We start from the raw sequence: 56555 nt of genomic DNA, 5'->3' as shown, positions 1-56555 counted from the left end.
GTCCATGGAATCAAGTAATTGTTCTTTCATTTCTCGTTGCGTAATCGCCGCTGTTTTTTCTAAAATACGGTCAGCCAATGTGGATTTCCCATGGTCAATATGGGCGATAATGGAGAAATTTCGAATTCTTGATTGCCGTTCTAATCGTTTTTCTTTATCTGTCACAATCTATCACTCCTACTATAAAACGCGGGTTGCGCTAGGTTAGATTATATCAATAGGGCTGTAAAGATTCAATCGAAATCAAGAAAAGCCGCTCATCGGTTAGCGGCTTTTGCGAAAAGGTGTGATATCTTATGAAATAACATCCAACATGATGCTTACAACAGTTTATTTACCATTCACCCAATCATAAAGTGTACGGGCTGCATGCGTCATACCATCTGATAATGCTTTTCCGGCCTTAGAGAAGGCATTAAAGCTCTCCATTTCTTCTAGCTGCTTTTGCTTTTCTGCTAAGTCTTTTTGTGTGACAGCTGTTCCGAGGATAGAAGCTTCTTTTTCTTGATCATCATTCATTTGGACAGTGAAGGCCCCTTTTAATTGCGGATCATGATACCCTTTCATTTGCAGCATGCCATTATTGGCTTGTTGCATTCCTAAAAAGACACCGAATAGCAATACGAGCGATAAAATAATGGTTTTTCCGATAAATGAGCCCATGTCCTCCACCACCTTAAGATCTTTTTTTCTCATCCTTTGCTTTGCCGTCTACCTTTTCTGCGTCCCAGAAAATTTCACTGAACACATCAGCTGCTGCATTGGATGCGTTTTTCAGTTCTTCCATATTATTATCCACACCGCCAAATTCTAATAGGAGGGCTTTGTCAGATAAATCTTGATTATAGATTCCATTATCTCCAATTTCTCCTTTGGCAAACACACCGACACTAAGTCCTCTATATTTTTTCTCCATCAAATGGTGGAACTCTGTCGCCAGCTTTAAGTTTTTCTCATAGCTTTGATTCTTCTTCCCTACAACAAACGCGATTCTCGCATATTTCTTGCCTTTGATTTCTACTGTCGTATCTTTCTTTCTTCTTGAATCCCGGTGAATATCGATTAAGTAATCTAGGTCATCATTTTTAGCGAGAGCTTCTTTTACAACCAATCTGGATTCATTATATGATTGAGGATACTTCAACCCTTTTTTCAGCAGTCTTTTTTCAATTTCTGTTTTATCCACTGTATTGCCGATTCCTTGCTGATCGAGCGCTTTACCAAACATCTCCCCGACAAGGGTGACGTTCACTTTTGAGTGGCGCGCATTGTTTGGGTTTGTTTCTCCTTTTAAAAATGGTAAATATGATTCCGTATTATGTGTGTGATAAATGTACACAGCTTTTCGTTTTCCTGTCGACTGGTCCGGCTCTTTTGCAGGCGTTTTCGGTTCATCTTCATCAAGCTTGTCCAGCTCAGCTAGATTTGCTTCTTTTTCATCTTTGATGACTTCACTTGGAGGCGGCGATTCCATTGGCATATTCGTATAGTCTGTACCTTCACCTGCTAGGATGATTTTTGTATCAAAGTGTTCAAAGCCTGGCAGCTCTCTTCCTAGAAAACTGCGGGGGTCTTCTAAATTGATACTTGTGGCAAGTTTGAGTGACAGCCCGGAGAAATGAAATCCTTTTTGATCTTCAGGGACTGCTGAGGCAAAATATTGATTTTCCATCCCCATTAGAGTTGCAAAGAATGCCCCTGACAGCTCATCTGCCACACCATATAATGACGCTTGAGGCCTAAGCTCAGGTTTTAAAGACGTCAAAGCCCCTGACATGACAAACACAACCACCAGAGAGACAATAAACAAAAAAATACTCTTCACTACTTTTGTTCCATTAATCGCAACGACCAACTGTCGAGGACGGCGAGGTCTTTTTTTCATGATTTACTCCCTCCAGCACGCTTTCTAGTAATTACACTATGAGCGAGCTAGAGAAAGTAGAACTGATTAATGATTATAGGAACCCATGTTGTCTTGAGAGATTTTTTGATGAAGTGCTGTATTTAACCCATTGGCGAGGACGTTCGCCATGTCATCAATGAATGTATCCACTTCCTTCGGTGTGACCATTAGATTTTGTCCAAGCGGTGCAAGCACCTCATGGATCAACTGTCTTTTTTCTTCTTCAGGAAGCGTTCCGACGATTCCTAAAAAGGATTGACGCGTTTCATCATCTGGCAAATCTTCTTCATTCAGCACTTTTTTCTTCCCAAATGTCAGACCTGCTGGTACTAAAGATCGGGAAGGTCTATCATCTTTCAGTTCTCTACCAAAATGCTTTAACACGTAATCAATCGTGTCACTTGCGATCGTCACTGCATCGACCACTGTCGGTACACCAATGGCAATGACTGGAATCCCCAAAGTCTCTTTGCTTAATTCTTTTCGTTTATTTCCGACACCCGATCCTGGATGTATACCTGTATCAGAAATTTGAATTGTCGTATTCACCCGTTCTACTGCACGTGCAGCTAGTGCATCGATGGCGATCACAAAATCTGGTTTAGATCGTTCAATGACACCTTGTATAATGTCACTTGTTTCTATACCAGTCAGTCCCATGACTCCAGGCGATAATGAAGACACTGGGCGATAGCCTTCCTGCACATTCTCAGGCTGTAATTCAAATAAATGGCGTGTCACCAGCAAATTTTCAACTGTGAGCGGCCCTAAAGCATCCGGCGTGACATTCCAGTTTCCGAGTCCTACGACAAGACAGCTCGCATCTGCCTGAATGCCGTGATCTTTTAAAAACTGAGCAAAATGATGGGCAAAAACTTCAACCACTTTTTCTTGCATCTCAGAGTCTTTCTCCCGAATTCCTTGCGCCTCAAGCGTCAAGTATGTCCCTGCCTTTTTTCCAGTCAGCTCTTCTCCTTCTGTCGTAATCTCCACAGTGCGGATGCGGATGCCGTGCTCTTCCTTCTCCTTCTCAACAATTCCTTGAATACCGTCCTTTTTGACCACATTCGGATCGTTCTCTTGTTCTAGTATCTCTTTTGTTTCAACGGCCAAATCGGTCCGGATTTGATAAGCGCTTAAATCGAGTTTCTGTTTCTTCATGAAAAGGCTCCTTCCATCAAGTAATTAACAGTAGTCTTTCCATCTCTTTCAAGAAACATTCGAGCGCTTCATCAATGAAAAATACTTTACATTTATATTGCATTCTAAAGGTGTGTTTGATAGAATACAATTTGTTCTATTGTGAAGATTTAACCTTAAGACAATTGTGTTTAGGTTGTATCTTAGGAGGTGAAACACATGCCAAATATTAAATCAGCGATCAAACGTACAAAAACGAATAACGAACGCCGTGCACACAACGCAACAATCAAGTCTGCGATGCGTACTGCGATTAAACAAGTTGAAGTTTCTGTAGCTAACAACGATGCTGAGCAAGCAAAAGCTGCTCTTTCTTCTGCTGCAAAACGCATTGACAAAGCCGTTAAAACTGGTCTTGTACACAAAAACGCAGCTGCGCGTTACAAATCAAGACTTGCGAAACAAGTAAACGGACTTTCTGCATAATGATTGCAACGCCTCAGTGATGAGGCACCTGTTTAACTGTACGTCCGTCCTGAACGGCCGAGCCTAAGGACAGACTGGCAATTATACATCTAAACAAAAACGACCCTCTTTTGAGAAGGTCGTTTTTTTATGTTCAAGCCCCTAATAACCGAAGCAGGAACAATTCTAATAATAGCTGCTTGTCCTTTTTACCCGTTTTCATTTCATAATCAATCGTGGAGAGCTCTTTGACGATGTACTTTAGCTCTTCTTCTGAAAACAGTCTTGCTTGATCCATCGCGAGTTTGACCCGGAATGGGTGAACTTTCAGGTTTGACGCAATTTGTTTTTGCCCGTATCCCTGTTGAGCAAAGTACTTTGTCTGCAATATCAACCGAAATTGATTTGAAATGAGTGCCAATATTTTAATGGGTTCCTCATTTTGCTTTAGGAGATCATAAAACATTTGCATCGCTTCAGACCGGCGCCTGTTCACGATTTGGTTAATCAGTTCGAAAATATTCTGCTCCAAACTTCGTGCAACGAGCTGATTGACATCCGCCAGCTCAATTTCCTCTCGCTGCCCAATATATGTACTTAGCTTTCGAACCTCTTGAAAAAGTGAGGACAGGCTCCCGCCACATAACATGACAAGCTGTTCTGCCGCTTCAGCCGAGATTGTTTTTCCTTCTGTTTTCACCAGCGTGATGGTGAAATCTGTTGTTTCTTTCGGATTTAACTCTTTCGCCTCAACTACAGCCGCTTTCTTTTTTAACAACTTGGTGATTTTCTTACGTTCGTCCAGTTTTTCATATGGGGCCAATAACACGAGAATCGTGTAGGGTGCTGGCTTTTCTAAATAAGCTTCTAACACAGAAAGCTGATGCTCGATCTTTTCTTTTTTCTTTTCTGCAGTGAGGAAATAAGGGTTCTTGATCACAACGAGACGCCGCTCTCCCATAAACGGAAATGTTTCTGCGTCCGTCACAGCCTGCTCAAGCGGCACCTCTTCCATATCGAAGACAGAGTAATTAAAATCCTTTGTTTCTTCGTCGACGACAGCTTGTCTCAATTTTGCAGCTGTCTCTTGAAGTAAATACGTTTCTTTTCCATATAAGCAATAAACGGGATGGATATCCCCTTTTTTTAAATTGTTCCATACTTCAAAGACCATTCGCTTAAATCCCTCTCTTTCACTTCCTCCTCTATCCTAAAGTGTGTAGAGACATTAGTAAAGAGGAAGCTGAAAGTGCCGCCTCCTCATTTATAGTAAACGTCTCACGTAAGCTCCCGGGTCAGCTTACAGTCAGACGATATTCACAAAATGATCATGAAAATGGAAAACGGTTACTTTACCTTCTAGCAATTCCAAATGAGTTCAAGTATACTAAAAATAGCCAGGAGGGATGAAAATGAATGAATTTGAAAAGAATGTTCAAAGCAAGCGGAATGATGTGACCGACTCAGCTGTTGGTTTTATCGTCACATTCGGATTTTTCGCCTCAATGTTTATTTTGGCAACAGTGATACACCTCGTTGGATCTTAACTACATGAATGCAAGATGACTGCCGTTTTGGCAGTTTTTTTATTGATTTTGTAAGATATCATATGGAGGATGAGCGTAAAATGTTCCATCCTCTTCAAGAAATTCATAGGTCACACTTCCATCAATATCTGTACGATACACCTTTGTTTGATGATCATTTAATTTTTTCAAAACTTCTTGATGAGGATGGTGATATCGATTTCGTTCACCTACTGAAATCAGTGCATATGACGGGTTCAAATGCTGAAGCCATTCTTCACTTGTTGATCCTTTACTCCCGTGATGCCCAACCTTCAAGACATCCGCTCGTAGCTCAGGGTAAGCTTGAATGATGTCTCGTTCCCCTTCTTGTTCAAGATCCCCAGTCAGCATAAAACGCTTTCCGCCAAGCGTAAAGGTGAGGACCAGTGAATCATTATTTTTACTCGTCACCTGGTCACTTGCGGGATGCAGAACGTCAAATTTTTGTCCTCCAATTCTCAGCTGATCCCCTCTTTCTAACTCATCTATAGGAATCCTTTGATCAGCCGCTTCCTTTAAAAGCTGCGCATCCTCTGGATTTCGAGCAAAGCCTTTTGGGATTGCAAGGCGTTTGACTTTATTTCGCTTTATTAACCGCATCGCTTCTCCCATATGATCTTGATCTGCATGGGTAAGGATGAGGACATCAAGTTTTGCTATGCCTTTAGAATGCAGAAATGGAATAAGCGTTTGATCCCCAATTGTAGATACTTTACGTCTTTTTTTCCATGGCTCTTCTTCAAAAGAAAGTCTGCCTCCTGTATCGACTAATATATGCCCGGTTCGATAAGGTAGCTGAATAAACAAACTATCCCCTTGTCCTACATCTAACATCGTGACCTCTCCTTTTTGAAGAAAATTCGGCGTGAAATAGTGTACAGACAGCACACAAACGAGAATCAAAATCGGCACAAGATAAGATTTGATAGAAGTTTTACATTCCATCACAATGAATAGAAAAACAATGGAGGAAACCTCTAGGAGCACATGCCACCATGTCGATTTCATAAAAATGAGAGTAAGACTATCGTAAGCAGCCATGTGTGCAGACAATTGATGACTAAACTGGATCACCCAATCAAGCAGCTGAAACAGTGTTTGTCCAAGCGGAAGATAAATGATAGATAAAAGAAAAAAGAATAAGGACAGAGGCATGACAACCATTGTATAAAAAGGAACAAACATCATATTTAAAGGAACACTCAGCAAGGAAAATTGTTGAAAATAATATAAAAGAACAGGAAGCGAAGCAAGCTGTGCAATCAAGGAAATGAGGAATAACTGCATCACCGAACTTTTTGCTTTTGATAAAATACTAGTGGATAGCAAAATAAATAAGGTCACCACAAATGACAGTTGAAAACCGACATCAAATATATAAAGTGGTTGAATGGCTAATAAAAGCAAGAACGCTGCACTTAACACGACCGCAGAAGGCTGTTTCATTTCTTTTGGCAGACTTGTGATGACTAAATAAATTCCAGCCATGAGACAGGCTCTTAACACAGACGGTGCAGCACCTGTTAAACAAGCATAAACCGGCAAAAAGGATAATAAAAGAATACGCGCTGTCTCTCTTGTCACGCCAGCACGGAGTAGACACCAAAATAGACAAGCGAGCAATGTTTGAACATGAAGTCCTGAAATGGCTAATAAATGAATGATGCCAAGCATTTGATAATCTCTTAATGTATCAGGGTCTATTAAATCACGATCGCCAAAAATAAGTGCCTGCACAATCCCAACAGAATTCTTCGGAACGTGATCTTCTAGAAATTTCAACCCCTTCTGCCTAATAGATGAAAGGTCATGTGAAGGGCTGTCATGTTTCGTGCAGCTTTTCATAGACTGCGTTAAGAAAATAGCATCAATGCCTTTTGTTTTTAGAAATTGATCATATTGAAAGCCATTCGGTATGGTAGCATGTTTAGGTAACCGAACCTCACCTGTCATATGACAGCTCATACCTGGCTCAACATCTTTTAACGCTTCTTTTTCACGCTCCGTTTGAATCGTATAAAATGCCGCTAGTCGACCATTCTCTGATGAAACAGTCGCTGAAAAGCGATTGCCATCTATTTTCGGAATCGTTTCAATCACAACCGAATGAGAAAATACTTTTTCTTGTATGGGATGATCCGTTTCAAAAAACTGATGCACCATAAAAATGAGCATATAGATCGTTCCACACAAACTGACCATTAAAAAGAGCTGGGGTGTTTTTTTCAGCAGACTGAAAAGAAGACATACAAGAAGAAAAAGGAGAAAATACAAATGAAGATGATATGCGGCCAGAGCAATTCCAGCAGCTGCTGAAATCGCCCCGAACGGCAAATACTTAAACATAGGAAGTAAATAATTGATTCGCCTTTTCATGCATTTGACGAATTTCTGTTTCGCTACGTCCTGATTCACTTAGTTTGCCTATTAAATCCGCAACAAAGGCTAATTTTTCTTGGTTTTTTAAGTCAATAATCATCTCATCTAGTTCAACCTGTTCTGTTTGAACTCCGGCTTGTTCGAATAAATCAACAGCATATGGATGATTTTTATAATCCTTCGCATAATACACTGTTCGAATACCTGCTTGAATAATCGCTTTACAGCACTGCAAGCAAGGAAAATGCGTCACATATATTTCAGCATCAGCCGTTGGTGCACCAAATTTGGCACATTGTAAAATAGCGTTCATCTCCGCATGGATTGTACGAACGCAGTGATGATCTATCACATAGCATCCTACATCTGCACAATGCACGTCACCGGCAATGGATCCATTATATCCACCTGCGATGATGCGCTTGTCTCTTACGATCGTTGCCCCAACAGCTAGCCGCTCACAGGTGCTTCGCAAGGCAAGCAAATGGCTTTGAGCCATAAAATATTGATTCCATGAAATTCTCTCCACGAGCTGATCCCTCCAGAATGATGGTTGGTATTAAGTGTACATGCCTTTCTTCTATACCGTCAATTCTACTTAACCGTCAGTTGATTTTTAAGCCGTTCAATGGTCTTCTCTCCAAAACCCGAAATATTCCGTAAATCTTCAATTTGCTGAAATTCTCCATGTTCTTCTCTATACGCAATGATGGCTTCCGCTTTGGCTGGGCCTATTCCGTTAATGGTCTGCAATTCCGCTGCATCAGCTTGATTGACATTCACCCCTTGACTCTGTTCATTTCCCGGCGGCGTATCAGCCGCTGCTGTTTGTCCCTGCTTGTCACCTTCCCCCTTCTTTCGTACATAAATCATCATACTGTCCTCTAATTTTGCTGCTTGATTGATGTCAACTGTATCTGCCTTGTTCGTAAAACCACCTGCTCTTTTAATGGCTTCTTCAACTCTGTCCTCAGCCATCAATGCATAAACGCCCGGCTTCCGTACAGCTCCTTTGACCTCTACTACGATGGATGTTGGCTCTTTTTCTGCACTCTCTTGTTTTTCTTCTAATGTGACCCGCGTTTCATGTTGTTCTTTCAATACACTTGGCTCGGCGCCGCCTTTCTCTTTTCCTACTAAAAAGCAGAAACAGATGATGAGGAGGATGATGATTCCCGCTATCAGATAGAGACTGTATTTTTTCAACGAAATGAGCTGCTTCACTTGTTCACGCTTCTTTCAATCATATTTTCACGCTGCTTCACATACTGTTTAGAAGATAACAGATCCTATGCGTCTAAGGAGGGAGAACGTTTGAATATAGGGTTAATCGGTACAGGAAACATGGGTACCATAGTTACTGAGGCATTTATTGAATCAAAAGCAGTCAATCCCTCATCCATCACCATTACAAATCGGACCATCGAAAAAGCGTTCAATATAAAAAAGAATCACCCAGAGGTCGAAGTGACGAAACAGCTTTCAGGAGCTGTAACAGATAAAGATTTCATCTTTGTTTGTGTCAAACCACTTGATATTTATCCGCTTTTAAAAGAACTGAGCCCACTTTTAAAAGAACAGCAAACCATTGTCATCATTACAAGTCCGGTTCATCCTGAACAGCTTCAAGACATTGTTCCTTGTCAAACAGCCAGACTGATCCCAAGCATCACCAACCGCGCGTTATCAGGCGCCTCTCTTTTAACATTTGGTTCATCATGCAATGTCACGACAAAAGCAGCGCTCAGACAACTCGCTTGCCGCATTTCAACACCAATCGAAATTCATCATTCAATCACACGGGCAGCCTCAGATATTGTCAGCTGCGGTCCTGCCTTTATTAGCTTTCTTGTTCAGAAAATGATTGAAGCCGCTGTTGAAGAAACGGATATTTCAAAAGAAGAAGCCACCACCTTATCAGAAGATATGCTTGTAGGACTTGGCCGTTTGATTGAAAAAAGGGTGTATACCCTGCCTACACTGCAAGAGAAGGTGTGTGTAAAAGGCGGCGTCACCGGCGAGGGTATTAAAGCACTTGAAGCAGGTGTTCAAGATATGTTCCATCAGCTTTTCCAGAACACTCATGACAAGTTCGATGAGGATGTAGAAGCGGTTGCGCATCAATACCCGCCGAGTGTGTTTACTGATGATCTCAGAAATTAAACATGTTCGCAACAAGCGAAAAAAGGGTTTTAAAAAACCATCGTTCCATTAAACGATGGTTTTTGGTTTCTTCGCTGAAATAAAATATCTTTCTGCACATTCTTGAGGTGCTTCATTTGTAAAATCAGCGGTCACTTCAATCTGTTCAAAGCCAGCGGACTCAAGGAACGCTGCATATGTCTCAAAAGGAAATGTACGCTGTTCGTGCGTTTCATCATAACGCTCATACACGTCTCCGTCTTTTACAAAAAAGCTTAAATCATGAATGACCGAATATGGATGATCTCCTTGATCACTCTGCCAAATATAGCTGATCTCTTCATCTTGATCGGCATAAGTAGAGCCAGGAAATACCTCTTCCATTTTATAAGGGGTATGAACATCAAACAATAAAACCCCACCTGCCTCTAAAAGCTGAAACATGTTTTTAAAGGTTTTTTTGACGTCATTTTCGTTTTTTAGATAATTCAAAGAATCACAGCAAATAACCGCTGCTTGAAAAGTTTGTTCAAACCCCTCGAGCTCTCTCATATCTTGATGTAAAAATTGAATAGACTGCTTATGAGCCTGTGCTTTTTGCTGCGCAAATGCCAGCATCTCTTCACTTAGGTCAATTCCTGTGACCATGTGGCCTTTTGCAGCTAACCGAAGAGAGATCTCTCCAGTTCCACAACCTACATCGATAATCGCACTATTTGGCTTGATATACCGCTGTATCCACTGAACCCATTCATCATAAGGGGCATGTGTCATGAGCTCATCATACACACCTGCAAACCCTTGATAAATCATGAGTTAATGCCAAGCGAAAGCGTTTCTCTCGGCGCATCTCCCCAAAGCTTCTCTAAGTTATAGTATCCTCTTTCCTCTTTGTGGAACACATGAGCAATGACATCTCCTAGATCAATCAAGACCCATCTTGCTTCGTCAAAGCCCTCCATCTTTTTAACTTCGATGCCGCCTTCTTCTGCAAGGTGTTTCACTTCTCTTGCAATGGCCTGTACTTGTTTGTCAGAATTCCCGTGACAAATGAGAAAATAATCTGCAACAAGTGAGATCCCTTGCATATTCAGGGCAATAATATCCTCTGCCCGTTTATCATCGCACGCTCCAGCTGCGATGTTTAAAATTGATGATGCATCCATCAAAATTCCTCCTTAGTTGTTCTTTTGCACAAGTGAGTTATAAGTAGCAAGTGTATCTGGGAAAACTGGCTGATTCTTTTTCATTAAAAAGCTGACGGTGTTTTTTAAAGATTGAATCAAGGCAAGATCCAAATCCTGCTCTGCTAACTCTCTTACTTCCTCTACACCAGGAAAATGGCGTCCTGGCTCTATATAGTCGGCGACATAAATAACTTTTTCAAGCAATGTCATGTTCGGTCTGCCGGATGTATGGAATTCAATGGCTGTTAAAATATCTCGGTCGTCAATTCCAACTTCTTTTTTGACCAAATAGGCACCAACTGGGGCATGCCAAAGCTCAGGTGAATATTTAAGCAATAGAGGGTTCATCTGTTCTTGCTGGATGATGCCCTTCATTTCTTCTTTCGGTCTAAATTTGGCATAATCGTGGAAAATAGCCGCAACCTCTGCTTTTTTCACATCTGCACCAAAACGTTCAGCTAATGAAATGGCCGTCTCCATGACCCCAATTGTATGTGTATATCTATGCTCTGTTAACTGCTGTTTGACACAGTTTAACGCTTCTTCACGATTCATATAAATGATGCTCCTTTATATAACACTCAACAGCTTTCGGAATCAAATAATCAACAGGTTTCCCCTGCTTCATTCGCTGCCTAATCAATGTCGATGATACATCAAAAGCCGGAACATCTGCAAACAAAAGAGGATACGCCGTACTTCCTTCATAACCTGGTCTTTTCATCCCAATAAAGGTGATCATCTGAAGCAAATCATCGATTCTGTGCCATTTCGGCAAATACTCGACCATGTCCGCTCCAATCATAAAAAAGAACTCATCTTCAGGATGGCGCTTCTTCAACAGCTCAACCGTATCTACTGTATAAGATGGGCCCTCCCGCTCCATTTCAATAAGCTCAACTCGAAAATGAGGATTTGACTGAATCGCTTTTTCCACCATTTTTATGCGGTGATGACTCTCTGCTCGTTTTCGGCCCGTTTTATGAGGGGGCTTGTGATTTGGGATAAACCAAATTTCATCAAGCCCTACTTGGAAACGCACCTCACTTGCCATCAGCAAATGCCCATTATGCGGGGGATCAAACGTACCGCCGAACAATCCTATTTTTTTCATATCATATCCACCTTTACGGCAGCTTAATTTGTTTATTTTCCTTTGATTCCTTATAAAGGACAATCACATTTCCGATCGTTTGAACGAGTTCAGCTTTTGCACCTTTTACAAGTGCTTTTGCAACCTCTGTTTTGTCCTCGTCGCAGTTTTGCAATACGCTGACTTTCAAAAGTTCTCTTGCTTCAAGCGCCTCGGAAATTTGCTTGACCATATTGTCATTTACCCCGCCTTTTCCAACTTGAAAAATAGGTGATAAATGATGTGCTTGCGCACGTAAAAAACGTTTTTGCTTACCTTTTAACATGGTGTTCCTCCTAATTTCTCTATGACAATTGACTTCATTTTTCGGGCGTCAGGTGTAATGCCCGTCCACAGTTCAAAGGCTCTTACCGCCTGACCAACAAACATGCCGACGCCATCGACCGTTTTCAAACCTAACCCGGCTGCTTCGCTTAGCAGCTTTGTTTCTATTGGATTATACACAATATCACAAACGACCGCTGTTTTTTTTGCGTTCGCTAAAGAAATGGGGGTTTCTTCAACATTCGGATACATACCAATCGAGGTCGTATGGATGATGACATCATATTCCCCAAGCCGCTCTTCTGCTGTATTTAATGCAATGGCACGAGATGTGATTTTCCCACCGGCACTTTCAATTAAAGCCTCAGCTTTTTCAATGGTACGATTCGTAATGTCAAAGCTTTTCGGTGCATACTCAGCAATTGTCATATAAATCGCTCTTGCCGCTCCGCCAGCACCAATCATGAGAAATGACAGCTCTGATAACGGCCGATCCAAGGCTTCAAGCAACGAATGAAGAAAACCCTCTCCATCTGTATTGTACCCAACGAGTTGACCATTTTCGAGGCGAACCGTATTGACGGCACGCAGACGTTCAGCTGTCACATCAATTTTGTCAAGGTACTGCATGATGTCTACCTTGTGCGGAACAGTGACGTTAAAGCCGCTGATTCCTAAGGCTTTCATACCGTTAATGGCATCTTTCAGGTCATCATTTTCTACTTGAAAGCCATGATAATGTCCATCAATTCCAGCATCCTTTAATGCTGCATTATGAATATCCGGAGACATTGAATGGCCAACAGGGTTACCGATTACTCCGTATAAAGGTTTCAAGGTCTCTCCCCCTCTGAACATTTAAATTAACGAACGTCTCATAAACACGTGCACGCCTTTTGGCGCATACACTTTGATTTGTTTTCCAGCATCATTTGCAGTCACCCAGCCTAATCCTGAAAAGACAATGTCCATTTTTGGCTGATCGATGGTGAAAGTGTGCGGAACGAGCGGCGGGAAATCTTCCATTCCCTCTTTTGATGGCGGTGAAAGCAGTTCACCTGCATGCTTTTCATATAAGTCATCTGCATTCTCCATCTTCGTCCTATGAATGTTGAGTTCATTTGGCATATAGCAGACAAAGGATGTTCTGCCGCCTTTTACATAATCAAATCGAGCCAGTCCGCCAAAGTAAAGCGTTTGAGCTTCATTTAACTGGAACGTTCTCGGTTTCAATTCTTTTTTCGGCGTTAAAATCTTTAAGTCATTTTTGCCGACATAGTGCGCCATTTGATGGCGGTTGATGATACCCGGTGTATCGAATAAAGCAGACCCGTCATCAAGCGGGATTTCAATCGCATCAAGTGTTGTCCCTGGGTATTGGGATGTGGTGATCACATTCTCTTCTCCAGACACCTCTTTGATAATTCGATTAATAAATGTTGATTTCCCAACATTTGTACAGCCGACAACATAGACATTTCTGCCCTCACGGTAATGATCAATTGCCTCCATGACCTCAGGCACACCTTGTCCTCTGCTCGCACTGATTAAAAACACATCGATCGGATTGAGCCCATTTTCTTTTGCTTCTCGCTTCATCCATTGAACAAGACGGTCTTTTTTCACGGATTTTGGTAAAATATCTACCTTGTTGCCGACAAGTAAAATGGGATTACCACCAACAATACGGCTCAGTCCATTAATCCAGCTTCCGTTAAAGTCAAAAATATCAACGACCTTGACGATCAGAGAATCAGTCTCGCCAATGCTGTGTAAAATATTTAAAAAGTCGTCTTCTGTTAAAGACACATCCTGAATTTCATTGTAGTTCTTTAACCTAAAACAGCGCTGACAGATCACATCTTCTTTCAATAGAGATGCTGCCGGCGCATATCCTAATTGATCTTTATCTTCCGTCTGAATGGCTACACCGCAGCCAATACAAACAACCTTTTCCATTATTACTCTTCCTCCCACTGAATGTGGCCCTTACGCTTTAAGGCTCCTAAAATTCTGCGTTCAATCTGCCTGTTAAACTTCGTGAAAAATCCGTCCGATGCCGCAACAGGTACAACCAAAATGGTATGGAAGCCATGCCTGTTTCCGCCAAGCACATCTGTCATAAGCTGATCGCCAATGACAACCACATCTTCTTTCTTCAATTGCATATCAGCGACGGCCTTATTAAAGGCTCTTCCCATCGGTTTTCTCGCTTTATAAATAAACGGGATATGAACCGGCTCAGAAAAAAGCTTGACCCTTTTTTCATTATTGTTCGATACAATCGTCACCTGTATCCCGTGATCTTTCATCTCTTGAAACCATTCAATTAAACGTGGGGTCGCACTTGGACGATCCCATTCTACTAGTGTGTTATCTAAATCCGTAATAATTCCTTTTACATTTCGTTCTTTTAGTTTTTGCGGCGAAATGTGGAAAATACTTTTCACAAATTCATCCGGTAAGAAATACTTCTTTAGCACAATTTGCACCCTTTCTTCCATTGGTTTTTCAGCGATTGTGTCGAATCAAATCACAATTTGTCTGTCTATCGAATACAATGAAAAAGTTTTCGACATATGATGAGGACCTTCAACAGGTGTGGATAATTTTACACACATTATCCACCTATATTTCATCACGCTTTCATTCAATTATAAACACTCTACCCACAAGTTATCCACTTAACCATGTGGATAACAGAACGATTGTTCTTGTTTCCCATTCATGGTAGATTAAAGGTACTTCAAAGACATTCGATCAACCTATGATGATATGTCTTTTCCTCAAGTTTTATGCCAACTTTTTCAGGGGAGGTGTTTTTCCCATCATATGGGTTTCTAGTATGAAAAAGCTGTCAGATGATTTACTTATAGAATCGTATTATAAAGCAAATGAAATGAACTTAAATCGCGACTTCATTGAATTAATTGAGACAGAAATGAAAAGACGTTCGCTCGGGCATATGCTCTCTGTTTCCTCTTAATTCCATATATCCAGGAACCATGCCTCCCGAGCACTCTCCTTTTTTAAACTCAGGTGACTGATATTATATCACTTGCGCTATAGGCTTACTACTATTTTCCGTAAAAAACACCCCTTCTGATCAAAGAAGAGGTGTCTTATTTGCAAGGCTGTTCATTCCAAAACCATAACCCTCCACCTACGACCAAAATGACGACAAGGAACACAACAAGAAAAGCGTAACCGATTCCTGCTCCTTGAGCTGGATAAGGCGAACACGCAGGGTAAGGATAAGGACATCCCCACATATCAGTTACCTCCTTCTAGGAAGATATACTGTTAGACTATGCGAGATGGATCGTCTTGTTTAGGCAGATGGCCTGCTTTTAAAAATGTTTAATGACATCACGCTCTTTGATTTCGTTATAAATGATTCTTGCCCCTTTTGGTGTCATATGATTGCCAGAAGGGTCAATGAGTCCAGACTGAATCAAGGCGTTGTCACTATCTTCACCCGCTTCTCGGATGAACGCTTTCCAATTGTCGACAAGCGGCACCTGCTGTTTTTCAGCTACTTGTCTTGTGATGTCATTGTATGAGTTTTGCCAAGCTCTCGCCCCGCCTCTCTCAGCAAAATAAGATGACTTATATCTAGAATAATAATACAAGCCCTTTTTGCCTCCTTCCACCACAGGCACGCACGTCATGAGGATCGGGGTAATTCCCTCTTTCCTACTTTCAGAAATGAAGTAGGATAAGTTTTCTTTAAATCGTTTTTTGGTTACACGGGGATGTTTCCCGTCTAGAATCGCCGCATCATTTGTACCGAACATGATGAGGACGTAAGTTGGTTTTGGTTTTAAAATATCCTGCTCAAAGCGCAGCTTCGCATCTTCTGTTGTCTGCCCGCCAATCCCGGCATTGTGTACCTTGATTTGGCCGCGCTCGACGTTTTTCATGAGATTCACCCATTTTTCAGATGTGGGATAATCTCGAAAATCCCAGTTCGATCCTCTTGTGTTACTGTCACCAAATGCAATCACACTTTCCTGTGCTGGTTTTGAGCACCCAGCCGCAACACATAACAGGATGAAAAGGAAAACAAATTTCTTCACAACATTCACCTCCAAAAGCCCTCTTCATATAGTAAACGACAAGACTTTTGGTTTCAATGAATGACTGTTTCTTATTGTAATTGAACCGGCAGATAATCTCTGTCATGGTGCAGTAGTTCGCTTACTTTCACAAACTCATAGCCCCTTTTCTTTAGTTCAGGTACGACTTGTTTCAGCGCTTCTACTGTCTGCTTACGATTTCCTCCGCCATCATGTAAAAGGATGATATCACCGCCCTGAATATTCTCAATAATACGGCTGGCAATTTTGTGTGCACCTGGCCTTGACCAGTCCTTCGGATCTTGCGTAAAGGACCACATCACGACATCGTATCCTTGCTTAGAAAGAATGCGGAATGACTTCATCGTCAAGCGCCCGCCCGGGGGACGAAATAATAAGGGTCCGCCCGGCTGGAGAGAAGCGATATGAGCCGCTGATTCTTTTAATTCTTGCTTGATTTCTTTCGATGACAAAAGGTCAAAATACGTATGGTTCATCGTGTGATTGCCAAGCTCATTTCCTTCGCTCACAATCCGCTCTGCGAGGAGGGGATATGCATGAATACGGCTTCCGATGACAAAAAAGCTGGCATTCACTTCATGCTCTCTTAGTACATCTAGTATTTGACTTGTGTATACCGGATGAGGCCCATCATCAAAGGTTAACGCAATCTTTTTCCGTTCCTCTCTCATGTCCCAAAAGGCTCGTCCCGTTTTTTCTAGGTCGATTCTTTTTAATGTACGCGCCTCTATGTTATCAGGAACAAAAGCGCATATTACCAATATACATAACAAGATATGCAACCCTTTCATCAGACCGCCTCCACAGAACATCATTACACATTAAATTGCCCGCTTTCTGATGAATTCATTCAAGTTTCGTGATCGTCTACGCTTCTTTTTCACATAAAAAAAGCCGGCCCATCAGGCCCGCTTTTTGTCTCACGTTTGGTTTCTCTCTTCAACTGTCGAACGTTGCTTAGAATTCATACAGACACTCTCCTTCTTGGATTTGATTTTGAGCCCATAGCAATTTTTGATAATACTGGTTGGACTTCTGGTATTGTTGAGAGGTTTCTAAGGCTGTCGCAATTTCTAGTGAGATATCCTCTATATAAGAGTATAGGCTAAGTTTTTCCAAATAATCAATGGTTTTTTGCAGTTGTTCTTCATTGATTTCCTGAACATATAAAGCATCCAGATACTCAAACATATGACAGAACAGCTGGTCTTCATGCTTCTTTGCGGCCAATTTCCCATCCTCTAATATACGCCTTGCTTCAGTCTGCTCATTTTGTCTAAAAAGCAGCTTGGCCAGTGTATAAAGTGTATGAGGCAGCGTGGGAAGCAGCTCTTTTTTGGCGAGGTCAGCCGATTCGGTTAAATATCGTTCTGCTTCTTCTCGATAACCTAACTCCCCGTAACATTTCCCTAAATTATAGAGTGCTGAGCTATAAATGCGCGGGTGATCAATTTCGGATGCGAGTTGTTTCGCCTTTTTCAAGTGAGGCAGTGCTCGATCTTTACGTTTTAAATCTTGATAATTTCCCGAGATGACAAAGAGGCACTGAATAATGCGAATGGAATACGCATCATGCTGATCGTATATTTCAAGCGCTTTTAAAATATGGTGCATGGAGACATGCGTTTGTTTCATTATATAGTAGGCTTCTGCTACTTTAAAATGAAACTCGGCCTGCTCAATATCATCAAATACCATAGACAGCTGTTTTTCTGCCATGCGATAATATTTGACGGCCTCCAAATATTCTTTTTGACTAAACTCATGCATGCCACGAAAAAATGCATGGTAATAATGCAGCATATCAGATAACTCATGATTGGAATTTTCGATTTTATCGACAAGGTTAGATACTGAGAAAGGTTGATATTTTGAAGGGTGTATATAGTCGAGCATAATTTGGTGCCGAAAACACATGAGCTGATAATAAATCAGTAAATGCTGGTCCTCTTCCATACGTTCAATTTCCGCTTCTACTTCTGCTTTCAAGATTTCCGCATCTGGAACACTGAACTGCCGTATCATTCGATACCATTCATTAATTTTCATACCGACATGTGAAGAAAGAACCTTCCCCATGTTCCGAAAAAACCCCTTCCTTTTCGGTCTAATATTACATATTTTAGCACGCTTTTAGACCGCCAAGCACCGCAAAGAAACCGCAAACATATGAGAGGTGCAGCAAAAACATACGCACAGAAGCACGTTTCTTTCAAATAAGATGATTTTTTCATCGTACAGACACAGACAATCCTTCCTTCACATACATTTGAGGATATAGGCAGCGGCCTAAACATGGTGGAGGTGAAAATCGTGGCAGGAGTATTTACAGCGATGGGATTGATGGTCAAAGAATTGGTGTTTTTAGTGTCCTATGTCAAAAACAATGCCTTTCCACAACCCCTTTCGGGAGATGATGAGAAAAAATACTTAGCCCTCATGGCAGAGGGCGATGAACACGCAAGAAACATGCTGATTGAACATAACCTTCGGCTCGTCGCCCATATTGTCAAGAAATTTGAAAATACCGGGGAAGACGCTGAAGACCTCATCTCCATCGGGACGATCGGACTCATTAAAGCCATCGAAAGCTATTCCTCTGGAAAAGGAACAAAGCTGGCAACATATGCTGCGCGGTGTATTGAAAATGAAATTCTCATGCACTTACGCGCGCTCAAAAAAACGAAAAAAGACGTCTCCTTGCATGACCCCATTGGTCAGGATAAAGAAGGCAACGAAATTTCATTAATTGATGTCTTAAAATCTGAAAATGAAGATGTGATTGATACCATTCAGCTCAACATGGAGCTTGAAAAAGTAAAGGAGTATATCGACATTCTCGACGGCCGGGAAAAAGAAGTGATCGTCGGCCGGTTCGGTTTGGACTTAAAGAAAGAAAAAACACAGCGGGAAATAGCCAAAGAGCTCGGGATATCGCGGAGCTATGTGTCTCGGATAGAGAAACGCGCACTGATGAAGATGTTTCATGAGTTTTACCGGGCAGAGAAGGAGAAACGGAAGCGGGAGAAGGGGAAGTAAAAAATAGAAGCCAGTCTATAATCCTGGCTTCTATTACCTTAGAAGCTTATTTGAATTTTAACAAAGGAATTCAATTTCTATATAAATTTCGGTATTTAATTGAAGTAATATTCATATTATATTGAAATATGAATTAAATCATTAGTGTTTGGATTAAAAACTGTTCTGTCCTTTGTATAAAAATAAAATTTTTCGTAATACCTCTCACTTGTGAAATTCCATTCAATAAAATGTTGATCGTTTTCTAATAAAAAGTCTATTACTAACAATTTAGCTAAATCTGAATTATCACCGATTTTTTTTTCGTCAGTTAATTTTAATTTTTCGCAATTTACCTTTCCCCTAATATATTCGAAAATTTGATTATCCAGTTTAGGATAGGATAAGAAAATAAATACCCACCAACTTAAATCATCTTGAAAAAATTCAGTCCAATTAATTCTTTTTACATTATCATAAATAATATGATTAATTTTCTTTGTGAAATTTTCACTTTGTATATACCCTGCTTCATGTAATAAACATAGAGCGGATAGATGCAATGGATTTTTACTATTTATTAGACTGTTTTTTATTTTTTCAATTGATTTATAAGAAATTTGGATATTAAATGTAGAGAGAATTAGAGTTAAATCAATCCAATCTGCTTGATACTTAGTAAATATTTCATTCTCAAATCTTTCTATACTCGACTCGACTGCATTAATTACATCCCAATCGTTGTGCCCTAATACCAATGAGAGAATTCTTGTCATTTTTTGAGTTGAAGTATAGCTTACATTTAGTGAATAAATATAGAATATAAAATTAAAGAAATCTTTTAAGTTCATTTTCTTTATTGAAAATACATCACCCATTCTTTCAACTTTTTTTACTATTGTACTCAATATATATGAGCTGATCAGTTTTTTTTCCCGAGTAGATTTGATCAATAAAATACTTTTATTTTTGAGATCATTATATTTAATTTTGTTAATTGCATTAGAATTTCCGTAACTATTGCTTGCTGCAACTTCTAAAATCCCCCTACTAATATCATTAATTTGAGGATTACTACTTATTAATTGGATTTCATCTTTAGAAGGAAATATCTCATCTATAGTTTGAATTAAAGGTGTTAATTCTGATATCCAATTGTTAACATTATCTTCATTACTAATCTTAGTCACTTTAAACTCATTAATTTTTAATTGAAAATTACTTAATTCTACTTTAATAATATCTTTTATAAGTTTTTGTGTAGGCTCATCATTTGTAAAAATAAAATAATCGTCTACAAATCTAAAAATATAATAATCAGTTCTCTGTATTTTACCTTTCTCAGCTAAACTTTCTATGATTTTCTCATCTATATGGGTTAACAAAAAGTCAGAGAGTAATCTGCTTATCTCTGGCCCTACTATAATACCGTTAGTTTTTGACCCGTTCAGGTTTTGCATAAAAGAATCTATGTTACTGTATAAAGAACTTGAGCCATTTAATTTTTTCGAATCGTATGATTTATTTGTTATTAACCATTTAAAAGAGTGCGTGTATATGCTTTGAAAGCATTCCTGTATATCTATCATTAATAGTAAACTATATTTATCTCTACAATATGAAAAAACATTACTATTTAACAATCCCGAAATAGTTTTAAAAGGGTATTGTTTGAAATATGTTCCGCTTGATTCCAGTGAAATGATAAGTTGTTGTTTAGAACTTTTATCTGAGTAGTATACTGTCTGATTATTTTCTTTTTTATAAACCAAACTATTCGTTCTAAAAGCTTTTCTGAAAGAAAAACTTTCTTTATTATGTATAATATTTAGTAAATCGCTCTCAAATAGGCTAATAAATACCAGAGATTCAATCAAGCCTAATGGATTAATTAACGAAATTTCTCTAGACTCTTCCTTCTTTTTATTTATAAGGAATTTCAAAGGAGCTGAATGCCATTTCGGTCCAAAGTATTGTCCATTATTCTTAATATCATTTATTAATTTGTTTAAAAATTTTTTTCTTTTTTGAAGAAAATCATAGAAGTATCTATGAGTATAATGATTACCTTTCTCATAAGGAAGCAAATCTGTTAATAAGTAATCATTTTTTTGTCTATTAAATTTAGTCAATTTAACCATTATTGACACACCATACCTTTTTTGTTATATTATCTATACACAATATCAAGGATTTGCACTTGCAATTTCTTAAAAAAGATGGTAATAAATCACCATCTTTTATTTTATTTTTATCAAAAATTCACTTGCAAGATCACTGTAACTTCTTCCATCTACATTCTCATCGGTCAATATTTTTAACTTCTTTTTCAAATCATTATGTTTTAAACCTATTTTTTTATGAAGAAGCAGTGCTCTATTATTGATGAAACTCGAAATGAATTTTTTATTTTTTATTTGATTATTGATTTTAGCAGGTATTTGTATATTTTTTTTCCTGAAACTTAACTGAACCTCCTTTTTAAAAAAATTCTGAGTATTTTTTGTTATACGTGAAAAATCATCATTCTTTTTCATAAATCTCTTCAGCTCTTTATAATTTTCACTTAATCCTCTAACTTGCCATCTATATTTATTGTTGTTTTTTCTATTACCAAGATAAACAATTCTTTTAAATAAAAGCTCTAATTTCAAGCTTAAAACGTCTACATTATTGCTATTGCAATATTCTAAAACTATATTATCGATTTTACCTTTATACTTTTCTAGCTTCTTTTCTGATATTCCGAATTTCAATTTTTCAGATTGATCTTTTTGAAAAGTATAACCGAGATAATCTATTTCGAACCTTTCCCAATTCGAATTAACATATTTTGTTTTCGATTCGTTGAGATTGAGCTCTATTTTATCCCCAAAACAGCACTTTAACAATTTCAAAATATCTCCTTTAATGACTTCTTCTGTTATAATCTCATCGAAAACTAATATACAGTCATCTACATACCTAGAGTAATACAGTAAATTTTCTCTAAATATTTTTTTGATTGTTAGATCAAAATGATATCCACAAATCTCAACCAGTGAATTATGTAAACCTAATCCCGGAATAAGGTTATTTTGAGATTCTGTATAATTATTTAAAAAAACAAATTCATTACTTCTTAAGTTTAAAGTTTTCTTAATATAGCCTAGGCTTTTCTTTGGATCAATTTTATAAAAAAAATTCTTAATATCGAATCTAAAGATTGTATAAGATTTATATTTATGAATATTTGGCATTAAATTCATCAATTCCGTCATAGTATATGATCTATTGGGAAATCTAATTGCACATAACTTATTTAACAGTAACTTATAATAACTTAGAATAATTTGCTCTTCTTTAGTTATATGGTCTTTATTAATTATTTCTCTACCTTTATTATTAAAATGTGTCTTATATGGTGTAATATTCTTACCAGTATGTAGAAGACTTAAAATATCTTTTTCATTTTTTTCAAACTCATTGGCAAGTTCACAGATTATTTTTTTTCGCATATTAAACCCCTCTATAAATAAATTAATTCTTAATTAATGATTTAGAGAACCTCTATCAAAACATGTTTAAATTTAAGCTAATCTTTTCTACTATTCTATAAAGGAATTTAAATCCCTCTTTAATAATTCATCGAAAAATTATATATTAAAATTACTTCTTTTATTTCAATAACACTTTTAAAAACTTATATTAATCTAAAAAATAACAGTTTTAATTAGCATGCTTATAATCAATATCCCTCAACTCAACCCATTGAACAAGGTCAGGAACTGTTTTTGTCGTCAAAAAATGGTGAACGATTTGATAAGCTTGATCCCGATTGATGTAGCTACATGACGGCACATACAATGGGGCGCCTGCGACCAAATGCTCGATCGTTTCAATTTTTTCTCCCTTTTTAAAAGGGACCAAAAAATTTGGATATCTCATGATCAAGAACCCATACGGTTCCGTATAAAAGAAAACTAGACTTTCACTTTCCCAATCTTCTTCTATCTCAATGGAAGATTCACCGTTTCCTTGTTTCCAATACTCTTCACCCTCCTGAAAGAAAATTCTTTTCATGAATTCTTCTCCTGGATTTTCTACTGGAGCTCCTGTGGGGCCGTAGTATAAAACCATCCATATCTCTCCTTCATACCTATATCAACTTGTTAACCAACTGTTCTATTTCCTTTGTCGAATAAATAGCACGAACTGTTCATTTCAATACATTCATTATACGGTATCCTTGATACATGCAAAAAGAAGCATTCAGCAGATTGGATGCCCCAGCATGTGGATCATCATCATTTTACTGATTGTCCTCATTTGGTTTACTTGGAGTATCGTTTCGTTATTAAGACACATGAAAGAATCAAATGAGAAAAATATACAACTGTTAGAACATCAAAAACCGCAAAAATAAAAACCTCACTCTTTTAGAGAGAAGTTTCTTAGCGTACGCAAGTATTCTTACCGTTTCTCATGAAACAACATATTTCTGATTCGTTGAATATAATGCAGCGCAATATGAACGAGACATAAAATAAGCCCGATCATCGCAAGTATATAGATGGGCAGCATCAAACCAGGTACATAGTTAACGATAAAACCCAAACTAAATGCTGTCAGCATGTATAGGCTAATCAACCTCATGAATACCATCCGAAGCCCTCCCTTTCTACACTCACTTTAACATGATTTCCCTTTATTTTCATAATATGCTTTAAAAAATGCGAATCTACTAAGATTCGCATCATCATTACGTATTCAATACACCTTTCTTCTCACGCGCTTCCTTCCACTGCTCAAGCTCAGATACCGTCAATAATTGATATCCCTGTTTGGTGAGTTCTTTGATAATCGTGACGGCTGCGTTGGCTGAGGTGTCATAGATGTCGTGCATTAAGACCGTTTCACCGCTAGATGCATGGGCTAGAATGTAGTCCGCGACGTATTGGCTGTTTCGATATTTCCAGTCTTCAGGATCCACATCCCAAAGGGTCACTTTCATGTGAAGAGCTTCGTTGATTTGCCCGTTTGTCCCGCCATATGGTGGTCTAAAATGAGTCGGTGTGAACCCGCTCGCTTTTTCAATGATTTGCTGCGTGTCTTCTACTTGTTTGACCGCTTGTTTTAAAGGAAGTCTTGTAAGCAAAGGGTGGTTATAGGAATGGTTTCCAATTTCATTTCCACCCTTTCTGATTTCACTTAACATATCGGGATAATACTGAACCCTGCTGCCTAATACAAAAAATGTCGCATGTCCTTTGTTTTCTTTTAAAGCTGTTAAGATTTTTGAAGTCGTTGATGGATTTGGTCCATCATCAAATGTAAGGGCAATGGCTTTTTGATGTGGGTTAATTACTCGCTGTTTTGGCAGTTTTACGATCTTTCTTTTTGCGATCGGTTCTTTTTTCTCGTTTTTGTTCTTTTCTTTATTGATGTATTCTGGCTTTAACATTCCTTTAAGCAGTGTTTTTTTAATCGCCAGCACTTGAGGGCCTTGATGATTTGGAGCGATTTGTCCTCTTGGAAAGTAGAATTCGATATAGCGATCCTTGATGGCAAAATACTGATAATTCTTCGCCACAGGAGACGTTCCCTGTTTGAGCAGCGGCTGATTTTCAGCTAGCGTTCGATCTTTTTTTAATTCCTCAAAAGTCATATTGGATAATTTTTGAATATTGTCCTTCTTTGATAGAAAGATATCGTTGATTGATAAAAATGTCTGTTTCTTGAAATCAAAGTTCATCACCTTCGTTTGATTGACGCCTTGCTTTCCGCCCTTCACCTCATATGTATTGAATTTGATTGCGACGGTTTGCTTGGCATAATGAATGATCTCATAATCGATATTTAATTCGTATCGTGTTTCTTCATTGACATCACTCGCTTGACTAAATGATGTTTTAAACCTTTCTAACGCTGTCTCTGCAAATCTTTTGATCTCCTGATCTAGTTTTTCTTGATGAAACAGCGGATAGTTGACAGCATATCTCATGAATTTCCCGTCATTCACAAGTGTGACTATTTCAACTTGTTTGTAGCTCGCATCTTGTTCTACTTTTTTCCTCTCTGTCCCGCTTGCCTGCTGGTTATGATAAAACGCAGCGATACCGATAACGACCGCAAGTACACATAGGACGAGACTGATCTTCCCTTTCGTTGACACAATGATTCTCCTCTCGTGATGCCGTCCTGTCTGGATGACGTGTGTTTGTAGGATAGACTTTTCGCAGCCCCTTTTAGTTTGCAAAAAACACATTTGTCACATTTTCGACATATTTTACGAGAGGCATATAAAAAGGGCTTGATTGCTCAGCCCTTATTTTTGCATATACAGTTGGAATAACTTTGTTTCTTCATCAATAGAGCGTGCCTGGTCAAAAGCTGCTCTGACTGTTTTTGAGTTGTTCACCAGCTCATACAGCATGGTGAGAACAAAAATAAATGACGCATTTCCATCAATGTAGTCATCGGGCGCTGTATAGGATATCGCCCCTGTTTCTAAAAAAGCTTCTGCCAACTTTTTTTCGCCTAGTGTACAGCCTGTACATATAATGTGGACTCCATTTAACGAAGCATACCGCTTTATGTCATCCGCACCAAAAGCAGCACCTCTCGGCTCACCCTCTTCGTATACATCTTCTCCTAACTCCGGCATGAGAAACGCTCCTTCTTCTCCGTGAAAGGATAAAAGAATGAAATCCGTCTCGCCTCTATTCCTCCCGGATAATACATCAATCAGGTCATTCGGTCTGCCTATCCAATGCATATCGACTTTTGCGCCAAAGTTTTCAAGTGCTGCACGAAGCGCAAAGGATTCTAGCTCACTATTTGGTCCGGCTGCCAATGTGATGCGCATAACTGGCTGGCTCATTTATATCCCCTCCAAATGATGATAAACATAGCACCATTTTTTCCTCATCTACATAAGCACCATTTATTTTTAGTGCTTTTTCCTCTACCGCATACGACTTAAATCCAACAGACTTGTAAAGATGTTTGGCTGGGTCGTTTGTTGTGACCACTGTTAAATATATTTGTTCGATGTCTTTTTTTTCGCGTGCAAAAGAAAGTACTTTTGTCAGAAGTGCCTTCCCCATTCCTTTTCCGCGTCCATTAGCCGTTACATACATCGCTACCACATTGGCACGGTGCTTTAATTTCTGCAAGGTTTCTTGTATGAGTGTAACCGAGCCGACCAGCTGACCTTGATGAAAGGCACCGAATGTCCACATAGATTGTGTAGAGGCAAAACGAGCCTTATATTTATTCTTCGTATCTAGCTTCTCTTCCTCGTAACTCATAGCAAAACTCTCTGGATTTAATCGGAGTGCTTCTAATCTCAAGTTCGCATATTCTTGAGCATCTTCTGGTGTTAACAATCGAATATTCAGAAAATCGCCTCCATCAGAATGAATTGATACTTCCAATTTTATCTTGAAAGAAGCTTTTGATCAAAGAATATTGGTTCATTTACATATAGCACATTTCTTATAGACTTTTAGGCTCTCTTTCGTTTTTGTGAAAACAAGGTCATTTTGATCATGTTCACTCGATATTTCCTATCCAAAACGATTCTTTTCTCACTTATCTTTTCACTTATTTTATATTAACCTATAACTAATTCATGAAAAAAAAAGAAAAAAAAGGATTGATATGAACAAAAACATATCATAAGATAGAATAGTAATAAAAAGACAAAAAAGGGAGGAATTTGATATGACAGAAACAAGAAATGAAATCAAACTACATGTTCTTTTTGGTGCTTTAGCAGTAGGATTCCTTATGCTAGCTCTTTTTTCCTTCTCGCTACAAGTACTGCCAGTTGCTGATCTAGCAAAAGAATTTGGTATTCCAGGCAGTGTTGCCGCTGTAGTTCTTAATGTGGTTGAAGCGGGTGGAGCTGTCACTACAATTGTCTCCATTTTAACTGCTGTAGGTTCAGGCGGTCTTTCTCTTATTGCTGCGGCTGGTAAAGAGACAATTCGTCAATACCTTAAAAACGAAATTAAGAAAAAAGGCCGTAAAGCCGTTATCGCTTGGTAATTTATTTAACGACTCAATAGAAGGAGACTCTGTTCTCCTTCTATTTAAATTTTTGTGCAGGTGAGAAGATGTTATATCCATTATTATCACTACTTCTATCCATTAGACTGGAGCAACAGTATTCTAATATCGCTCAGTTCGTTATACGAAAAATTCCATTTCTCAAGTCGTTTTCTTCAAAACAGTACATATTTTTTTCTTGTATTCTTGATATCATATTCGGATGCATGATTGTATTCGTGATTTCTTCATTTCTTTACTCCCCCGTCTATCAAATAGAATGGGAAAGTGCTTTTGTGATGTTTTTATTTTTATTTTCTATCGTCAAAGGAATTGAATCTTATAGAAGAACTCATCTTCTTCCTTTTAAAGAATTGATACAGCTAGCACCTGTTTCCTCTAGACAACTTTTTCAAACGCTTCTGTTTTCTGAATTGATTTGGCTTGTGTTTACGAGTTTGAGCACTTATTTGATCTATTTTTTGTTCCAATATGATATTGTTCAAACACACGATCTGGCATTCTGGTTAAAACATGTCAATGTGATGCTGACAAGTATCTTCCTATTTATCATCAGCAATAAGATATTCGGTGCTTATATTTATAACATCGTCGTAAAAAAAATCGGGGCCATTCGTGTCCTCTTTTTTGCAAGCATCGCTTTGCTTTTTTTCTTTTTCGGAAGGGTTCTCATATTAAACATCATGTTCCCTTTTTATCACACCTTCCAGCAACTATTTCAATCGATCTCATCGCTTGCAGAGGATTCGTTTTGGATCACTCTTTCAAACAAGCTGATCTCTTTATATCAACATGATCTTCAGCAAATGCATCATGCTTTATTTTCAGATGGCTCTGTTTTTCTACAATTTCAAGCCCTTTTTAATTCACCTATTACATTGATTGTTGTGATACTAGGTAGTGCGCTTGTCATGAGAAGTCCTGTTCGATGGATTCCAACGGAAAAAGATCAAGACCAAAGCTCAAAGCATTTTCGGGATTTATTTTATTGGTACTTTCAAGTACTGCATAAAATTCAGGGTTCGCTGTTTAGACAAAATGCGTTGATTCAAAAAGACATCAAGCTGCTGAAAGAAAAAAGGTGGCTCTTATCTAAAGAATTTTTTAATTATATGTTCATGTCATATGAAGCCTTCTTTTATATTGGTGTTTTTACCGGATTGATCTCGATCATCGATCATCAAGCCTTGCAAATTCAGCTGCTATTCACACTCAATATTATGATACTAGCGAATCAATCTTATGAGATGAGAATGCTGACACCTTCTATTTTCACTTTAAGTGCTGAAAAAAAGAACATTTGGCTTTACGAGCTTTCTCAAATATCTCTATTGCAGTTTTTCTTATCAAAAATCCAGTTATTTTATTGTTTATTTTCCATACCAGCACTCTGTTTACTATTCATTAATCTATCTATCATGACTGTGTATCAACTGTTTCATGTTCAGATGCTCATTCAACTGGTGGCATTAGGGATTGGCTTTTTCATTTTTCCTTTAATCCAACTGTACTTGTTTCCATTCACAACGAAATTCAATTTTATTCATGAGCATGAAATAGGCACAACAAATGAGGAACTAGAGATCATCGATAAAGGTCAGGCATTTGCCAGAAACTTTCTTGTACTGCCTTTTATGTACTATTTGATTTTGACCTCTTTTCTCCCTATATTGCAGCAATCCTCAGGGCTCGTAAACGTGCTGTTCGCTATATATTTTGCGATCGTTTCAGTGATTTGCTGGATATTATGCCGCAAGACCATTAATAAAGGAATTGAGTATGTTGAAAAAAATAAGATATTTTCTATCGGAGAATAGATTGATTCTACGTCTCGGCTATTTTTACGCCGGTGTATTTATTGCAGCTTTGCTCATTGGAAGTCTCCTTCCTTATGATCAGATTCCTTATTTAAAAAAGGATGAAGACATGTTTTTTCTCTCTATTTTTTCAAACAATTTACAGGTTGGGCTTGCCATTCTAGGTATCGGGGCTTTTACTGGCGGCATTATGTCTGCTGGCATTCTTTTTTATAATGGCTATATCATCGGAAAACTCATTCAGTTTTTGATAGCCCATCATGAAGTGAAGCAGTTATTCACTGGCCTCATGCCGCATGCTTTTGTTGAGATTCTTGGTTTGATCCTCTTTTCAATCGTCAGTGCTTTTCCATTCATTTATCTTTACCGGTTTATGAAAGGTAAGGCCATTGATGTAAGAAAGCTGACTCGTACTGTGGTTCAGTTAATCTTTTCCGCTGTAGTGCTCTTGTTGATTGCCTCTCTTTTAGAGGAATATGTCAGCCATGTACATCTATCTTAGAAGAAAGGAGAATGTGGTTCTATGGAGCTACTTCTACGCCCTAAACAATTTTTCAATCAACATCAATCGATCAAAACCATTGTAGGTCTTGTCTTACTATCTTTATTTGTTTCAACTGTTTTTTTAACATTTTTTATCATTGATTTGTTAGTAGAGGAGCCTTTATCTGCTGGAAAACAATTAGCCAGCATTGTGTTTATCTTTTTACTGACAATCCCGCTTTATTTCATATTAAATTTTCTCGGTACTGTCGTGACTTCGATTTATATGTACTTTTTTCATAAAACGTTTATTTTGCGCAAAATGTATTTTGTCATCTTGCTTTATAATGCGTTGCTTCTATTAGTGAATAGCGCAGCAATCTATTGTGTGATGGTACTCGATTTAGATCATTATTTTATCTTCATCCAAACGGTTTCTTTTTTGATCAACTTGTACCTTTTACGCATCCTATATGATGGGATCATTTATTATGCTGAAGGATCAAAAAAAGCCGCCCTTGCGACCGTCATCTTGTATATGCTGGTGACCACTGTTTTTGTTATTGGAGGATTTATCAATGGCTAGTTTGCAAGTGTCTCAGCTATCTTTTCGTTATGAAACAACTGAAGAAAGCTCTCCCCTCCTTGATCAAGTATCCTTTCATCTGAAAGAAGGTGATCGTGCTTGTATTATCGGGAAAAACGGCAGCGGTAAATCGACACTTTTAAAGATCATCGCAGGTCTGCTGCCTTCAGTATCCGAAACGGTTTTACTCAATGAACAGCATCATCCTGGGTCAGCTCTTTATAAAGGGTTGGTCGCGTACATCCCAGATAAGCCTTTGGTTTATGATGCGCTGACTGGTATCGAGCATATGACTCTTATACAGTCGCTATGGAAAATGAATCAGTCAGAAAAAGAGGTATACAAAAAGACCTTTCTCTCGCTTTGTGATGCATTTGATTTAACTCATGCACTTAAGATGCCTGTCAAACAATATTCACTAGGCATGAGATATAAGCTTTTCTTTAATTGTATGGCGGCCAGATCACCAGAGCTAATCATTCTTGATGAACCTTTTACATCTCTTGATGAGGCATCTCAAATGCAGTCTATTTCTTTATTAAAAGAAGAATTCTCTGATCAGTGTGTTTTATTCACAAGCCATCAGCGCTACCTTTATTCAGAATTAGGAAATCGTTTTTTCGAGCTTGATCACGGACAACTAAATGAAATAGAGCGTTAAACATACAAAAGGCATCCCATCACAGGATGCCTCACTTCTTTTTACCATTAAACTACCACTTACAGCGTTTGACCGGGCGGCAGCAAGGATTCTTGATATCACTGCCACAGTCATATTCTTCCACAATATACTCATTTCGAGTAGATTGCGTCACAGGGTAGTAGTTTTCAATTCTTTTGATGTTTTTATTGACGTTTGTGATATGAGTTGGATGAATCTTTCTGATCGTTTGTTCATTTGTTGTCGTGTTGACAATTTGACGTGTAGGGGATACAACCGTTTCAACTTCTCCATGATTCCCTCTGCGAGGCCCAAAGAAAAAATTGTCTAATCGATTCCGGCTCATCTCAACACCCCTTCAAGTTGTCTTTCACTTACACTCTATCGTATGTAAGAGGCGCGATTAGTGATTAGATGCTTGTCTATTTTTGATAAAATCCGCTGGTGATCTAGTCGTCTCTTTCTTTACAACAGGACAATTTTAACATATTATACAAATGATCTCTTGTGAAGGAAAGGACATTCATTGATGAAGACAAGACATAAACTTTTTTCATTTTTCATCCTGCTCGTCGTAGTTATCACCCTTCCCTTGCTGTCGCCTATGGTTTTTACAAATGCGACTGAAAGAGGAGCGATACGGCATGCCATTTATCAAGAAGGCTACCCTTACCAAAGCTATTTTGCTATTTTGCAAAAAAAGGACGATGTAGACCCTCAATATGGTCAGCTGTATGATGTGTATTGGCAAAGTGAGACGGGAATGACGCCTTCCGTCTGTTATTCAAAAAAGGTAGAAGACCATGAATATAAAGTCAGCTGCGGAACTGCACCATAACATTTTTCAATAACTTTAAAATTAGAGGTGAACGATTTGATCAACACAACACAAACCATCGAACGAAACAAACTGGACATTGCACTTGAACTGACGCAATTGCACTTGAATCGATATGAAGCAAATCATCCTGATCAGCTGAGTGAAATTTATGCGAAATATTATGCGCTTCTTGAAGTACTGGACGTATCCTCATCTGATCAATTAATGGATTTACTGCCAGATGAACTGAAACAAATACTTGATTAAAAAAGCCATCTATCCACACAGGATAGATGGTTTCTTTTAGACTCGTGCAGCCATATCGGTTTCGATTTGTTCTAAGCTTCTTCCTTTTGTTTCGACTAATACAAAGCGCGTGAACAACAGGCCAATTAAGCAGATGACCCCAAATGAGGAGAAAATCACGCCAAAGCTGAATTGGTCAGCCAAGATAGGGAAAACAAGGCCAACTGCTAATGATCCCGTCCAGTTAAAGGCAGAGGAAATGCCCGCTCCAATGCCCCTTACAGAAAGTGGGAAAATTTCACCAATAATAATCCATGTGATCGGTGCCCATGAGAAGGCATAGCACAAAATAAAGCAGCAAAGTGAAATCAATGTGACCCAGTTTAATATGCCTTCACTCACTCCGAGCGCACCTAATGCCGCTGGTGCAAAGAAAGACAGGGCCATCCCCGTTCCCCCAACTGTGAGAATCGTTCGGCGGTCGAACCGGTCGACGAATTGTAAAAAGATCACGGTCGTCACAACAAATATGACTCCAACAATGACGGTAAAACCTGCGGCAACTTGCGGAGCAAGACCTACATTTCTTGCGATACTCGTTGCATAATACACAATGGAGTTCGCACCCTGTATTTGCTGGAGTGTCGCCATTCCGACCCCAATAAAGAGAGCCATACGGAATTTCTTTTGAAATAATTCACGAATGCCTGAGCGTTCTTCTTTTGCCACTTCTAAAATTTCTTGCATTTCTGCTTCAATCTCTTCACGTGAGGAACGAAGTGATCCTAATACTTCACGTGCCTTATGAGCCATTCCGTGTTTAATTAAATATCTTGGAGATTCAGGAAGTTTCAGCATGCCAATATAAAGCACGATCGCAAATAAAGCAGCACTTCCCAGCATCCAGCGCCAGCTGTCTGGAATTGGTTCAAACACAAATGCGACGATATAGCTAAGCAATAATCCACTCACAATCATCAGCTGATTCAGGCCGGACAATTTCCCGCGAATTTTGGCCGGAGCGATTTCAGACATGTAAGCAGGCACGAGCGATGAGGCTGTCCCTACAGCTGTTCCTAAGAAAATCCGGGCAATGGTTAATGAGATTTCTTCTGGTGCAATGGCTGAGCCAAGCGCACCGACAAAAAAGATAACCGATGACACCAAAATGAGCTTTCTGCGACCAAACTTATCCCCCATCAGACCGCTTAAAATGGAACCAATGATTGCCCCGCCCATTAGTGAAGAGACGACGATGCCAAGCCATAACGGGCTGAGCTGAAATTCTTCCTGAATGTGCCCTTCCGCCCCTGCGATAATACCAATATCATATCCAAATAAGATGCCTGCAAAGGACCCGAAAAAGAAGATAAATTTACTTGATACTTTTTTCTCCAAGTGGATGATCCCCCTCACTTAATAAACCGCTTTCATTTCTCCCTGCCATTCTACCGTTCACAGTAGAATGCATTTCACCCTTCTTTATAAAACCACATATTCTGCATTCACAAGCTTTGCAAAATGAACAATTTGATCAACCGTTAAATTGAGAGATACGACTGTATGATGACCTCCGCCGTGCTTAATCCATGCTTTGACGCCATCTTGAAAGTTCGGTTTGATTTTCCAGAGGACTCGTGCCACCGGTAAATGTGGTGCTGCTTCCTGCGGCTCAAAGGCTTCCACTTCTTGAATCAGCCATTTGAAATGTGTTCCAAAATCAGCAATGGAGACAACAACGCCCTCGCCTGCTTTTCCATCAAACACAAGACGTGCTGGGTCTTCCCGGTTTCCAATGCCTAACGGAGACACGACAATGACAGGTTTTGTATGTGCAAGCGCAGGATCTACTTCTAGCATATGAGATTGCAGCACTGCTTCCTGACCAGCAGTCATTTCATATGTGTAATCTTCCATAAAACCTGTGGATTGATGATGGCTCATCACCTTTAATAAACGATCCAGTGCGGCGGTTTTCCAATCCCCTTCACCCGCAAAGCCATATCCCTTTGCCATCAGCCGCTGAACGGCTAAACCCGGAAGCTGCTTCATGCCATGTAGATCTTCAAAGTTTGTCGTAAAGGCATTGTAGCCGCCTTCATCTAAGAAACGTTTGATGGCAATTTCATATCGTGCTTGCACTTTTACACTTTGTTCCCATTCTTCCGCCGAATAACTCCCATAATCCACGTCATATAACGTTAAGTACTCAGCAAACAGAGCATCAACTTCTGCTTCTTCCACAGCATTTACATAGTTCACAAGATCGCCAATTCCAAAGTAATCAACGGTCCAGCCTAGCTGGATCTGCGCTTCAATTTTATCTCCTTCTGTCACCGCAACGTGGCGCATATTGTCACCAAACCGAGCCACTTTGATGTGGAAGCTCTCATGATAGGCAGCCGCAACGTCCATCCAATCAGCGATTTGCTGCTTCACCTCCTGCTTCGACCAATGACCTGCAATGATTTGGTTTTGCTTATTTAAACGTGCATTGATATAGCCGTACTCTCTGTCTCCATGTGCCGATTGATGGAGATTCATATAGTCCATATCAATCGTGTCCCACGGAATGTTTTCATAGTATTGCGTGACGAGATGCAAAAGAGGCTTTTGCAAAAGAGACGTACCACGTATCCACATTTTTGCTGGAGAAAACGTATGCATCCAAGTCATCACACCGATGACCTCATCACGATAGTTGACCTCTTTCATCAGCTGTGTGATTTGATCCGCACTAACCGCCAGTTCCTGCAGAATAATTGGATAAGGCAGCAAACCGCTCTCATTTAAGGCATCTGTTATCTTTTGCGCATCTGCCTTCACTTGCTTCAGTGCTTCATCCCCATATAAGTGCTGTGAACCGACGACAAACCAACATTCTTTCTTCTGACTTGTTAACATAGAAATCCCTCTTTTCTTTATCTTGAAGGTTTTTGTCCGTAATACGCATGTGTTCCATGTTTTCTTAAATAATGTTTATCCAAAATCACCTGCGGAAGAGGCTCCGCATATTCGTTCAATTGCTTTGCAAACAGGTTCATTTTCGCTACTTCATCTAAAATGACACTGTTCGTTACCGCACTTTTTGCATCTTTTCCCCACGTAAAGGGACCATGACCTTGCAGCAAAATACCAGGAACCGCCATGACATCTATCTGTCTTTTCTCAAACGTTTCAATGATCAGGTGTCCTGTTTCCACCTCATACCCGCGATTCACCTCTTCTTCTGTGAGAAATCGAGCGCACGGAACAGGTCCGTAAAATGTATCGGCATGTGTTGTGCCCATTGCTGGTAAATCAAGTCCAGCTTGCGCCCATACCGTTGCCCACATTGAATGGCTATGTGAAATGCCGCCAATTTCCTCAAAGTGTTTGTAAAGAACAGCATGTGTGGCAGTATCGGAAGAAGGATTGAATTCTCCCTCGACCACTTGACCGTCAAAATCGACCACGACCATGTCTTTTGCTGATAATTTGTCATACGCTATGCCGCTTGGCTTAATGACAAACAGTCCACTGTCACGATCGCACGCACTGACATTGCCCCATGTAAATTTCACAAGTCCGTACTTTGGCAGATCTAGATTCGCTTGAAACACTTCTTCTTTTAACCGCTCTAACATACAGGTGCCGCTCCTTTCTGTGGCGTGAGATGTTCTACTGCCGTCTTTTCTATCGGGAGTCCTTCTTGATAGCGCTTTATAAATTCCTCAAAACCTTTAACATCCAGTGGATCAGGATCAATAAGCTCTTCTAATGTATGGGCAAACACTTGATGCTTGAGAAAATGGCTCAGTGTTTGCTGCTGGTGATTGAGCATATATGAAGCAAGGACCGCCATCCCAAACGCACCGCCTTCTCCCGCAGTTGATACGACGGATACAGGTGTCCCGAGTGCAGCAGCGACCATTTTTTGCCCAACTATCGGTGTTTTAAATAAACCGCCATGTCCTAGTAAGCGATCAATCTTGACTTGTTCATGTGCTTTTAAACGATCCATCCCAATTTTCATTGCGCCAAATGCAGAGAAGAGATGCGTCCGAATGAAATTAGCAAGGGTAAACCGGCTTTGAGGAGATCTAACAAAAAGAGGTCTTCCTTCTTTTAGTCTCGTAATATTTTCACCAGAATAATAGCCATAGCTTAAAAGCCCGCCCCCATCATGATCTGCTTCTAAAGCTTGATTTAATAGAGTTTCGTACAATCTTTCTGTTTCAACTGGCTGACCCATTGCTTCAAACGCTTCTCTGAATAGATTCATCCAAGCGTTGAGGTCACTTGTACAATTGTTGGCATGAACCATCGCGACTGGCAGGCCATCTGGTGTCGTGACAAGATCCACTTCTGGGTACACACCTTTTAGATGATGCTCTAACACAATCATGGCAAATACAGATGTCCCAACTGAAATATTCCCAGTTCTCTTTTCCACACTGTTTGTTGCGACCATTCCTGTTCCTGCATCACCCTCTGGTGGGCAAAAAGGGATACCTGGCTGCAACTGTTTGCCTTGGTCTAAAATCGCTGCTCCAGCTGCTGTTAACACACCAGCTTCTTCGCCTGCTAAATAGATGCGCGGCAAAAGATGACGAAGCTTCCACGGGTAGCCTTTTTCTGCAATCAATGCTTCAAACTGATGAAGCATCACTTCGTTGTAATCCTTCGTTTTTTCATCAATGGGGAACATTCCCGACGCATCGCCAATTCCGATGGCCTGCTTCCCTGTTAGCAGCCAGTGAATGTAGCCGGACAACGTGGTCACATACTCTAACCGGGACAGATGTTTTTCCTCTCCTAATATCGCTTGATATAAGTGAGCGATACTCCATCTTTCTGGAATATGAAATTGGAATACATCCGTTAGCTTTTGACTCGCCTCGGTCGTTGTTCCATTCCGCCACGTTCGAAACGGGACGAGGACTTCTCCTGTATGATGACAGGCGACATAGCCATGCATCATCGCAGATATCCCGATGGAGCCAATGGTTTGAATCGTCACCCCATACAATTGTGCAGCCTGTTCTTTCATCTGACGGTATGCCACTTGAAGACCTGTAATGATCTCAATTAAATTGTACGTCCATATTCCTTCTTGAAGAGAACTTTCCCATTCAAATGCACCTTGCGCAATTGGCTGAAACTCTTCATCTATTAAAATCGCTTTAATTCGTGTGGAACCAAATTCAATGCCCAAAGATGTCCTGCCTTCTCTAATGGCTTTGGCCGTCTTTTCACGATTCATTTTGTTCACCTCCAAGATGATAGCGGTTTCAAATATCTTTTTCATTTGATTCATCTTTACCTGTGCACAAAAACAATATAATATTTGTACGTACATATGTCAATAATAAATATAGTTGTGCATACATAATTAGACAAAAACTTTCATATTCTCTAAGGAACAGACGATAGACACTGTAAGCGCCTGTTTTTGATTAAGCAACCATGTTAGAATATGTCCATACAAGTTCTTCTCAACCCGAGTAGAGGATCAACTGTGAAAGAAGTGAAACGATGAAAAAGAAGTACCAGATCATTATGGATGATATAAAAAGCAAAATACTGACAGGGGATTACCGGATTGGGGAGCGTATTCCAACCGAATCAAGCTTACAAGAGATGTATCAAGTAAGCAGACATACGGTGCGAAAAGCCATCTTGGAATTATCGAGTGAAGGTTTTTTAAGAAGTGAAAAAGGCTCAGGCACATTTGTCACCAATCAATATCAAACAAAACCTGCTGGACATGCTCATATGAAAACGATTGGCGTCATCACCACATACATATCCGATTACATTTTCCCGTCGATCATTCGGGGCATCGAAAGCCGATTAAATGAAGAGAACTATTCTTTGTTACTGGCGAGTACAAATAACGATGTGGAGCAGGAGAAAAAAGCGCTTGAAATGATGTTGTCCTTTGGTGTGGACGGATTAATTGTCGAACCGACAAAAAGCAATTTATATAATCCAAACATTTCGTACTACCTATCCTTTAAAGAGCAGGGTGTCCCGCTTATTATGATCAATGCCTACTATGAGCAGTTAGAGGTCCCCTTCCTTTGTTTGGATGATGTAAAGTCCAGCTATTTAGCGACAAAGGAACTGATCACCTCTGGGCATCAGCACATTGGACTGATTTCAAAAACAGATGATTTACAAGGAAAATATCGAATGAAAGGCTATATTCAGGCACTCGGTGAAGCGAAGCTCAATTTCCTACCAGAGCATGTCCTTTTTTTCGATACAGAATCGAAGCAGTATTTGGGGGATCATATCAAAACCTTTTTACAAGCACACCAGCATGAGCTGACCGCCCTTGTTTGCTATAACGATGAAGTCGGGTTAGAAGTAGCAAATGTATGTAGTGAAATGGGTTTATCTATTCCAGATGATCTTTCCATTATTGGACAGGATAACTCGTATATTGCCCAAAAAAATGCCCATGTGAAACTGACAACGCTGACACACCCTCAAGAGCAAATGGGACGAGATGCGGCAGACTGGATGATTAAAAAAGTACAAGGGAAAAAGAATCTCCCTGATCAAACATTTTATGAGCCTGAACTCGTTCCTGGTGAAACGATTAAAGAGCTAAACGTAAGAAAAAATGAGCCCTCTTCATAGAAGGCTCATTTGACTTTAGGCTCCTGTTCAAGCATATTCATCACATCATAGGCAATTCGGTCGGGAGAGTCTTGCGTGATACGATTGCGATAGTTAGACAAGACGACCACTCCTGTTTTTGAATGCGGGCGGAAGCCCATGAAGCTGGAGAAACCAGAAGTTGCACCATTATGGCAAATCAATCCCGTATCATCTATGACCCACCCGAGTCCCATTGACATGTTTTTCCCTATCTTCACCTTTGGCTCGTGGGTCATTTTCCATGGAGAAGCGACATCCGCACTCATATGTGCAGAGAGAAATGAAAGCAAATCAGTGATCGTCGAACGAATCGCACCAGCCCCTTGATAGTCATGCATCTGAAGCGGAGGAACCTCTTTTCCATTCTCTTGATGACCAAGGATCATCTTCTCTTTGACGTCCTCCTTGATCGTAATAAAGGTGTTCGATAGTTTCAGCTCATCCACGATATATTCAGTCAGCAGCTCTTCATATGTTTTGTGAAGAGACCATCCCATGATCAACCCGAGGAGCCCCATCCCTACATTGGAGTAACGAGATAGGTATTCCTTTCGCTCATTCCATTTTTTCGAGTGTAACAGTTTCATTAATTCATCAAGGGAGTATTGACAGTACATATCTCTTCTCACTTTTGGAAGGAACCTTAGTTGTAAATCTCTGAGAAAACGATGTGAAGGAAGTCCAGACGTATGGGTTGCCAGCTGTTCCAATTGGATGGGGTGATTCTTTCTTATTTCGGGACAATACAGTGAAATGGAATCGTCTAGCTTCATCTGCCCTTTTTGAATCATGCTTGCCAATATACTTGTCGTAAAGACTTTTGAAATAGAGCCGATTTCAAAAATGACCTCCTCAGGCTGGACGAACTGCTGTATGGGGTGATCTCCGAAATGAAAAACGTGTCTTTCTCCTTGATGAATCAGTCCGATCACGAGCAGTGCCTGTTTCTTTTTCTCCGTATAAGAAGAGGCAATTCGCTGTACTTCTTGTTTGAGCATCATCAATGGATCATCATCCTTCCCCTTCATTTTGATCTACAATCAATTGATCAAGCTTTGTATAAATGGATGTCAATGTGTTGATCTCTTCGAGGCTTAATTTTGAATAGTATTTTTCAATTATCGCAAGTTCTATCTTTCTCAGATTCTCCAAGTACGTCTTTGCCTTTTCAGAAAGTTCAACGTGCAATTCCCGGCGGTTTTGCGGGTTGATGCTGCGGCGAATCCATTCTTTTTTTTCAAGCGTGTTTAACAACTGGCTCACAGCACTTTGGGTGATGCCTAGTTGCTGAGCAATTTGAATAGGTGAGCTTCCCCCTGTTCGCTCTACGAAATCAAGGACAATATGCTGCTTATCAGTTAACTCATCTACAAATAACTCTTCAAACTCTAATCGGAGCTTTTGATGGATGCGCGCTTCGATTTGGTTTAATTCTTGGATCATCGTTGTTTTGGATGTCACTGTCATCACCTTCATAATTAAGATAAATTAAGTATAAAGGTATATTAATTATTAATCAACAAAAATCCCTATCTTTTATTAAAGATAGGGAAAATGCCGATTATACTTCTTCTTTAGGTGAAGGTACTGCACATACGCCATCTGCACATGCTTCTTCAAATGAAGCATCAACCGCTTTCTCCGTTTGCGCTGCCTCTTCTGTCCAAGCCGTTTCAAGTGCACGAAGGAACGTATCTGCTGGCTGTGCACCAGCAACCGAATATTGATCATTGATCAAGAAAAAAGGCACAGCAGAAATCCCGAGCTGTCTTGCTTCTTTTTCGTCTTCTCGCACAGCGTCTGCAAATTCTTGCCCGTCTAGAACCTTTTGTACTTCGTTCTGATCAAGGCCTGCTTTTTCTGCGATATCTAAAAGGGTTTGACGATCACCAACATGCTTTCCATCTGTAAAATACGCTTGAAACAGCTCACTCATGACGAGATCGCCTTTTCCCATTTTTCCAGCATATTGTGCGAGCTGGTGGGCATCAAAGGTGTTTGTCAAAACGAGTGGATCGAATTGAAAATCGATTCCTTTCTCCTTGCCCGCCTGTTTCACCTGTTCATTCATCGCGATGGCCCGGCTACGGCTCATGCCATATTTTTTGACAAGCATATCATGCACATCATAATCCACTGCAACAGGTGCATTCGGATCAAGCTCAAAGCTTTTAAACTCTACTTCTACCTGTTCTTTATGAGGGAATTGCTCAAGCGCTGTTTCCAACTGTTTTTTTCCTATATAACAAAAAGGACAGGCGATATCTGACCAAATTTGCACTTTCATCTTCATCTTCCTTCCGTTGCTTACGTTTTTTCTTTCAAGATGTAACTATTATAGTTACATCTCATCCTTTATGTCAAGTGATCCTTCTTTTTAAGTACCATGTAATAAAAAAACCTTTCCTTCAAAAAAGGAAAGGTTTTCATCACGGCTATTCTAAGTTCGCATGGTGACCGTACATTTTATGGGTGTCGAGCTCTTTCAATTCCATCAATCTCAAGATGACCGCATCGTACATAAGAAGCAAAGTTTGCTCAAATAATGAGCCCATCGGCTGAATCGTATGATGATTTCCTTCATGTTGATCCTTTGGCGCACCTGACAGTAAGATGACTTCATCCGATAGATCAGCTATAGGTGACTCAGCTGAAAGTGTGAACGCCGCGACACTTCCGCCAATCGCCCTTGCCTTTTTCGCGAGCACAAGCAGCGTCTCTGTTCGGCCAGAACCGCTCCCTACAATCAATAAATCCTCAGATGTAAAAGCAGGCGTATTCGTTTCACCGATCACATAAGCTTCGACACCAATATGCGTGAGTCTCATCGCAAACGATTTCCCCATCAAACCAGACCTGCCAGCCCCTGCGACGAAGACCTTTCGAGCCGCTAAAATGCTTTTGACAAGCTGCTCTGATTGTTCGTCTTGAATAGCGGGCGAGTGCTCAGAAAGCTCGCTTAGAATTGCTCTCACATAGTCACTTGTTTTCATGATTGTGCAATCAACTGCTTCATTTGCGCAGCCACTTCTGCTTTATTGTCTTGAGCCGCAATGCCGCCGCCGACAATAATCAAATCTGGATTTAATTTGACGACTTCAGGCAATGTATCAAGCTTAATACCGCCTGCAATCGCTGTTTTCGCCTGTTTGACCACTTGTTTAATGGTCATGAGGTCAGCAAATGAGTTTTGACCAACCGCTTGCAGGTCATAGCCTGTGTGCACACAAATATAATCTACCCCAAGCTCATCCAGCTCTTTCGCACGGCCGGCGATATCTTTGATACCAATCATATCGACTAAAATTTGTTTCCCTCTTGCTTTTGCTTCTTTCACCGCTCCTTGGATAGACATATCTTCCGCTGCCGCAAGAATGGTGACGATATCCGCTCCAGCTTCGGATGCCTGCTGCACTTCATAACCGGCAGCATCCATAATTTTGAGATCCGCTAGCACACGTAAATTCGGAAACGCCTGTTTGACTTCTTTTACAGCACGAAGCCCTTCGTTGATCACAACAGGTGTCCCAATTTCCACCACATCAATAGACGCTTCTACTTCTTTGATCAGCTCGATCGCTTCTGGTATATTCACTAAATCTAACGCTAATTGTAATTTCATGAACGTTCACTCCCGTTTTTTCATCTCATCTTCAAGAGCTCTGTGAATAGGGCTTCTTGAACGATGAAATGAGTATAACAACAGGATGGAAGCAATCCAAGTACGCACTTTTTTTTTACATACTATACTTTTTCGCATATGGTTACAAAAAAGACACTGTCTTTTCGACCAGTATCTAAACGTACTGACAAACCCTCGCATTCGGTGTCAAGTCTGTGTTGTGATGCCGCTCCAGTACTCGTCCTTCCTAAACTGCAAAGGTTTTCAAGTCACGCTAAAAAGAAAACAAAGAGCTAAAATAAAATGATTTTAGCTCTTTGTCTACATCTATCGTCTTTCTATTTATCATCCTTTAAAAAATTGCTGTCGAGATATTGTTTGCCCCAATCATACATCGCCTCTAAAATCGGCATTAAGCTTTCTCCGAGTTCCGTGAGAGAATACTCAACCTTTGGCGGGACGACAGGATAAACCTCCCGGTGCACAATGTGATCTTCCTCTAATTCTCTTAGCTGATTGACAAGCATTCTTTGCGTAATTCCAGGCATTAACGACTTTAACTCACCAAACCGTTTTGTCCCTTCTCTGCCAAGGTGCCATAAGATCAGCATTTTCCACTTCCCGCCGATAATATTCAGCGTCAGCTCTTTTTCGCAATTGAACACTTTATTTTCCATTCTTGATGACAACGACATACACTCCTTTAATCTCAAACCACTTTATCATATACTGAGGCAAAATGGATTGCCCTAGCATACAGTCTTTGTTATTGATTTTGTTTTTTGACGAAAGCCATCACAGCCTTTGTCATCTCTTGCGCTTCTTTTGGCGCTCTGTCAGATCCAAACCATTTATTTAAATCACTGTGGCTCAGCGAATGAACCCGAAACACAAAATTAGAGCCTTTCTCATGATTCAGTTTTTCTGCAAATCGGTACACCTCAGGATTTTCCCAGCCTGTAACCAAATAGACAGGAGGTACATTCTTTTGATTCATATAAGTGACAGGTGATGCCTTTGTCCAATTCTCCTCTTGTTTGCCAAAGACTTTTTTATACGAGGGAATGGCTTGTATAAATTGATTGATGTTTAACGGTCCATCTAAAATCACGATGGAATTGATCGTTTTTGGCGACAACCCCACACGTTTTAAGTAGGTCGAATCTGTGGCAACCAGCGCCGTCAAATGACCGCCCGCTGAGTGACCCATGACATTGATTTTTGACGAATCGATTTGATATTCATCTGCATGATCCTTGACCCATTTAATAGCGCTTGCCGTATCATCTGCCATCTGCTCGTAGTTGGCATCAGGGTGAAGCCTGTAATTCATTGAAACAAACACATACCCTTGACCCGTAAAATAATCAGCCTTTGAAGCGACTCTATTCTTATCGCCGCCTGTCCAGCCTCCGCCATGGAGATAGATCATGACTGGATGCTTCTTCTTTTTGTCTTCATCTTTTCCCTTTGGCATATATATATCCAGTGTTTGCTGTTTGTTTTGTGTGTCTGCATAATGGATGTTCGTCGTCGGCTTAGGCTGGTTGAAACGGAACACAAAGAATGCGCATACCAATAATCCAGCGATGACCGCCGCAAATAAGAGCCATTTCATGATTCGATTCAATGTCATTGCACCTTTCTGTGTTGGGATGGGGAAGTATGATTCGCACATATGTAGAGCGACTAGCCCGATTCATTTGAAACGACTTGTATGACTTGAATCGTTTCACAATAAAAAGAAAAATACTGTTCTTCATAATCTTCGACAAAGTAATTCAAATATTCCCAGCCTCTATCCAAAAGTTGAATGTTCAAAAAAAGAGAGGAATCGTTTGTTAACTCCAAATCTTTGATTTGAACAGAAGAGACGTTGGTAAATTTCAGATGTATGTCTGCTTGCAGATTCGGGGAATCATATGGGATGTGTATTACAATACAGTTGATCAAGTCGTAATGTTCATTATACTCTTTAAAGTAGTGAAATTCATTGATTTGCTTTAAATGGTTGATATTGAAATTAGGGATTTGTTTCTGGATTTTTTCATTTAAAAACCATGTCATTGTTTGGCCTCCAAGAGGTTATTGTATAAGTGCAATGATTCGTTTTCTTGTTTCTTCATGGCATTGAACATAGGAATGCAATAAAGGATACGATTCAAGGATCTGTTGATACGATTTGATTTGGGGATATTGCTCTTCAAATGACTGACGCAGCACGTTTAACTGTTTTTTCGGTATTCGTTTATGATCGACCACATAACTTAAGCTGCCTGCAACAAGTGAAAAAAACATATAAAAATCACCTGAACATATACCAGTTTCCTCTTCAAAAGAGACGATTTCATCTGGATAAGATAAATCTAATAAGTATTGATAACGTTGTTTTACATCATCGAATAAACCTTGTTTATCACGGCTGATTCTCATGGTTTTTTCCCCAATCTCTCATTGTTTTTAATTCTTATTTAGACGCTAATGAGATCTTCCTATACACTGCAAATAAATTCTTGTGAATCGAAACATACGTTTTTCGATTCTATTGCGAGTAACATCCCATTGATGTTAAATAGAAAATTTGCATTTGAATCAAATTCTTCAAGAAGTACATTTTTAAGATTCCCTATCCCATTAGGATGGTAACTACATTCAAAAATTTGCCAATTCATCTCTTCTTGTATCAATTCTTCAAATCTATCATTACCTTCACCCCCATTATAATAAAGACTCGCCACATTCATAAATCGTATTTCATGATACCGAGCATCATTTATTTCACTTATACTAATGTTTATGACTAGTTCTTTACGAAAAAAATCAAATGAGAATGCCAGTACCTCACAGACACCATCTAAATAATCGATCCATTTCTCAATACTGCTAAACATCTCATTCACTCCCCCAAAAAATTAGTATAATTTCGAATCAGTTCTTTTTTAAAATCATCAGGAAGTTTTTGATTCGGAAATACAACTGAAACCCAACCTAATACAACCTCATCTAAAGGTCTCCACGTTTTCAACATATGATTGTCCTTGATTTCAATTTTATGAGTTGCTAATACTCCGATTTCATAATCTCTTTCTCCATAAATCATCCATTTCGCAGAAGGAGACACCCATAAGATGCGAGATGCAGTATTCATGATGCTGTCATTCAAACTCTGCTGCGGGTAATCCGCTAAAATATCAAGGTAATCACTAGATGAGATATGTAACGGTATTTTCACCCAAGGATAATAACCAAAATCCTGATAAAAATGATCCATACTTTTCTGATCTTCTAATACAGCCATAAATATATTGTCGTCACCATGAATCAAAGCCACATGCTTTAACATATCCCAGCTGTCATCAGATAATAACCAATGAAATTCTTCAAATAAATAATCATGCTGTCCTGTTTTAAACACTTGTTCAGGGAATGTTTTTTTACAATGAACTAGCGAATGAATAAATGATAAATAATGTTCAAATTCTTTCGGATTAGTGATAAACAATTTTATGCCCCTTTTGAAGAATAATGAGTTGCAAATTGAGTGACATAATCATTGACTTTCTTTTTGTCATTTAATAATAGCTCTAACCAATCTGTTAAGCTAGGATGATCTAATGGTTTCCATCCTTCTTCTAAGAATGTCTTTGGTGCTTTTTTAGATGCCAAACCTAATATACAAATTTCAAGCTCTCTATCTCCCCAAATTGCCCACTCCAAAGAATGAGATAACCAAACAACGATATTTGAGTTAGTGATAATAGCATCAGCTATGGAGCTTTCTGGACTGGTCCATAAGGCATTTACATAGTCCTCACCAGAAATGTCAACACTCGTCCTCAGCCAATTATAATAACCAAATTCCTTCATATAGTATTCTACTGGATCTGGCTTAAGGACCGCCGTTAAAAAGTCCTTATCTTGTGTTAAAACTGATAGCTTTTTTATTGTTGTTAAAACCTCATCACTCAATGCCCAATCAAACTCTTGAAACAAAAAACAATCAAAATTCTTTTGGAATACTTGTTGTGGCAGATGTTCATTTTGATAAAACACATTCTCGACTAAAGACTGATAGGATCTGAATTCATTTTCTGAATGCATAAATAAGTGTTCAAGCCGTTTCAAATCTTTGCTCCTCTCTTTTCACCTTTTAAGACGATCTAGTAGTTTATTTAATTCTTTCTCTGTTTCTTACAGTTTTTAAATAATAGAAACTTCTTTTCTCGTCATTATCCCATTTAAGATATTTTGACAATTATGTCGTTTATATGACATATCCAAACGAATCCATATATCATCATTTTATCAAAAAGTCTCCATTTCTACTCATAAAAAAAGCACCCTAAACGGATGCTTCTACCAAATGATATTTTTTCAAAATACGATAGGTGATTTCTTTTGCTTCTAGTCCGGTGCCTTCTATATTTGTGGTGAAGATGTAGGTTTTGTTTTCATGTTTGATGAATCCTGCGTACCAGCCTATGCCTGATCCGGAGCCTGTTTTTCCGTATAGCGTGGTGTGTTTCTCTTCTTCTTGTATCATCATTCGTTTGACGGTTCTCATAACCGATAGGTCAAATGGGAGACTTTCTTCATATAGCTGTTTAAGGAAATGAACTTGTTCTACTGGAGAAATGCGCAACGTACTGCTTAGCCAAAATTGATCGATTCCGCCAGATATGTCTTGATTCCCATAATGAATGGCTTTTATCCAATGGCTCATGCGTTCTTCCCCGATATCACGCGCCATGGCTTGATAATACCAGACGACTGAATCTCTCATGCCAGAGCCCAGTGTATGGTCCTTATTCCAGTTATCAATCTCTCTTTTTACTCCGTCCCAATATTTGATGTCGTATTCATCTTTAACTGCGCCAGTTTGAAGTCCGATTAAGGCATTTGCTATTTTAAACGTTGATTGTGGTGCAAAGCGCTTGTTCGCTCTTCTTTTGTTATACACCCATGGTGATTTTTCTTTTACTTCTTGAATCACAAATGTGCCTTCCCGATCTTTCATGAATTCATGGACGGACCATTTTGGAGATGTTCCTTCACTTGATGCTGGCTCGCTCATACAAAGTGCTGCAAGCATCACGGCAGCAATCAGCCATTTCATCTTCTTTTTTTGCAAACAATCACCCTCTTTGCTCATGATTGCAATTGATTGTAGCATGCTGACTGATCAGAAATAAGAGCCGCTCGTCCTCTTTTTCAATAAAAAAAGCCGGTTTTATCCGGCTTTCTGTTTATTGTACGTTCAATTTTTTCTCTTCAATCGCTTGCTTTGCAATTTTCGAAATGGTCATATCGTCCATTGGTGGGTTATGAAGGCCAGCACGAATGTCTCGATAGTAACGTTGAAGCGGGCAGCTAAGGCTTAAGCTTTTTGCACCGACTAAACGCATGGCTTTATCGACCACTTGCAGACTATCATTAACGACTGTATGCTTCACAGCACCGAATTCATTGATTAACAGCTCTCTTTTCTCTGGCTGCTCATACAATGTTGTCGTTGAATAGATGACATGGCGTGCTTGCTTTAGTAGTAAATCAATTTCGCCAATCAGTGTTTGGACATTTGGCAGTTCGCTAATCGTTCCGCTAATACTGTTCGGTGAATGGGTGATGGCATACTGAACAGCATAGTCTCTTGCCGCTTGTGCAATCCCTAAATAGCAGGAAGGAATATGTGCGATCCAAGGGTTTAACGTACCGCCCCGAGGTCCTTTTTGCACTTCAACCAACATGTCATCTGGAACTTCCACTTGATCTAGAATTAAATCATGGCTCTCTGTTCCTCTCATGCCAACAACATCCCACGTTTCTTCTATAGAAACACCTTTTGTATCACGGTGAATTAAGAAGAAGCCCATCGCTTCTTTTTCTTCGATCCATACACCGACGAGAAAATATGTGAGTGCTGGTGACATCGTTGTAAATGTTTTCCGGCCATTGATCACCCATTGATCTCCTGATTTCGTTGCAGTTGTTCCAGGTTTGCCCCCTCTTGTTGGACTCCCTGTTTGCGCCTCACTGACGGCCCGGTTCACAAGAGCCCCATTCTTGATTTCTTTAGCAAAAAATTGCAGCTGCTTCTCATTCCATAGTTTCTTTTCATAAATTTCACCAACAACTCCTTGGTGCCAGCCGATCGATAAGGCAGTTGCTCCATCCATACTTCCTAGTGTTTCTTGAAAAAGAACCATATCCTTTACAGATTGACCCCCGCCCCCGTACTCAACAGGCAGAGACAACGTTGTATAGCCCAGTTTTACTAATGATTCGATATTTTGTTTAGGAAAATAGGCACCCTCATCATGTTCTTTTGCAGATTGTTCGATCGTTTCACGAAGGGATTCTAGTTGATCTAGCCAATTTTTTTGAAAATCTGTATCGACAAATAATGCTTTAGACAAAACGTATCCAACTCCTCTGTTTCTCTCAATCTATCATATCCGATTTATCCAATAGGTATTATTAAAACACACTTTACTTATAGGATTTAATGTGTTAAATTTTATCAATATTAAGTACATATGTCAAAGGAACGTGATGCTTTTATGATTTCTGCTACTAATCTACATAAATCCTATGGGTCAACTCATGTGTTAAAAGGAATTGATTTCACCGTACAAGAAGGTGAAGTGGTCGCCATTATTGGACCGAGCGGATCAGGAAAAACAACCCTTCTCCGCAGTTTAAACAGCCTTGATATCCCAGACAAAGGAACGCTGACAGTTGGAGAAGCCACGATTCAATTTGAACAATATCGAAAAAAAGATCTTCTAAAACTCAGACAGCAATCGTCTATGGTGTTTCAGCATTATCACTTGTTTCAAAATAAACGAGCACTCGAAAACATCACAGAAGGATTGATTGTGTCTCAAAACATGTCTAAAAAAGAGGCGGAAAAAATCGGAGAGCAATTGTTAACGCGAATTGGGCTGCTTCATAAAAAAGATGCGTTTCCAAGTGAATTATCCGGGGGTCAACAGCAGCGGATTGGGATTGCTCGTGCGCTTGCCATGAATCCTGCGGTGCTTTTGTTTGATGAACCAACGTCCGCACTGGACCCAGAGATGGTCGGAGAAATCCTTGAAATGATGAAAGATATTGCGAGCCAAGGAATGACGATGGTCATTGTGACGCATGAAATCTCGTTTGCAAAAGATGTAGCGGATACAGTGATCTTTATGGCAGATGGGGAAATCGTTGAAAAAGGCTCACCAGAAGACGTCCTGATGAAGCCTCAGCATGAACGAACGAAACAATTTTTATCAAGAATTCATCGCGGGATGTGGCAAGGATTGGAGGAAGACAGATGAAGCGCAAGACTTTATTCACCGCCGCTAGTATCCTTCTGTTTCTCTTCTCTCTCATTGGCTGCAGCAGTGTGAAAACGACAACAGATGACGGCAGACAAATTGTCAAAGTCGCACTAAGCGCAGAAGTCAATCCGCCTTTTTTAGCCACAAATGACCGCAACGAGCCGATTGGCTATAACATCGATTATTTAAATGAAGTCGAGAAACGTTTGCCACACATTCATTTTGATTATATCTTTGGCGAGGAAGAATCCAATTTAATTGGGATCGGCGCTGGGAAATTTGAAATGGCGGCTAATTGGTTTTTTAGTAATCCTGAACGTGAAAAACGCTTTCTTTATCCTAAGGTTCCATACGGCTATTCGATGACAGGTTTAATTGTGAATGAATCAGAGCAAGATATTGAATCTCTAGACGATATGACATCAAAAAAGCTCGCTCCCGTCAGTCCTAGCGGCGGCCTTCGTTCCATATTAAATCAATATAATGAAGAAAATGATCGGAAAATTCCGCTCACGACCATTGAAAGCCCTTCAAACGAACTCAATTTAAAACGAGTCGAAAGTGGACGGTCCGATGCGGCTTTTATGAATATTTCGACCTTTGATACGATTCAAAAACATCTTCACCTGAAAGTCAAAGTGGGCGGCATTGTCTCAAAGGAACCTATTTATCTTGTCTTACAGCCTAGTCAAAAGAAACTAGCATCACAATTGGACCGAGTGACACAAGAGATGATAGAAGACGGAACATTACCTGACCTTGCGAAGAAATGGTTTGGCGTTGATTTCTTTCAAGATATTGACTATATATCAGAGCAAGGCTATCAATATGAAGAAAGGAAGGAATCGCCATGACGTTTACAGCTGGAGATTGGCTAAGAATCTTTTTACAAGTGGTGGATCGTCTGCCACTCACATTTCTGATGATTGTGGTGTCATTGTTTTTTGCCATCATCATCGGATTGCTGTTTGCTTACATTCGAATCAAACAAATTCCAGTGCTGAAACAATTGGCGGTCATTTATTTGTCATTTACACGAAGTACGCCGCTCATTGTTCAGTTATTTCTGATTTATTTTGGCCTGCCTCAGCTTTTACTCATGGCCGGAATTCAAATCAATCATTGGGATCGTGTGTTATTTGTGATGATCACATTCTCGTTACATACGGGCGCTTATTTATCTGAAGTCTTTCGCAGTGCATATTCCTCTGTTGGGAAAGATCAGCTTGAAGCAGCTTACATTGTTGGGATGACAGATACACAGGCATTAATGAGGATCATTATTCCGCAAGCCTTTCTCATTGCACTTCCGAACCTCGGAAATTACACCATTGATCTCGTGAAAGATACCGCCATTGCATTTACAATCGGACTCATTGATATGATGGGACAGGTCAAAATCATCCTAGGCAATAACTACGGGATAGGGATGTTTGAAGTGTACGTCATCATTGCAATTGTGTATTGGCTGATTTGCATCAGTATTGAACTGATCACGATGCTACTGGAAAGAAAATTTGTGAAAGGCCGCACCAGCCTGTCACGCTAAGGAGGCGATTTGATGCAAACCATTGATATATCATTTGCGATTGACCAAATACCACATATTCTAAAAGGCGTTCCCTTTACCTTATTGATTGCACTTGTTTCTATGGCTGTGAGCCTTTTGATTGGATCTGTTTTTGCTTTCATTCGCCTCTTTCGTATCCCTGTGCTCCGCCAGCTGGTCACGCTCTATGTCTCATTTTTTAGAGGAACACCTCTCATTGTTCAGTTGTTTGCTTTCTTTTATGGCATTCCATTTGTTCTGACCAAAATGAATAGCACTTTTGGGTTGACCTTTCACCCGGATATGGTCTCCCCGCTTACCGTTGCCCTTATCACCTTCAGCCTGCATTCAGCCGCACATTTAACAGAAGTGGTCCGTAGCGCACTCCTTGCGGTAGACAGAGGGCAGCTTGAAGCGGCGAAAATCGTTGGCATGACCACCAGACAGGCGATGATTCGCATTATTTTACCGCAAGCGTTTGTGGTTGCCCTGCCAAACCTAGGGAATCAGCTCATTCAGCTGTTAAAAGCCACATCCCTTTCGTTTACAATTGGTGTACTGGAAATCATGGGGATCTCTCGCATCATTGCAAATGACGGCTACAAATTTTTAGAAACGTATCTTGTCTCTGCTTTGATCTATTGGATGCTTAGTATTTTCTTTGAACTCGCTTTTGCTTTGTTAGAGAAACGAGTCAGCGTGTACGGAAAATCTCTTGGACGTTAAAAAAGCCGATCAGGTACAAACCCTGATCGACTTTTTTATTCCCCTTTTTTCGGTGTGTTATATAGTTCTTTCGGTGCTGGTTTGAGTTTAGGCGCAGAGCCGAACACGACAGGGGCAGAAATATATCTGAATTCTCCCTTTCCATCCATACTTCGGCCATGTGCCCATCTGCCTTCTTTGCTTTCTTCTCCTCTTGAGAAGTTAAACAAATCATAGGATACTTGCTGTTTTTCCAGTGAGCGCGGGAAGGTGGTTGGAACAACGACATCCCCTTCTCGTTCTTCCAATTCCTTAATTGCAGCCAGCCACATATTTTGATGATATGTATCACGAGCAATGAGAAAGGAGAGCATATCCTTCACTCCGCGGTCATCGGTCATTTCATAAAGCCGTGTAACCTGAAGTCTGCCTTGTGACTCCGCATTCAAATTTGCCCGGAAGTCAGCCATTAAATTTCCGCTTGCAATGATATATTTTGCATTCCACGGATACCCTTGACTATCTGCTGCCATTGCCCCTAAGCCTGCAACAATTGCATGTTGAGGATTCATTCCGCCCATGACGGCTGCAAGTGCTGGATCACTTTGATACGCTTCTTCTTGTTCTTTAACTGGGGCATTATCAAGTAATCGAGCAATCATCGTTGCCAGCATTTCGACATGACCGATTTCCTCCGTTCCAATGTCATGGAGCAAATCTTTATATTTTTGATCCGCTCGGCAGTTAAACCCTTGAAATAAATATTGCATCATCACGCTGATTTCTCCATATTGACCGCCTAACACCTCTTGTAATTTTTTCGCATAAAGAGGGTCCGGCTTAGAGGGCTTTGCTTCATATTGCAGTTCTTTAATGTGATAAAACATGATGTCATCTCCTTTATTTACAAAAACCTTTGCAGTTATCACTATTCAGCCGATGCCCTCTTTATGAAAAATCGCATGCTCTTATAAAAAAAAGAGAACGGCATCTGCCATTCTCTTTTTCGTCCTACTTATTCAGCACTGACTAAAATTTTCACTTGATCTTTTTCATTGATTAATGCATGGAAGCCATCTTCGATCACATCGTCCAACTTGATTTTCTTCGTGACGAGTGTGTCTGCAGAGAAATAGCCTTTTCTCATTAAGTTTAATACAGATGGGAAAACATCTCTGTAGCCGATGATTCCTTTGACTGTACGTTCTTTAATGACAATGTCATTCGGCATAATTTCTGCGCCCTTTTCCCAAATGCTTACAATGACTGTTTCACCTGAAATTCTAGTTGATTGGATTGCTTGCTTCAATACAACAGGTACACCTGTCACTTCAAAAGAAACATCGACTCCACCATTTGTACGGCGTGCGATTTCTTGAACAACATCTTCATACTGAGAAGGATCTACAATGATCGCTCCAAGTTCTTTTGCTTTTTCTTGGCGCTCTTTTGATAATTCCACTGCATAAATGTCAGTAGCACCAGCTGCTTTTAATGCTTCAATGACAAGTAAACCAATTGGTCCACAGCCAAACACAGCTGCTGTATCCCCAGCTTGTACTTTACTAGAACGAACGGCATATAAAGCAACTGCAGAAGGTTCAACAAGTGCACCTTGCTCATATGAAATTTCGTCTGGTAACAAATGAAGTAATTCTTCATCGACAGATACATATTCAGAGAATCCTCCACCGCCACCAGCAAGTCCTAAGAAGCCCATGTTTTCATCTAAGTTGTAAGCACCTTGGTGCCCGTGAGTTGCAAAAATAGGTTCAACAACCACTCGATCGCCTACTTTGTAATTACTCACGCCTTCTCCAACTTCTACAATTTCACCAGAGAACTCGTGTCCCAGTGTAATGGGTGCTTTTTCTTTTGTAAGTGGATGAGGTTCATTCACAGGAATGAAGATCGGCCCGCCTAAATATTCATGTAAATCACTACCACAAATGCCGCACCATTTTACTTTCAGTTTCACTTTTCCTGGAGCAACTGTTGGTTCGTCAATTTCCTCTAGTCGAATGTCCTTTTGATCGTGCCAGCGTAGTGCTTTCATTTGTAAGACTCCTTTTCTCATCAATTTAATTAACTTACTTAAATAATGATAACATAATTTTTTTAATTTTCTAAGTAAGATGCACTATTTTTTTGACAGTCAATGGACGAAAAATGACAAAACATAGCAACAGACAAATAAGAAGCATACATAGGCAGCCGATTATGACAGAAGTACGTATCGATAACACATGCGCCAATGCGCCGCATATTCCTGTCATCATCATCGTCAGAACAGATTCACATAACGCATAAAAACTTGCCACTCTCCCCATAACCTCTACCGGGATATTCGTTTGATAAAAAGTCATAAAACCGGTGTTTGCAAATGCTAAAAAGAAAGCGAGAACAAAAAAGCCAGCTGCTGCGACAGTCAATGTGCTTGAAAAAGCATAGATCAAGTATCCAAAAGCCACAAACAAACTTCCCGCACCAAGCATCACTGAAATAGGCAGCCTTTCGACAATGACCGTATTGAGACATGCCCCTGCGATAATCCCTGCCCCAGCTACACTGACAAGAAACCCATATTCGGTATTGGTCAACATCAGCACTTCCTTTGCAAAAGCTGCTTCAAGTGAGTCAATCGCAGTCGGCAGCACCGTGATGGCGGCACTAAATAATAAATACACGGCCATCACTTGCCGGGATGTGAGACTGAAACGAAAGACAAGTTTTGCATCTTCCTTTAATACTGAGAGAGAAAAGCGTTTTTGTGCCCCGGCTGCTTTTGACAAAGTCGGTAAACACATCGTCAAAACAGCAGATATCAAAAGGCAGATTGCATTTACATAAATTGAAAGGACTGGTGTACCAATGAGAAACAGCAACCCTGCTACGGCGGGTCCGAGTAAAAATCCACCAGACTGAAGCAAAGATCGAATGGCATTAAACCGTTTTCGTTTATCCGCCGGGATTAGTGCTGTCATATACACCATCGAAGCTGGATGAAACATGGCTTGTGCCATGTGAATGAGAAATAGCATCACATATACGATCAATAAGTGGCCTGAAAATAAGGCAAAGGGTAAACAAGCAATCAGAATGGCCCGGCATAGATCTAGACTGATCATGACATTCCGCTGATTCAGTCTATCTATTAAACTACCAGACCAGCTATTTGTTAAAAGAGCCGAGACAGGTCTTAACATATAGACGGCTGTAACAGCAAGAACGGATCCCGTTTCCTGAAAAATCAGCAGATGGAGAGCAATCATATAAATCCATTCTCCTATGTTCGCAATACCAATCGCTCCAAGTAACACGCTCATATCCCGCCAATGTTTTTTCATCGTGGTGCCCTCCTTTTTGTCATAAAAAAATCCCGCCCCCAAGACATTTCTGTCTTGAGGACGGGATTGACTCCGCGTTGCCACCTCAGTTCATTCACCTGTTACCAGATGAACCTTAGCAGGTTATCGCTAACCCATCTCTATAACGGGAGAATGCCGCTGCACCACCATCACAATGAATCCGGTGCAGAGCTAAGAGGCTTGGTTCTGTAACGCTTCCCAGCTCCTTCTCAGCTTCACGGAGTTCTCTGTGTGGGGCAGCCATTACATACTCTTCTCTATTTGCGCTTTATCTTTTTTTCATCACGAACTTCAGCTGAATTGTTCAATATTGTACTGCGCCTCCGTCAAGACGTCAATGTTTTTTCATGTTAATCCGCATAAATCATTTTTCTAGTCATGCCGCCATCAACAACCAAATCTGTTCCTGTCACAAATTGATTGTCTTCATCTGTTAAATAAAAACAAGCTTTGACAATATCCCTTGGCGTTCCTACTCGATTGGAAAGGTGCTGCTGATGGTCAATTTCTCGCAAATTTTTCTCACCCTTCGTTTCAATCCACCCAGGGGAAATGCTGTTTACTGTTATGTGATCCTGACTAAAAGAAGCAGCCAGCGCATGAGTAAGTGCTGATATCCCGCCTTTTGATGCAGCATACGCTTCTGTATGAGGCTCTGACATGGTCGCACGGGTAGATGACATATTCACAATGGAACCGCCGTTTGGATTCTCTTTGATATAACGTGCCGCTTCCCTTGCACATAAAAAAGCACCTCGTAGGTTTGTATGCAGCACATGATCAAACTCATCAACCGTTAGCTCATAAGGCGATTTTGTACACATAACCCCTGCATTATTGATGAGAATATCGATCGTTTGATAACGAGCCACAGCAGCTGACATGATGTCTTGAATATCCTTCTCTTGTTTCACATCCGTTTTTTTAAAAAAAGCCTCAAAGGACTCCTTTTTCAGCTGATCTTCCAAGCGCTTGCCCTTCTCTTCGTCAATATCCGCAAGCACAACACGCGCCCCTTCTTTCGCATAGCCATACGCGATCGACTCACCAATTCCATTTGCTGTGCCAGTGATAACGACTGTTTTATTGTGAAAATTCATCGTTTATCCTATCCTTTCTCTCATGAGATGTTGTCGTCTATCATACCACTCATGTATACACGATACCTAGTCAAATGGGACATAGAAAAACCACCACCTAAATCATACATTAGGAGGGTGGTATATTTGTAATTCTCCATATTGACGACATAGTCGTTTGCTTCTTGTGTAAAGTCTGGGAAAGTTTGTGTTTATCATTCAGTCATTCTATTGAAGTGCACCCCATATATTAGACACAGTCT

68 protein-coding genes (1 of these 68 running past the window's edge) are annotated in these 56555 nt (G+C 39.9%); 18 read left to right on the top strand and 50 right to left on the bottom strand.

What is annotated here, in order from left to right; translation table 11 throughout:
* The 4 genes from lepA to gpr all read right to left on the bottom strand — a co-directional run.
* Positions 1–165, bottom strand: partial view of a translation elongation factor 4 gene (lepA, locus tag BA79_RS10430; RefSeq protein ID WP_008342476.1) — the start only. The gene continues 1674 nt to the left of window position 1, outside the view; 165 of the gene's 1839 nt are visible here — the first part of the coding sequence; the start codon lies at positions 163–165; its stop codon lies beyond the left edge, outside the window.
* A gap of 165 nt (positions 166–330) precedes the next feature.
* Positions 331–663 carry a YqxA family protein gene (locus tag BA79_RS10425; RefSeq protein WP_019743214.1) on the bottom strand — a complete coding sequence of 111 codons (333 nt, stop codon included), beginning with the start codon at positions 661–663 and terminating at the stop codon, positions 331–333.
* 13 nt (positions 664–676) lie between these two features.
* On the bottom strand, positions 677–1885 hold the full coding sequence (locus BA79_RS10420; protein WP_017367632.1) for a stage II sporulation protein P: 1209 nt from the start codon (positions 1883–1885) through the stop codon (positions 677–679).
* A 66-nt stretch (positions 1886–1951) separates the two neighbouring features.
* Positions 1952–3067: a GPR endopeptidase gene (gpr, locus tag BA79_RS10415; protein WP_008342483.1), complete on the bottom strand. Its 1116-nt coding sequence runs from the start codon at positions 3065–3067 to the stop codon at positions 1952–1954.
* Positions 3068–3265: 198 nt separating this feature from the next.
* Here gpr and rpsT point away from each other — a divergent pair, with 198 nt between their 5' ends.
* On the top strand, positions 3266–3532 hold the full coding sequence (rpsT, locus tag BA79_RS10410) for a 30S ribosomal protein S20 (RefSeq protein ID WP_008342485.1): 267 nt from the start codon (positions 3266–3268) through the stop codon (positions 3530–3532).
* A gap of 133 nt (positions 3533–3665) precedes the next feature.
* Here the strand turns inward: rpsT and holA are convergent, their stop codons facing one another.
* Entirely contained in the window at positions 3666–4685 is a 1020-nt protein-coding gene (gene holA, locus BA79_RS10405) for a DNA polymerase III subunit delta (RefSeq protein WP_017358025.1), read from the bottom strand.
* A gap of 238 nt (positions 4686–4923) precedes the next feature.
* Here holA and BA79_RS19040 point away from each other — a divergent pair, with 238 nt between their 5' ends.
* Complete coding sequence (locus BA79_RS19040; protein ID WP_008342491.1) at positions 4924–5058, top strand: YqzM family protein; 135 nt, start codon at positions 4924–4926, stop codon at positions 5056–5058.
* A 39-nt stretch (positions 5059–5097) separates the two neighbouring features.
* Here BA79_RS19040 and BA79_RS10395 read toward each other — a convergent pair whose 3' ends face one another.
* The 3 genes from BA79_RS10395 to BA79_RS10385 all read right to left on the bottom strand — a co-directional run bounded on the left by BA79_RS10395 (position 5098) and on the right by BA79_RS10385 (position 8682).
* A complete protein-coding gene (locus BA79_RS10395; protein WP_035702731.1) occupies positions 5098–7425 on the bottom strand; it encodes a DNA internalization-related competence protein ComEC/Rec2 in 2328 nt (775 codons plus the stop codon).
* On the bottom strand, positions 7418–7987 hold the full coding sequence (locus BA79_RS10390; RefSeq protein WP_008342495.1) for a ComE operon protein 2: 570 nt from the start codon (positions 7985–7987) through the stop codon (positions 7418–7420). The genes BA79_RS10395 and BA79_RS10390 overlap by 8 nt, the downstream gene beginning before the upstream one ends.
* Positions 7988–8052: 65 nt before the next feature.
* Entirely contained in the window at positions 8053–8682 is a 630-nt protein-coding gene (locus BA79_RS10385) for a ComEA family DNA-binding protein (RefSeq protein WP_035702730.1), read from the bottom strand.
* A 90-nt stretch (positions 8683–8772) separates the two neighbouring features.
* Here BA79_RS10385 and comER point away from each other — a divergent pair, with 90 nt between their 5' ends.
* Positions 8773–9621 (top strand): late competence protein ComER, encoded by an 849-nt coding sequence (gene comER, locus BA79_RS10380; protein ID WP_035702728.1) that lies wholly within the window; start codon positions 8773–8775, stop codon positions 9619–9621.
* Positions 9622–9669: 48 nt separating this feature from the next.
* On the opposite strand, the gene BA79_RS10375 is transcribed toward comER, so the two are convergent.
* From BA79_RS10375 to BA79_RS10340, 8 genes are read right to left on the bottom strand one after another with little or no spacing between them, the layout of a single operon-like run.
* Positions 9670–10413 (bottom strand): class I SAM-dependent DNA methyltransferase, encoded by a 744-nt coding sequence (locus BA79_RS10375; RefSeq protein ID WP_035702726.1) that lies wholly within the window; start codon positions 10411–10413, stop codon positions 9670–9672.
* A complete protein-coding gene (gene rsfS, locus BA79_RS10370; protein ID WP_008342502.1) occupies positions 10410–10766 on the bottom strand; it encodes a ribosome silencing factor in 357 nt (118 codons plus the stop codon). Before rsfS ends, BA79_RS10375 begins: the two co-directional genes overlap by 4 nt.
* 12 nt (positions 10767–10778) lie before the next feature.
* Positions 10779–11342: a bis(5'-nucleosyl)-tetraphosphatase (symmetrical) YqeK gene (yqeK, locus tag BA79_RS10365; RefSeq protein ID WP_035702721.1), complete on the bottom strand. Its 564-nt coding sequence runs from the start codon at positions 11340–11342 to the stop codon at positions 10779–10781.
* Positions 11332–11901 (bottom strand): nicotinate-nucleotide adenylyltransferase, encoded by a 570-nt coding sequence (locus tag BA79_RS10360; RefSeq protein WP_017367638.1) that lies wholly within the window; start codon positions 11899–11901, stop codon positions 11332–11334. The genes yqeK and BA79_RS10360 overlap by 11 nt, the downstream gene beginning before the upstream one ends.
* 13 nt (positions 11902–11914) lie before the next feature.
* Positions 11915–12205, bottom strand: coding sequence for a ribosome assembly RNA-binding protein YhbY (gene yhbY, locus BA79_RS10355; RefSeq protein WP_008342507.1), 291 nt, complete (start codon positions 12203–12205; stop codon positions 11915–11917).
* Complete coding sequence (aroE, locus tag BA79_RS10350; RefSeq protein WP_035702719.1) at positions 12199–13041, bottom strand: shikimate dehydrogenase; 843 nt, start codon at positions 13039–13041, stop codon at positions 12199–12201. Before aroE ends, yhbY begins: the two co-directional genes overlap by 7 nt.
* 21 nt (positions 13042–13062) lie before the next feature.
* Positions 13063–14163, bottom strand: coding sequence for a ribosome biogenesis GTPase YqeH (yqeH, locus tag BA79_RS10345; RefSeq protein WP_007501357.1), 1101 nt, complete (start codon positions 14161–14163; stop codon positions 13063–13065).
* A gap of 2 nt (positions 14164–14165) precedes the next feature.
* Entirely contained in the window at positions 14166–14687 is a 522-nt protein-coding gene (locus BA79_RS10340) for a YqeG family HAD IIIA-type phosphatase (RefSeq protein ID WP_008356191.1), read from the bottom strand.
* Between the two features lie 362 nt (positions 14688–15049).
* Between BA79_RS10340 and BA79_RS10335 the strand changes: the two genes are divergently transcribed.
* On the top strand, positions 15050–15190 hold the full coding sequence (locus BA79_RS10335; protein ID WP_003217327.1) for a sporulation histidine kinase inhibitor Sda: 141 nt from the start codon (positions 15050–15052) through the stop codon (positions 15188–15190).
* A 136-nt stretch (positions 15191–15326) separates the two neighbouring features.
* Here the strand turns inward: BA79_RS10335 and BA79_RS19605 are convergent, their stop codons facing one another.
* The 4 genes from BA79_RS19605 to BA79_RS10320 form a co-directional block, all read right to left on the bottom strand.
* Positions 15327–15476, bottom strand: a complete 150-nt coding sequence (locus BA79_RS19605; protein WP_003217499.1) for a hypothetical protein — start codon at positions 15474–15476, stop codon at positions 15327–15329.
* A gap of 78 nt (positions 15477–15554) precedes the next feature.
* The gene (locus BA79_RS10330; RefSeq protein WP_234823397.1) at positions 15555–16283 is read right to left on the bottom strand and encodes an SGNH/GDSL hydrolase family protein; all 729 of its coding nucleotides are present in this window, start codon (positions 16281–16283) and stop codon (positions 15555–15557) included.
* Positions 16284–16354: 71 nt separating this feature from the next.
* Positions 16355–17095, bottom strand: a complete 741-nt coding sequence (locus BA79_RS10325; protein WP_035702714.1) for a polysaccharide deacetylase family protein — start codon at positions 17093–17095, stop codon at positions 16355–16357.
* 166 nt (positions 17096–17261) lie between these two features.
* Positions 17262–18383: a response regulator aspartate phosphatase gene (locus tag BA79_RS10320; RefSeq protein WP_007501361.1), complete on the bottom strand. Its 1122-nt coding sequence runs from the start codon at positions 18381–18383 to the stop codon at positions 17262–17264.
* Between the two features lie 231 nt (positions 18384–18614).
* Between BA79_RS10320 and sigK the strand changes: the two genes are divergently transcribed.
* Complete coding sequence (gene sigK, locus BA79_RS10315; protein ID WP_058014952.1) at positions 18615–19343, top strand: RNA polymerase sporulation sigma factor SigK; 729 nt, start codon at positions 18615–18617, stop codon at positions 19341–19343.
* Positions 19344–19459: 116 nt separating this feature from the next.
* Here the strand turns inward: sigK and BA79_RS10310 are convergent, their stop codons facing one another.
* The 3 genes from BA79_RS10310 to BA79_RS10300 all read right to left on the bottom strand — a co-directional run bounded on the left by BA79_RS10310 (position 19460) and on the right by BA79_RS10300 (position 23441).
* The gene (locus BA79_RS10310; RefSeq protein ID WP_019743205.1) at positions 19460–21463 is read right to left on the bottom strand and encodes an RNA-directed DNA polymerase; all 2004 of its coding nucleotides are present in this window, start codon (positions 21461–21463) and stop codon (positions 19460–19462) included.
* A 99-nt stretch (positions 21464–21562) separates the two neighbouring features.
* A complete protein-coding gene (locus BA79_RS10305) occupies positions 21563–22819 on the bottom strand; it encodes an RNA-dependent RNA polymerase family protein (RefSeq protein ID WP_019743204.1) in 1257 nt (418 codons plus the stop codon).
* Between the two features lie 211 nt (positions 22820–23030).
* The gene (locus tag BA79_RS10300) at positions 23031–23441 is read right to left on the bottom strand and encodes an Imm1 family immunity protein (protein ID WP_019743203.1); all 411 of its coding nucleotides are present in this window, start codon (positions 23439–23441) and stop codon (positions 23031–23033) included.
* Between the two features lie 154 nt (positions 23442–23595).
* On the opposite strand from BA79_RS10300, the gene BA79_RS19820 reads away from it, so the two are divergent.
* Positions 23596–23727, top strand: coding sequence for a hypothetical protein (locus tag BA79_RS19820; protein ID WP_019743202.1), 132 nt, complete (start codon positions 23596–23598; stop codon positions 23725–23727).
* Between the two features lie 47 nt (positions 23728–23774).
* Here BA79_RS19820 and BA79_RS10295 read toward each other — a convergent pair whose 3' ends face one another.
* The 4 genes from BA79_RS10295 to BA79_RS10280 all read right to left on the bottom strand — a co-directional run bounded on the left by BA79_RS10295 (position 23775) and on the right by BA79_RS10280 (position 26740).
* Entirely contained in the window at positions 23775–23966 is a 192-nt protein-coding gene (locus BA79_RS10295) for a hypothetical protein (protein WP_035702712.1), read from the bottom strand.
* Between the two features lie 97 nt (positions 23967–24063).
* Complete coding sequence (locus BA79_RS10290) at positions 24064–25476, bottom strand: polysaccharide deacetylase family protein (protein WP_035702710.1); 1413 nt, start codon at positions 25474–25476, stop codon at positions 24064–24066.
* Between the two features lie 153 nt (positions 25477–25629).
* Positions 25630–26184: a hypothetical protein gene (locus BA79_RS10285; RefSeq protein ID WP_035702707.1), complete on the bottom strand. Its 555-nt coding sequence runs from the start codon at positions 26182–26184 to the stop codon at positions 25630–25632.
* Positions 26138–26740, bottom strand: a complete 603-nt coding sequence (locus BA79_RS10280) for a GNAT family N-acetyltransferase (RefSeq protein ID WP_353829937.1) — start codon at positions 26738–26740, stop codon at positions 26138–26140. The genes BA79_RS10285 and BA79_RS10280 overlap by 47 nt, the downstream gene beginning before the upstream one ends.
* A 289-nt stretch (positions 26741–27029) precedes the next feature.
* Between BA79_RS10280 and BA79_RS10275 the strand changes: the two genes are divergently transcribed.
* The 5 genes from BA79_RS10275 (at position 27030) to BA79_RS10255 (ending at position 30924) form a co-directional block, all read left to right on the top strand.
* Entirely contained in the window at positions 27030–27356 is a 327-nt protein-coding gene (locus BA79_RS10275) for an uberolysin/carnocyclin family circular bacteriocin (RefSeq protein ID WP_017358050.1), read from the top strand.
* 299 nt (positions 27357–27655) lie between these two features.
* Entirely contained in the window at positions 27656–29194 is a 1539-nt protein-coding gene (locus BA79_RS10270; RefSeq protein ID WP_248596535.1) for a hypothetical protein, read from the top strand.
* Between the two features lies 1 nt (position 29195).
* The gene (locus BA79_RS10265; protein ID WP_017358052.1) at positions 29196–29696 is read left to right on the top strand and encodes a stage II sporulation protein M; all 501 of its coding nucleotides are present in this window, start codon (positions 29196–29198) and stop codon (positions 29694–29696) included.
* Between the two features lie 21 nt (positions 29697–29717).
* Entirely contained in the window at positions 29718–30263 is a 546-nt protein-coding gene (locus BA79_RS10260; RefSeq protein WP_035702701.1) for a hypothetical protein, read from the top strand.
* Positions 30256–30924: an ABC transporter ATP-binding protein gene (locus BA79_RS10255; RefSeq protein WP_024718783.1), complete on the top strand. Its 669-nt coding sequence runs from the start codon at positions 30256–30258 to the stop codon at positions 30922–30924. Before BA79_RS10260 ends, BA79_RS10255 begins: the two co-directional genes overlap by 8 nt.
* Before the next feature lie 52 nt (positions 30925–30976).
* Here BA79_RS10255 and BA79_RS10250 read toward each other — a convergent pair whose 3' ends face one another.
* On the bottom strand, positions 30977–31270 hold the full coding sequence (locus tag BA79_RS10250) for a CotD family spore coat protein (RefSeq protein WP_008342559.1): 294 nt from the start codon (positions 31268–31270) through the stop codon (positions 30977–30979).
* A gap of 183 nt (positions 31271–31453) precedes the next feature.
* Here BA79_RS10250 and BA79_RS10245 point away from each other — a divergent pair, with 183 nt between their 5' ends.
* Complete coding sequence (locus tag BA79_RS10245; RefSeq protein WP_035702953.1) at positions 31454–31762, top strand: hypothetical protein; 309 nt, start codon at positions 31454–31456, stop codon at positions 31760–31762.
* 36 nt (positions 31763–31798) lie between these two features.
* Positions 31799–32011 carry a hypothetical protein gene (locus tag BA79_RS10240; RefSeq protein ID WP_008342562.1) on the top strand — a complete coding sequence of 71 codons (213 nt, stop codon included), beginning with the start codon at positions 31799–31801 and terminating at the stop codon, positions 32009–32011.
* Positions 32012–32047: 36 nt separating this feature from the next.
* On the opposite strand, the gene BA79_RS10235 is transcribed toward BA79_RS10240, so the two are convergent.
* The 4 genes from BA79_RS10235 to BA79_RS10220 form a co-directional block, all read right to left on the bottom strand.
* Positions 32048–33388, bottom strand: a complete 1341-nt coding sequence (locus BA79_RS10235; RefSeq protein WP_017367658.1) for a sugar porter family MFS transporter — start codon at positions 33386–33388, stop codon at positions 32048–32050.
* Between the two features lie 84 nt (positions 33389–33472).
* A complete protein-coding gene (gene araA, locus BA79_RS10230) occupies positions 33473–34894 on the bottom strand; it encodes an L-arabinose isomerase (protein ID WP_035702698.1) in 1422 nt (473 codons plus the stop codon).
* 17 nt (positions 34895–34911) lie between these two features.
* Entirely contained in the window at positions 34912–35616 is a 705-nt protein-coding gene (locus tag BA79_RS10225) for an L-ribulose-5-phosphate 4-epimerase (protein WP_007501382.1), read from the bottom strand.
* Complete coding sequence (locus BA79_RS10220) at positions 35610–37235, bottom strand: xylulokinase (protein ID WP_035702695.1); 1626 nt, start codon at positions 37233–37235, stop codon at positions 35610–35612. The genes BA79_RS10225 and BA79_RS10220 overlap by 7 nt, the downstream gene beginning before the upstream one ends.
* Positions 37236–37507: 272 nt before the next feature.
* Here BA79_RS10220 and BA79_RS10215 point away from each other — a divergent pair, with 272 nt between their 5' ends.
* Positions 37508–38620, top strand: a complete 1113-nt coding sequence (locus BA79_RS10215) for a GntR family transcriptional regulator (RefSeq protein WP_035702692.1) — start codon at positions 37508–37510, stop codon at positions 38618–38620.
* 5 nt (positions 38621–38625) lie between these two features.
* Here the strand turns inward: BA79_RS10215 and BA79_RS10210 are convergent, their stop codons facing one another.
* The 14 genes from BA79_RS10210 to BA79_RS10145 all read right to left on the bottom strand — a co-directional run bounded on the left by BA79_RS10210 (position 38626) and on the right by BA79_RS10145 (position 48679).
* Positions 38626–39642, bottom strand: a complete 1017-nt coding sequence (locus BA79_RS10210) for a serine hydrolase domain-containing protein (protein ID WP_211251392.1) — start codon at positions 39640–39642, stop codon at positions 38626–38628.
* Between the two features lie 10 nt (positions 39643–39652).
* Complete coding sequence (locus BA79_RS10205) at positions 39653–40108, bottom strand: MarR family winged helix-turn-helix transcriptional regulator (protein ID WP_248596534.1); 456 nt, start codon at positions 40106–40108, stop codon at positions 39653–39655.
* Between the two features lie 94 nt (positions 40109–40202).
* Positions 40203–40928 (bottom strand): DsbA family oxidoreductase, encoded by a 726-nt coding sequence (locus tag BA79_RS10200; RefSeq protein WP_035702684.1) that lies wholly within the window; start codon positions 40926–40928, stop codon positions 40203–40205.
* A gap of 148 nt (positions 40929–41076) precedes the next feature.
* Entirely contained in the window at positions 41077–41634 is a 558-nt protein-coding gene (hxlB, locus tag BA79_RS10195; protein ID WP_035702682.1) for a 6-phospho-3-hexuloisomerase, read from the bottom strand.
* Positions 41631–42263 (bottom strand): 3-hexulose-6-phosphate synthase, encoded by a 633-nt coding sequence (hxlA, locus tag BA79_RS10190; RefSeq protein WP_007501390.1) that lies wholly within the window; start codon positions 42261–42263, stop codon positions 41631–41633. The genes hxlB and hxlA overlap by 4 nt, the downstream gene beginning before the upstream one ends.
* Positions 42264–42601: 338 nt before the next feature.
* On the bottom strand, positions 42602–42958 hold the full coding sequence (hxlR, locus tag BA79_RS10185; RefSeq protein ID WP_012010675.1) for a transcriptional activator HxlR: 357 nt from the start codon (positions 42956–42958) through the stop codon (positions 42602–42604).
* A gap of 71 nt (positions 42959–43029) precedes the next feature.
* A complete protein-coding gene (locus tag BA79_RS10180) occupies positions 43030–43899 on the bottom strand; it encodes an alpha/beta hydrolase (protein WP_035702679.1) in 870 nt (289 codons plus the stop codon).
* Positions 43900–43952: 53 nt separating this feature from the next.
* Positions 43953–44330 carry a hypothetical protein gene (locus BA79_RS10175; RefSeq protein ID WP_035702675.1) on the bottom strand — a complete coding sequence of 126 codons (378 nt, stop codon included), beginning with the start codon at positions 44328–44330 and terminating at the stop codon, positions 43953–43955.
* Positions 44331–44348: 18 nt separating this feature from the next.
* Positions 44349–44696, bottom strand: coding sequence for a YxiJ family protein (locus BA79_RS10170; protein WP_035702672.1), 348 nt, complete (start codon positions 44694–44696; stop codon positions 44349–44351).
* A 59-nt stretch (positions 44697–44755) separates the two neighbouring features.
* Positions 44756–45154: a YxiG family protein gene (locus BA79_RS10165; protein ID WP_035702669.1), complete on the bottom strand. Its 399-nt coding sequence runs from the start codon at positions 45152–45154 to the stop codon at positions 44756–44758.
* A gap of 5 nt (positions 45155–45159) precedes the next feature.
* Positions 45160–45765, bottom strand: coding sequence for a hypothetical protein (locus tag BA79_RS10160; protein ID WP_411801801.1), 606 nt, complete (start codon positions 45763–45765; stop codon positions 45160–45162).
* Positions 45766–45767: 2 nt separating this feature from the next.
* A complete protein-coding gene (locus BA79_RS10155; protein ID WP_035702662.1) occupies positions 45768–46388 on the bottom strand; it encodes a hypothetical protein in 621 nt (206 codons plus the stop codon).
* Positions 46389–46605: 217 nt separating this feature from the next.
* Entirely contained in the window at positions 46606–47394 is a 789-nt protein-coding gene (gene blaBPU / locus BA79_RS10150) for a BPU family class D beta-lactamase (protein WP_035702660.1), read from the bottom strand.
* A 115-nt stretch (positions 47395–47509) separates the two neighbouring features.
* Entirely contained in the window at positions 47510–48679 is a 1170-nt protein-coding gene (locus tag BA79_RS10145; protein ID WP_035702658.1) for an acyl-CoA dehydrogenase family protein, read from the bottom strand.
* Positions 48680–48823: 144 nt separating this feature from the next.
* On the opposite strand from BA79_RS10145, the gene BA79_RS10140 reads away from it, so the two are divergent.
* Genes BA79_RS10140 through BA79_RS10125 form a run of 4 tightly spaced genes read left to right on the top strand, consistent with a single transcriptional unit; the run spans position 48824 to position 51866 of the window.
* Positions 48824–49588, top strand: coding sequence for an amino acid ABC transporter ATP-binding protein (locus BA79_RS10140; RefSeq protein ID WP_024718348.1), 765 nt, complete (start codon positions 48824–48826; stop codon positions 49586–49588).
* Positions 49585–50445 (top strand): amino acid ABC transporter substrate-binding protein, encoded by an 861-nt coding sequence (locus BA79_RS10135; protein WP_035702656.1) that lies wholly within the window; start codon positions 49585–49587, stop codon positions 50443–50445. The genes BA79_RS10140 and BA79_RS10135 overlap by 4 nt, the downstream gene beginning before the upstream one ends.
* Positions 50442–51140, top strand: coding sequence for an amino acid ABC transporter permease (locus BA79_RS10130; protein WP_035702654.1), 699 nt, complete (start codon positions 50442–50444; stop codon positions 51138–51140). Before BA79_RS10135 ends, BA79_RS10130 begins: the two co-directional genes overlap by 4 nt.
* Positions 51141–51152: 12 nt before the next feature.
* Positions 51153–51866 carry an amino acid ABC transporter permease gene (locus tag BA79_RS10125; RefSeq protein WP_008342619.1) on the top strand — a complete coding sequence of 238 codons (714 nt, stop codon included), beginning with the start codon at positions 51153–51155 and terminating at the stop codon, positions 51864–51866.
* Positions 51867–51901: 35 nt separating this feature from the next.
* Here the strand turns inward: BA79_RS10125 and BA79_RS10120 are convergent, their stop codons facing one another.
* From BA79_RS10120 to BA79_RS10105, 4 genes are all read right to left on the bottom strand, one after another.
* Positions 51902–52732 carry a manganese catalase gene (locus BA79_RS10120; RefSeq protein ID WP_007501404.1) on the bottom strand — a complete coding sequence of 277 codons (831 nt, stop codon included), beginning with the start codon at positions 52730–52732 and terminating at the stop codon, positions 51902–51904.
* Between the two features lie 128 nt (positions 52733–52860).
* A complete protein-coding gene (locus BA79_RS10115; protein WP_008342621.1) occupies positions 52861–53901 on the bottom strand; it encodes a 2,3-butanediol dehydrogenase in 1041 nt (346 codons plus the stop codon).
* A gap of 70 nt (positions 53902–53971) precedes the next feature.
* Positions 53972–55192 (bottom strand): MFS transporter, encoded by a 1221-nt coding sequence (locus BA79_RS10110; protein WP_035702651.1) that lies wholly within the window; start codon positions 55190–55192, stop codon positions 53972–53974.
* A gap of 371 nt (positions 55193–55563) precedes the next feature.
* Positions 55564–56313 carry an SDR family NAD(P)-dependent oxidoreductase gene (locus BA79_RS10105; protein ID WP_035702648.1) on the bottom strand — a complete coding sequence of 250 codons (750 nt, stop codon included), beginning with the start codon at positions 56311–56313 and terminating at the stop codon, positions 55564–55566.
* Positions 56314–56555: the final 242 nt, after the last annotated feature.

Source organism: Bacillus altitudinis 41KF2b (assembly GCF_000691145.1).
In the GTDB taxonomy this organism is placed as follows: Bacteria; Bacillota; Bacilli; order Bacillales; family Bacillaceae; genus Bacillus; species Bacillus altitudinis.
This window is presented reverse-complemented; position numbering and strand designations above follow the sequence as displayed.

What these genes read in the sequence shown, in the direction of transcription:
- BA79_RS10375 (WP_035702726.1), bottom strand. Translation starts at nt 10,413, where the DNA reads ATGATTTATCAAGGGTTTGCAGGTGTGTATGATGAGCTCATGACACAT.
- BA79_RS10120 (WP_007501404.1), bottom strand. Translation starts at nt 52,732, where the DNA reads ATGTTTTATCACATTAAAGAACTGCAATATGAAGCAAAGCCCTCTAAG.
- hxlB (WP_035702682.1), bottom strand. Translation starts at nt 41,634, where the DNA reads ATGAAAACAAGTGACTATGTGAGAGCAATTCTAAGCGAGCTTTCTGAG.
- yqeH (WP_007501357.1), bottom strand. Translation starts at nt 14,163, where the DNA reads ATGGAAAAGGTTGTTTGTATTGGCTGCGGTGTAGCCATTCAGACGGAA.
- BA79_RS10175 (WP_035702675.1), bottom strand. Translation starts at nt 44,330, where the DNA reads ATGACATGGTTTTTAAATGAAAAAATCCAGAAACAAATCCCTAATTTC.
- BA79_RS10260 (WP_035702701.1), top strand. Translation starts at nt 29,718, where the DNA reads ATGGAGCTACTTCTACGCCCTAAACAATTTTTCAATCAACATCAATCG.
- BA79_RS10245 (WP_035702953.1), top strand. Translation starts at nt 31,454, where the DNA reads ATGAAGACAAGACATAAACTTTTTTCATTTTTCATCCTGCTCGTCGTA.
- BA79_RS10135 (WP_035702656.1), top strand. Translation starts at nt 49,585, where the DNA reads ATGAAGCGCAAGACTTTATTCACCGCCGCTAGTATCCTTCTGTTTCTC.
- BA79_RS10325 (WP_035702714.1), bottom strand. Translation starts at nt 17,095, where the DNA reads ATGAAAGGGTTGCATATCTTGTTATGTATATTGGTAATATGCGCTTTT.
- gpr (WP_008342483.1), bottom strand. Translation starts at nt 3,067, where the DNA reads ATGAAGAAACAGAAACTCGATTTAAGCGCTTATCAAATCCGGACCGAT.
- BA79_RS10220 (WP_035702695.1), bottom strand. Translation starts at nt 37,235, where the DNA reads ATGAATCGTGAAAAGACGGCCAAAGCCATTAGAGAAGGCAGGACATCT.
- BA79_RS19605 (WP_003217499.1), bottom strand. Translation starts at nt 15,476, where the DNA reads ATGTGGGGATGTCCTTATCCTTACCCTGCGTGTTCGCCTTATCCAGCT.
- hxlA (WP_007501390.1), bottom strand. Translation starts at nt 42,263, where the DNA reads ATGAAATTACAATTAGCGTTAGATTTAGTGAATATACCAGAAGCGATC.
- BA79_RS10165 (WP_035702669.1), bottom strand. Translation starts at nt 45,154, where the DNA reads ATGTTTAGCAGTATTGAGAAATGGATCGATTATTTAGATGGTGTCTGT.
- BA79_RS10125 (WP_008342619.1), top strand. Translation starts at nt 51,153, where the DNA reads ATGCAAACCATTGATATATCATTTGCGATTGACCAAATACCACATATT.
- yqeK (WP_035702721.1), bottom strand. Translation starts at nt 11,342, where the DNA reads ATGAATCGTGAAGAAGCGTTAAACTGTGTCAAACAGCAGTTAACAGAG.
- BA79_RS10275 (WP_017358050.1), top strand. Translation starts at nt 27,030, where the DNA reads ATGACAGAAACAAGAAATGAAATCAAACTACATGTTCTTTTTGGTGCT.
- BA79_RS10360 (WP_017367638.1), bottom strand. Translation starts at nt 11,901, where the DNA reads ATGAAAAAAATAGGATTGTTCGGCGGTACGTTTGATCCCCCGCATAAT.
- BA79_RS19040 (WP_008342491.1), top strand. Translation starts at nt 4,924, where the DNA reads ATGAATGAATTTGAAAAGAATGTTCAAAGCAAGCGGAATGATGTGACC.
- BA79_RS10295 (WP_035702712.1), bottom strand. Translation starts at nt 23,966, where the DNA reads ATGGTATTCATGAGGTTGATTAGCCTATACATGCTGACAGCATTTAGT.
- BA79_RS10225 (WP_007501382.1), bottom strand. Translation starts at nt 35,616, where the DNA reads ATGTTAGAGCGGTTAAAAGAAGAAGTGTTTCAAGCGAATCTAGATCTG.
- BA79_RS10180 (WP_035702679.1), bottom strand. Translation starts at nt 43,899, where the DNA reads ATGACATTGAATCGAATCATGAAATGGCTCTTATTTGCGGCGGTCATC.
- holA (WP_017358025.1), bottom strand. Translation starts at nt 4,685, where the DNA reads ATGGTCTTTGAAGTATGGAACAATTTAAAAAAAGGGGATATCCATCCC.
- BA79_RS10130 (WP_035702654.1), top strand. Translation starts at nt 50,442, where the DNA reads ATGACGTTTACAGCTGGAGATTGGCTAAGAATCTTTTTACAAGTGGTG.
- araA (WP_035702698.1), bottom strand. Translation starts at nt 34,894, where the DNA reads ATGTTAACAAGTCAGAAGAAAGAATGTTGGTTTGTCGTCGGTTCACAG.
- BA79_RS10335 (WP_003217327.1), top strand. Translation starts at nt 15,050, where the DNA reads ATGAAAAAGCTGTCAGATGATTTACTTATAGAATCGTATTATAAAGCA.
- hxlR (WP_012010675.1), bottom strand. Translation starts at nt 42,958, where the DNA reads ATGTCGTTGTCATCAAGAATGGAAAATAAAGTGTTCAATTGCGAAAAA.
- BA79_RS10200 (WP_035702684.1), bottom strand. Translation starts at nt 40,928, where the DNA reads ATGAAAGTGCAAATTTGGTCAGATATCGCCTGTCCTTTTTGTTATATA.
- BA79_RS10425 (WP_019743214.1), bottom strand. Translation starts at nt 663, where the DNA reads ATGGGCTCATTTATCGGAAAAACCATTATTTTATCGCTCGTATTGCTA.
- BA79_RS10215 (WP_035702692.1), top strand. Translation starts at nt 37,508, where the DNA reads ATGAAAAAGAAGTACCAGATCATTATGGATGATATAAAAAGCAAAATA.
- BA79_RS10205 (WP_248596534.1), bottom strand. Translation starts at nt 40,108, where the DNA reads ATGACAGTGACATCCAAAACAACGATGATCCAAGAATTAAACCAAATC.
- BA79_RS19820 (WP_019743202.1), top strand. Translation starts at nt 23,596, where the DNA reads ATGTGGATCATCATCATTTTACTGATTGTCCTCATTTGGTTTACTTGG.
- BA79_RS10250 (WP_008342559.1), bottom strand. Translation starts at nt 31,270, where the DNA reads ATGAGCCGGAATCGATTAGACAATTTTTTCTTTGGGCCTCGCAGAGGG.
- BA79_RS10395 (WP_035702731.1), bottom strand. Translation starts at nt 7,425, where the DNA reads ATGTTTAAGTATTTGCCGTTCGGGGCGATTTCAGCAGCTGCTGGAATT.
- BA79_RS10285 (WP_035702707.1), bottom strand. Translation starts at nt 26,184, where the DNA reads ATGAGCCAGCCAGTTATGCGCATCACATTGGCAGCCGGACCAAATAGT.
- BA79_RS10305 (WP_019743204.1), bottom strand. Translation starts at nt 22,819, where the DNA reads ATGCGAAAAAAAATAATCTGTGAACTTGCCAATGAGTTTGAAAAAAAT.
- BA79_RS10115 (WP_008342621.1), bottom strand. Translation starts at nt 53,901, where the DNA reads ATGAAAGCACTACGCTGGCACGATCAAAAGGACATTCGACTAGAGGAA.
- BA79_RS10300 (WP_019743203.1), bottom strand. Translation starts at nt 23,441, where the DNA reads ATGGTTTTATACTACGGCCCCACAGGAGCTCCAGTAGAAAATCCAGGA.
- BA79_RS10320 (WP_007501361.1), bottom strand. Translation starts at nt 18,383, where the DNA reads ATGGGGAAGGTTCTTTCTTCACATGTCGGTATGAAAATTAATGAATGG.
- BA79_RS10210 (WP_211251392.1), bottom strand. Translation starts at nt 39,642, where the DNA reads ATGATGCTCAAACAAGAAGTACAGCGAATTGCCTCTTCTTATACGGAG.
- BA79_RS10255 (WP_024718783.1), top strand. Translation starts at nt 30,256, where the DNA reads ATGGCTAGTTTGCAAGTGTCTCAGCTATCTTTTCGTTATGAAACAACT.
- BA79_RS10105 (WP_035702648.1), bottom strand. Translation starts at nt 56,313, where the DNA reads ATGAATTTTCACAATAAAACAGTCGTTATCACTGGCACAGCAAATGGA.
- BA79_RS10310 (WP_019743205.1), bottom strand. Translation starts at nt 21,463, where the DNA reads ATGGTTAAATTGACTAAATTTAATAGACAAAAAAATGATTACTTATTA.
- BA79_RS10420 (WP_017367632.1), bottom strand. Translation starts at nt 1,885, where the DNA reads ATGAAAAAAAGACCTCGCCGTCCTCGACAGTTGGTCGTTGCGATTAAT.
- BA79_RS10170 (WP_035702672.1), bottom strand. Translation starts at nt 44,696, where the DNA reads ATGAGAATCAGCCGTGATAAACAAGGTTTATTCGATGATGTAAAACAA.
- BA79_RS10110 (WP_035702651.1), bottom strand. Translation starts at nt 55,192, where the DNA reads ATGAAAAAACATTGGCGGGATATGAGCGTGTTACTTGGAGCGATTGGT.
- yhbY (WP_008342507.1), bottom strand. Translation starts at nt 12,205, where the DNA reads ATGTTAAAAGGTAAGCAAAAACGTTTTTTACGTGCGCAAGCACATCAT.
- BA79_RS10270 (WP_248596535.1), top strand. Translation starts at nt 27,656, where the DNA reads ATGTTTTTATTTTTATTTTCTATCGTCAAAGGAATTGAATCTTATAGA.
- rsfS (WP_008342502.1), bottom strand. Translation starts at nt 10,766, where the DNA reads ATGGATGCATCATCAATTTTAAACATCGCAGCTGGAGCGTGCGATGAT.
- BA79_RS10140 (WP_024718348.1), top strand. Translation starts at nt 48,824, where the DNA reads ATGATTTCTGCTACTAATCTACATAAATCCTATGGGTCAACTCATGTG.
- rpsT (WP_008342485.1), top strand. Translation starts at nt 3,266, where the DNA reads ATGCCAAATATTAAATCAGCGATCAAACGTACAAAAACGAATAACGAA.